This window comes from Thioalkalivibrio sp. ALJ24, assembly GCF_000377785.1.
Classification (GTDB): Bacteria; Pseudomonadota; Gammaproteobacteria; order Ectothiorhodospirales; family Ectothiorhodospiraceae; genus Thioalkalivibrio.
Genome location: NZ_KB898727.1, coordinates 1 through 56,905, shown reverse-complemented (window position 1 = coordinate 56,905; position 56,905 = coordinate 1). Strand labels below are relative to the sequence as shown.

The 56,905-nt window shown below is 67.7% G+C and carries 52 protein-coding genes and 5 tRNA genes (1 of these 57 cut by a window edge); 50 read left to right on the top strand and 7 right to left on the bottom strand.

The window, feature by feature from the left end; translation table 11 throughout:
- The 12 genes from D571_RS0106175 to D571_RS0106120 all read left to right on the top strand — a co-directional run.
- Positions 1–955, top strand: the 3' portion of a protein-coding gene (locus tag D571_RS0106175; RefSeq protein ID WP_018935803.1) for a bifunctional ADP-dependent NAD(P)H-hydrate dehydratase/NAD(P)H-hydrate epimerase. It extends 572 nt beyond the left edge of the window; the window shows 955 of its 1,527 coding nt (coding positions 573–1,527); its start codon lies off the left edge, out of view; the stop codon is at positions 953–955.
- A gap of 14 nt (positions 956–969) precedes the next feature.
- On the top strand, positions 970–1,434 hold the full coding sequence (gene tsaE, locus D571_RS0106170; protein WP_026287633.1) for a tRNA (adenosine(37)-N6)-threonylcarbamoyltransferase complex ATPase subunit type 1 TsaE: 465 nt from the start codon (positions 970–972) through the stop codon (positions 1,432–1,434).
- Between the two features lie 164 nt (positions 1,435–1,598).
- Positions 1,599–3,023 carry an N-acetylmuramoyl-L-alanine amidase gene (locus D571_RS0106165; RefSeq protein WP_018935801.1) on the top strand — a complete coding sequence of 475 codons (1,425 nt, stop codon included), beginning with the start codon at positions 1,599–1,601 and terminating at the stop codon, positions 3,021–3,023.
- A gap of 166 nt (positions 3,024–3,189) precedes the next feature.
- Positions 3,190–5,103 (top strand): DNA mismatch repair endonuclease MutL, encoded by a 1,914-nt coding sequence (gene mutL, locus D571_RS0106160; protein ID WP_018935800.1) that lies wholly within the window; start codon positions 3,190–3,192, stop codon positions 5,101–5,103.
- The gene (gene miaA, locus D571_RS0106155; RefSeq protein ID WP_018935799.1) at positions 5,103–6,041 is read left to right on the top strand and encodes a tRNA (adenosine(37)-N6)-dimethylallyltransferase MiaA; all 939 of its coding nucleotides are present in this window, start codon (positions 5,103–5,105) and stop codon (positions 6,039–6,041) included. The genes mutL and miaA overlap by 1 nt, the downstream gene beginning before the upstream one ends.
- Positions 6,042–6,113: 72 nt before the next feature.
- A complete protein-coding gene (gene hfq, locus D571_RS0106150) occupies positions 6,114–6,374 on the top strand; it encodes an RNA chaperone Hfq (RefSeq protein WP_026287631.1) in 261 nt (86 codons plus the stop codon).
- A gap of 35 nt (positions 6,375–6,409) precedes the next feature.
- A complete protein-coding gene (hflX, locus tag D571_RS13625; RefSeq protein WP_083916875.1) occupies positions 6,410–7,846 on the top strand; it encodes a ribosome rescue GTPase HflX in 1,437 nt (478 codons plus the stop codon).
- A 192-nt stretch (positions 7,847–8,038) separates the two neighbouring features.
- On the top strand, positions 8,039–9,472 hold the full coding sequence (locus D571_RS0106140; RefSeq protein WP_018935796.1) for an MBL fold metallo-hydrolase: 1,434 nt from the start codon (positions 8,039–8,041) through the stop codon (positions 9,470–9,472).
- A 174-nt stretch (positions 9,473–9,646) separates the two neighbouring features.
- Positions 9,647–10,843 carry an FtsH protease activity modulator HflK gene (hflK, locus tag D571_RS0106135; RefSeq protein ID WP_018935795.1) on the top strand — a complete coding sequence of 399 codons (1,197 nt, stop codon included), beginning with the start codon at positions 9,647–9,649 and terminating at the stop codon, positions 10,841–10,843.
- Positions 10,843–11,742: a protease modulator HflC gene (gene hflC, locus D571_RS0106130; protein WP_018935794.1), complete on the top strand. Its 900-nt coding sequence runs from the start codon at positions 10,843–10,845 to the stop codon at positions 11,740–11,742. Before hflK ends, hflC begins: the two co-directional genes overlap by 1 nt.
- 141 nt (positions 11,743–11,883) lie before the next feature.
- Positions 11,884–13,077, top strand: a complete 1,194-nt coding sequence (locus D571_RS0106125; RefSeq protein ID WP_018935793.1) for an ATP phosphoribosyltransferase regulatory subunit — start codon at positions 11,884–11,886, stop codon at positions 13,075–13,077.
- Complete coding sequence (locus D571_RS0106120; protein WP_018935792.1) at positions 13,077–14,372, top strand: adenylosuccinate synthase; 1,296 nt, start codon at positions 13,077–13,079, stop codon at positions 14,370–14,372. The genes D571_RS0106125 and D571_RS0106120 overlap by 1 nt, the downstream gene beginning before the upstream one ends.
- A 154-nt stretch (positions 14,373–14,526) precedes the next feature.
- Here the strand turns inward: D571_RS0106120 and D571_RS0106115 are convergent.
- Positions 14,527–14,613, bottom strand: a tRNA-Leu gene (locus tag D571_RS0106115).
- A 299-nt stretch (positions 14,614–14,912) separates the two neighbouring features.
- Between D571_RS0106115 and rnr the strand changes: the two genes are divergently transcribed.
- The 11 genes from rnr to D571_RS0106060 all read left to right on the top strand — a co-directional run bounded on the left by rnr (position 14,913) and on the right by D571_RS0106060 (position 29,568).
- Positions 14,913–17,600 (top strand): ribonuclease R, encoded by a 2,688-nt coding sequence (gene rnr / locus D571_RS0106110; RefSeq protein WP_018935791.1) that lies wholly within the window; start codon positions 14,913–14,915, stop codon positions 17,598–17,600.
- A gap of 70 nt (positions 17,601–17,670) precedes the next feature.
- Positions 17,671–18,441, top strand: a complete 771-nt coding sequence (rlmB, locus tag D571_RS0106105) for a 23S rRNA (guanosine(2251)-2'-O)-methyltransferase RlmB (RefSeq protein ID WP_018935790.1) — start codon at positions 17,671–17,673, stop codon at positions 18,439–18,441.
- Between the two features lie 169 nt (positions 18,442–18,610).
- Positions 18,611–19,009, top strand: a complete 399-nt coding sequence (gene rpsF / locus D571_RS0106100) for a 30S ribosomal protein S6 (protein ID WP_018935789.1) — start codon at positions 18,611–18,613, stop codon at positions 19,007–19,009.
- Positions 19,010–19,047: 38 nt separating this feature from the next.
- Positions 19,048–19,272, top strand: coding sequence for a 30S ribosomal protein S18 (gene rpsR, locus D571_RS0106095; protein ID WP_018935788.1), 225 nt, complete (start codon positions 19,048–19,050; stop codon positions 19,270–19,272).
- 63 nt (positions 19,273–19,335) lie between these two features.
- Complete coding sequence (locus D571_RS0106090) at positions 19,336–20,250, top strand: hypothetical protein (RefSeq protein WP_026287630.1); 915 nt, start codon at positions 19,336–19,338, stop codon at positions 20,248–20,250.
- A gap of 246 nt (positions 20,251–20,496) precedes the next feature.
- Positions 20,497–20,946, top strand: coding sequence for a 50S ribosomal protein L9 (gene rplI / locus D571_RS0106085; protein WP_018935786.1), 450 nt, complete (start codon positions 20,497–20,499; stop codon positions 20,944–20,946).
- A gap of 79 nt (positions 20,947–21,025) precedes the next feature.
- Positions 21,026–23,650, top strand: a complete 2,625-nt coding sequence (locus D571_RS0106080; protein ID WP_018935785.1) for a replicative DNA helicase — start codon at positions 21,026–21,028, stop codon at positions 23,648–23,650.
- A 7-nt stretch (positions 23,651–23,657) separates the two neighbouring features.
- Positions 23,658–24,764, top strand: coding sequence for an alanine racemase (alr, locus tag D571_RS0106075; protein WP_018935784.1), 1,107 nt, complete (start codon positions 23,658–23,660; stop codon positions 24,762–24,764).
- A gap of 55 nt (positions 24,765–24,819) precedes the next feature.
- Positions 24,820–26,010 carry an O-succinylhomoserine sulfhydrylase gene (locus D571_RS0106070; protein WP_018935783.1) on the top strand — a complete coding sequence of 397 codons (1,191 nt, stop codon included), beginning with the start codon at positions 24,820–24,822 and terminating at the stop codon, positions 26,008–26,010.
- A 198-nt stretch (positions 26,011–26,208) separates the two neighbouring features.
- Positions 26,209–28,707 carry a heavy metal translocating P-type ATPase gene (locus D571_RS0106065; RefSeq protein WP_018935782.1) on the top strand — a complete coding sequence of 833 codons (2,499 nt, stop codon included), beginning with the start codon at positions 26,209–26,211 and terminating at the stop codon, positions 28,705–28,707.
- Positions 28,708–28,725: 18 nt separating this feature from the next.
- Complete coding sequence (locus D571_RS0106060; protein ID WP_018935781.1) at positions 28,726–29,568, top strand: ferritin-like domain-containing protein; 843 nt, start codon at positions 28,726–28,728, stop codon at positions 29,566–29,568.
- A gap of 15 nt (positions 29,569–29,583) precedes the next feature.
- On the opposite strand, the gene D571_RS0106055 is transcribed toward D571_RS0106060, so the two are convergent.
- Complete coding sequence (locus D571_RS0106055; protein ID WP_018935780.1) at positions 29,584–30,339, bottom strand: UDP-2,3-diacylglucosamine diphosphatase; 756 nt, start codon at positions 30,337–30,339, stop codon at positions 29,584–29,586.
- Between the two features lie 6 nt (positions 30,340–30,345).
- Positions 30,346–30,858: a peptidylprolyl isomerase gene (locus D571_RS0106050; protein WP_018935779.1), complete on the bottom strand. Its 513-nt coding sequence runs from the start codon at positions 30,856–30,858 to the stop codon at positions 30,346–30,348.
- 197 nt (positions 30,859–31,055) lie between these two features.
- On the opposite strand from D571_RS0106050, the gene gltX reads away from it, so the two are divergent.
- The gene (gene gltX / locus D571_RS0106045) at positions 31,056–32,498 is read left to right on the top strand and encodes a glutamate--tRNA ligase (RefSeq protein ID WP_018935778.1); all 1,443 of its coding nucleotides are present in this window, start codon (positions 31,056–31,058) and stop codon (positions 32,496–32,498) included.
- Positions 32,499–32,523: 25 nt separating this feature from the next.
- On the opposite strand, the gene folD is transcribed toward gltX, so the two are convergent.
- A complete protein-coding gene (folD, locus tag D571_RS0106040) occupies positions 32,524–33,387 on the bottom strand; it encodes a bifunctional methylenetetrahydrofolate dehydrogenase/methenyltetrahydrofolate cyclohydrolase FolD (RefSeq protein ID WP_018935777.1) in 864 nt (287 codons plus the stop codon).
- 160 nt (positions 33,388–33,547) lie between these two features.
- Here folD and D571_RS0106035 point away from each other — a divergent pair.
- The 4 genes from D571_RS0106035 to D571_RS0106020 all read left to right on the top strand — a co-directional run bounded on the left by D571_RS0106035 (position 33,548) and on the right by D571_RS0106020 (position 33,958).
- Positions 33,548–33,624, top strand: a tRNA-Pro gene (locus tag D571_RS0106035).
- Between the two features lie 46 nt (positions 33,625–33,670).
- Positions 33,671–33,747, top strand: a tRNA-Arg gene (locus D571_RS0106030).
- A 42-nt stretch (positions 33,748–33,789) separates the two neighbouring features.
- Positions 33,790–33,865, top strand: a tRNA-His gene (locus D571_RS0106025).
- Positions 33,866–33,882: 17 nt separating this feature from the next.
- Positions 33,883–33,958, top strand: a tRNA-Lys gene (locus D571_RS0106020).
- A 31-nt stretch (positions 33,959–33,989) separates the two neighbouring features.
- On the opposite strand, the gene D571_RS0106015 is transcribed toward D571_RS0106020, so the two are convergent.
- Together D571_RS0106015 and D571_RS0106010 are read right to left on the bottom strand one after the other, a co-directional pair.
- A complete protein-coding gene (locus tag D571_RS0106015; protein ID WP_018935776.1) occupies positions 33,990–35,414 on the bottom strand; it encodes a M48 family metalloprotease in 1,425 nt (474 codons plus the stop codon).
- 49 nt (positions 35,415–35,463) lie between these two features.
- A complete protein-coding gene (locus D571_RS0106010) occupies positions 35,464–35,775 on the bottom strand; it encodes a hypothetical protein (RefSeq protein ID WP_018935775.1) in 312 nt (103 codons plus the stop codon).
- Positions 35,776–36,011: 236 nt separating this feature from the next.
- Between D571_RS0106010 and D571_RS0106005 the strand changes: the two genes are divergently transcribed.
- The 20 genes from D571_RS0106005 to D571_RS0105910 all read left to right on the top strand — a co-directional run bounded on the left by D571_RS0106005 (position 36,012) and on the right by D571_RS0105910 (position 53,354).
- Positions 36,012–36,341, top strand: a complete 330-nt coding sequence (locus D571_RS0106005; protein ID WP_018935774.1) for a rhodanese-like domain-containing protein — start codon at positions 36,012–36,014, stop codon at positions 36,339–36,341.
- Between the two features lie 128 nt (positions 36,342–36,469).
- Positions 36,470–36,700, top strand: coding sequence for a sulfurtransferase TusA family protein (locus D571_RS0106000; RefSeq protein ID WP_018935773.1), 231 nt, complete (start codon positions 36,470–36,472; stop codon positions 36,698–36,700).
- Between the two features lie 184 nt (positions 36,701–36,884).
- Positions 36,885–37,559 (top strand): 4Fe-4S dicluster domain-containing protein, encoded by a 675-nt coding sequence (locus D571_RS0105995; protein ID WP_018870324.1) that lies wholly within the window; start codon positions 36,885–36,887, stop codon positions 37,557–37,559.
- A gap of 41 nt (positions 37,560–37,600) precedes the next feature.
- Complete coding sequence (locus D571_RS0105990) at positions 37,601–39,007, top strand: heterodisulfide reductase-related iron-sulfur binding cluster (RefSeq protein ID WP_018935772.1); 1,407 nt, start codon at positions 37,601–37,603, stop codon at positions 39,005–39,007.
- Positions 39,007–40,056, top strand: coding sequence for a CoB--CoM heterodisulfide reductase iron-sulfur subunit A family protein (locus D571_RS0105985; protein ID WP_038046824.1), 1,050 nt, complete (start codon positions 39,007–39,009; stop codon positions 40,054–40,056). The genes D571_RS0105990 and D571_RS0105985 overlap by 1 nt, the downstream gene beginning before the upstream one ends.
- Positions 40,031–40,867 (top strand): hypothetical protein, encoded by an 837-nt coding sequence (locus tag D571_RS0105980; protein WP_038046821.1) that lies wholly within the window; start codon positions 40,031–40,033, stop codon positions 40,865–40,867. The genes D571_RS0105985 and D571_RS0105980 overlap by 26 nt, the downstream gene beginning before the upstream one ends.
- Before the next feature lie 51 nt (positions 40,868–40,918).
- A complete protein-coding gene (locus D571_RS0105975) occupies positions 40,919–41,635 on the top strand; it encodes a 4Fe-4S dicluster domain-containing protein (protein ID WP_018935769.1) in 717 nt (238 codons plus the stop codon).
- Complete coding sequence (locus tag D571_RS0105970) at positions 41,628–42,539, top strand: CoB--CoM heterodisulfide reductase iron-sulfur subunit B family protein (protein ID WP_018935768.1); 912 nt, start codon at positions 41,628–41,630, stop codon at positions 42,537–42,539. The genes D571_RS0105975 and D571_RS0105970 overlap by 8 nt, the downstream gene beginning before the upstream one ends.
- A 102-nt stretch (positions 42,540–42,641) precedes the next feature.
- The gene (locus D571_RS0105965; RefSeq protein ID WP_018935767.1) at positions 42,642–43,088 is read left to right on the top strand and encodes a glycine cleavage system protein H; all 447 of its coding nucleotides are present in this window, start codon (positions 42,642–42,644) and stop codon (positions 43,086–43,088) included.
- Between the two features lie 9 nt (positions 43,089–43,097).
- On the top strand, positions 43,098–43,505 hold the full coding sequence (locus D571_RS0105960) for a DsrE family protein (protein WP_018935766.1): 408 nt from the start codon (positions 43,098–43,100) through the stop codon (positions 43,503–43,505).
- A 31-nt stretch (positions 43,506–43,536) separates the two neighbouring features.
- A complete protein-coding gene (locus D571_RS0105955; protein WP_077244523.1) occupies positions 43,537–43,974 on the top strand; it encodes a glycine cleavage system protein H in 438 nt (145 codons plus the stop codon).
- A 105-nt stretch (positions 43,975–44,079) separates the two neighbouring features.
- Complete coding sequence (locus tag D571_RS0105950) at positions 44,080–45,264, top strand: radical SAM protein (protein WP_018935765.1); 1,185 nt, start codon at positions 44,080–44,082, stop codon at positions 45,262–45,264.
- Positions 45,257–46,348: a biotin/lipoate A/B protein ligase family protein gene (locus D571_RS0105945; RefSeq protein WP_018935764.1), complete on the top strand. Its 1,092-nt coding sequence runs from the start codon at positions 45,257–45,259 to the stop codon at positions 46,346–46,348. The genes D571_RS0105950 and D571_RS0105945 overlap by 8 nt, the downstream gene beginning before the upstream one ends.
- A gap of 34 nt (positions 46,349–46,382) precedes the next feature.
- The gene (locus D571_RS0105940; RefSeq protein ID WP_018935763.1) at positions 46,383–47,465 is read left to right on the top strand and encodes an NAD(P)/FAD-dependent oxidoreductase; all 1,083 of its coding nucleotides are present in this window, start codon (positions 46,383–46,385) and stop codon (positions 47,463–47,465) included.
- A gap of 54 nt (positions 47,466–47,519) precedes the next feature.
- Positions 47,520–48,695 (top strand): radical SAM protein, encoded by a 1,176-nt coding sequence (locus D571_RS0105935; RefSeq protein WP_018935762.1) that lies wholly within the window; start codon positions 47,520–47,522, stop codon positions 48,693–48,695.
- Between the two features lie 227 nt (positions 48,696–48,922).
- A complete protein-coding gene (locus D571_RS0105930; RefSeq protein WP_026287627.1) occupies positions 48,923–50,281 on the top strand; it encodes an OmpP1/FadL family transporter in 1,359 nt (452 codons plus the stop codon).
- A gap of 87 nt (positions 50,282–50,368) precedes the next feature.
- Positions 50,369–51,322, top strand: coding sequence for a hypothetical protein (locus D571_RS0105925; protein ID WP_018935760.1), 954 nt, complete (start codon positions 50,369–50,371; stop codon positions 51,320–51,322).
- A gap of 128 nt (positions 51,323–51,450) precedes the next feature.
- Positions 51,451–51,894 carry a hypothetical protein gene (locus D571_RS0105920; RefSeq protein WP_018935759.1) on the top strand — a complete coding sequence of 148 codons (444 nt, stop codon included), beginning with the start codon at positions 51,451–51,453 and terminating at the stop codon, positions 51,892–51,894.
- A 6-nt stretch (positions 51,895–51,900) separates the two neighbouring features.
- Positions 51,901–52,938 carry a lipoate--protein ligase family protein gene (locus D571_RS0105915; RefSeq protein WP_018935758.1) on the top strand — a complete coding sequence of 346 codons (1,038 nt, stop codon included), beginning with the start codon at positions 51,901–51,903 and terminating at the stop codon, positions 52,936–52,938.
- Between the two features lie 29 nt (positions 52,939–52,967).
- The gene (locus tag D571_RS0105910; RefSeq protein ID WP_018935757.1) at positions 52,968–53,354 is read left to right on the top strand and encodes a hypothetical protein; all 387 of its coding nucleotides are present in this window, start codon (positions 52,968–52,970) and stop codon (positions 53,352–53,354) included.
- Positions 53,355–53,461: 107 nt separating this feature from the next.
- Here D571_RS0105910 and D571_RS0105905 read toward each other — a convergent pair whose 3' ends face one another.
- Positions 53,462–53,779 carry a hypothetical protein gene (locus D571_RS0105905; protein WP_018935756.1) on the bottom strand — a complete coding sequence of 106 codons (318 nt, stop codon included), beginning with the start codon at positions 53,777–53,779 and terminating at the stop codon, positions 53,462–53,464.
- A gap of 174 nt (positions 53,780–53,953) precedes the next feature.
- Here D571_RS0105905 and D571_RS0105900 point away from each other — a divergent pair, with 174 nt between their 5' ends.
- On the top strand, positions 53,954–54,814 hold the full coding sequence (locus tag D571_RS0105900) for a CbbQ/NirQ/NorQ/GpvN family protein (protein WP_018935755.1): 861 nt from the start codon (positions 53,954–53,956) through the stop codon (positions 54,812–54,814).
- The coding region (locus tag D571_RS0105895) for a hypothetical protein (protein WP_018935754.1) at positions 54,811–56,905 on the top strand (2,095 nt) is incomplete at its 3' end. The genes D571_RS0105900 and D571_RS0105895, both read left to right, overlap by 4 nt.

Sequence of the window (56,905 nt, the reverse complement as noted above, 5' to 3'; positions counted from 1 at the left end):
CACCCTGACGTTCATTGCCGACAAGCCCGGGCTGCATACCGGGGCCGCGGTGGATCACGCGGGGGCCGTCAGCGTGGCACCGCTGGATCTGCCGCACTCGCTGGTGGAGAGCTTCGCGCCGACCGCGCGGCGCGTCGGCCCCGGGCACTGGCGATCGGGGCTGCCGCGGCGGCGGCCCGGGGCGCACAAGGGCGATGCCGGCCACGTGATGGTCGTCGGGGGTGCCCCCGGGTTCGCCGGGGCGGGGCGGCTGGCGGCGACCGCGGCCCTGCGTGCCGGGGCCGGGCGCGTGACCCTGCTGACTCATCCCGAACATGCGGCCTTCGTCTGCAGTGACCGCCCCGAGATCATGGTGCGCGGGGTGAGCGAAGGTCCGGAACTGCTGCGCTGGCTGGAACGGGCGGATGCGGTGGCGATCGGCCCGGGGCTGGACCAGGGTCCGTGGGGGCGGGAACTGTGGCTGGCGGCCGCGGATTCCGGCCGCCCGCTGGTGGTGGATGCCGATGCCCTCAACCTGCTGGCGCAGACCCCGCGGCGCTCGGATGACTGGGTGCTGACGCCGCATCCGGGCGAGGCCGGACGCCTGCTGAACCTGGAGGCGGCAGCGGTGGAGGCGGACCGCCCGACCCGGCTGCGCGAGCTGGTTGCGCGCTTCGGCGGCGCCGTGCTGCTGAAGGGCGCGGGCACCCTGGTCGCCGATGCCGGCGAGGGGCCGTACGACTGCGTGACCGGAGGGCATCCCGGGATGGCGACCCCGGGTTGCGGCGATGCCCTGACCGGCATCATCGCGGCGCTGCGCGGGCAGGGGCTGGGCGCCCGCGGTGCGGCGCGTGCCGGGGCGGCCTGGCATGCGGCGGCCGCGCGGGTCGCGGCGCATCGGCTGGGCGGCGATATCGGTATGCTGGCGGGCGATCTGATCGACGCCCTGCCGGCCGCCGCCGGGGGGCAGGGGTGACTGAGGCCGGGCCGATCGACCTGCCGGACACCCGCGCCACCGAGGCGGCCGGGGCCGCGCTGGCGCGGGTGGAAGGCGTGCGCACGGTCTATCTGGAGGGCGATCTGGGGGCGGGCAAGACTACCTGGGTGCGTGGCCTGTTGCGGGCCCTGGGGCACGCCGGTCCGGTGCGGAGCCCGACCTACACCCTGGTCGAGTCCTACGAGCTGGATTCGGGGACGATACTGCATTTCGATCTCTATCGGCTCGGCGACCCGGAGGAACTGGAATACCTGGGCGTGCGCGAACTCCACGCGCCCGGGGCGCTGTGGCTGATCGAATGGCCGGAACGCGGACGGGGCTGGTTGCCGGAGCCCGATCTGCGCGTGCGTCTGTCCGGACATGCGGAAGACGCGGGTGACGGTCGTCGCATGTTCCTGGAAGGGCCGGCGGCGGATGCCTGCCGGGCGGCTCTGGCGGACGGGTCGGCGTCGGGGTAGATCTGGGATGCCCCTCTTTTGGTGGGCACAACATGTGGTGTTTTCTGGCCGGAGAGGGACTGCCTGACCATTCGTCACCACTTGGGAGGGTGCACGCAGAAGTGCGGATATCTTCCTAAAAAATGGCGACATTCCGGGTTGCTTTTTCAGAGGATCTGTCCACAATGAGTGTGGAGTCCCTGATTACGTGGGGTGTTCGCGTGGCCCGTCACCGTTCCGAGATCGATCCGAATCGCCGCCAGCTGCTGCGGGCCCTGGGCGGTCTGGGGGCGCTGAGCCTGGCCGGGCTGCCGCTGCCGGCGGCGGCCGGGTCGCGCGTGGAGCGGCTGCGCATGTCGGTGGACGGTGAGACCACCCGCCTGGTGTTCGACATGGAAGGCGAGGCGGATTACGAGTTGTTCCACCTGCAGTCTCCGGATCGCCTGGTGGTGGACCTTGCCAATGCGAACACGGATGCCACGCTGGAGATCAATGACCATCCTCGTTCGGTGATCGAAGGCGTGCGCCATGCGCCGCGCAACGGTTCCGACCTGCGCGTGGTGCTGGATCTGCGCGAGCCGGTGGATCCGCGCAGCTTCCAGCTGATGCCCGCCCAGGATTCGCCCCACCGCCTGGTGCTGGACCTGACCCGCAAGTCTTCCTCGGGCACTTCCCGTGCACCGGCCGATGACGACGAGGGCGCCGAACCGCGTCGCGGCCGTTCTCAGGAAGACCTGCGCGACGTGATCGTGGCCATCGACGCCGGGCACGGCGGGCACGACCCGGGCGCGATCGGCCCCGGCGGCACGCGCGAGAAGGACGTGGCGCTGGAGGTGTCGCAGCGGCTGGCCGAGCTGATCGAGGACGAATGGGGCATGAAGGCCGAGATGATCCGCACCGGCGACTACTTCCTGCCCCTGCGCGAACGCGTGAACCGTGCACGCGAGGCCGACGCGGATGTGTTCGTCTCGATCCATGCCGACGCCTTCCCCGATTCCAGCGTCAACGGCTCTTCGGTGTACATGCTGTCGGAGGGCGGGGCGTCCAGCGAGGCCGCGCGCTTCCTCGCCGAGCGCGAGAACCAGGCCGACCTGCGACTGGGCGGGGTGCCGATGAACGGCAAGGACGACTCGCTCAGCAACGTGCTGCTGGATCTCGCCCAGAGCGGGAGCCTGGAGGCGAGTTCCACCCTGGCCGAACGCATGATCGACGAGCTGGACCGGGTCGGCAAGGTTCGCCGGCCGAAGGTCGAGCGGGCCAATTTCGCGGTGCTGCGTTCTCCGGACGTGCCGTCCATCCTGGTGGAGGCGGGTTTCATCTCCAATCCGCAGGACGAGCGCCGCCTGCGCAGCTCCAGCTACCAGCAGTCGCTGGCCGAGGCCCTGCTGACCGGCCTGCGGGCCTATTTCTCGACCCACGCGCGTCCGGGGACGCTGATCGCCGATGGCGGCGAGGACATGGAGAAGCACATCATCCGTCCGGGGGAGACGCTCTCGGGGATCGCGGAAAACTACAGCGTGTCCCCGTCCCGGCTGCGCGAGGTCAACGGCGTCAGCGGCGACACGATCTACACCGGCCAGGTGCTGGAAGTCCCTTCGCGCGGCAGCTGAGGCGCTCCCTGCCGCCCTCTCATGCTGACGGGCCTGTCCCGTTGGCGGCGTTCCTCGGGGGCGATTTGCCCGCCCCGTTCCTGTTGTGCCGTAGCACTTGCCGGTAGAATCGCGGCCGGCGGCGATCGCTCGATACCGCCGCTGACCTTTCCCGATGGAGTGCGACGTGGGCATCCAGAAACTCTCCAGTCAGCTGATCAGCCAGATCGCGGCCGGCGAGGTCATCGAACGCCCGGCGTCGGTGGTCAAGGAGCTGGTGGAGAACGCCCTCGATGCCGGGGCGTCGCGGATCGAGGTGCGCCTGGAACAGGGCGGGACGCGGCTGATCCGGGTTACCGATGACGGTGGTGGCATCGCGCGCGAGGAGCTTCCGCTGGCGCTGTCACGTCATGCGACCAGCAAGATCGGCAGCATGGAAGACCTGGAGTCGCTGCACACCCTGGGGTTTCGCGGGGAGGCGCTGGCGTCGGTCTCGTCGGTGGCGCGTCTGACCCTGACCTCGGCGGTGCCGGGCGCGCGCAACGCCTGGCAGCTCTCCGGCGATGGCTCCGACGTGTTCGGCGAGGTGATGCCGGCCTCGCATCCTCCCGGTACCACCGTCGAGGTGCGCGACCTGTTCTTCAACGTGCCCGCGCGGCGGCGCTTCGTGCGCACCGAGCGCACCGAGTACGGACACTGCGAATCGGTACTGCGTACCCTGGCGGCGGCGCACCCCGAAGTGGGCTTCATGCTGCGCCACAACGACCGCGTGACCCTGGACCTTCCGGCGGAGCCCGGGGATCCGGCGGCGCGCGTACGGGCCCTGCTGGGCGAGGCGTTTCTGGCGGATGCCCTGCCGGTGGACGAGCAGCGCGCCGGGCTGGTGCTGTCCGGCTGGCTGGGTGCCCCGGCGCGCTCGCGGGCCCAGGCCGATCAGCAGTACTTCTTCGTCAACGGCCGCGCGATCCGCGACCGGGTGCTGACCGCCGCCGTGCGCAAGGCCTACCAGGACGTGCTCTACCACGGGCGCCATCCGATGTTCGTGCTCGAGCTGGAGCTGGATCCGGCCCAGGTGGACGTGAACGCCCACCCGACCAAGCAGGAGGTGCGTTTTCGCGAGTCGCGGATGGTGCACGACTTTATCTTTCACGCCCTGCATGCCGCGCTGGGACAGGCGAAGGCCGGTCAGGGCACGGAGGCCGCCGGGGCGGGGATGTCCGCCGGTGGTCCTGCTGCCGCTTCGGCGAGCGAGCCGCGTCCGGAGGCCCGCGGGCCGTCGCGACCGGGCCTTCTTGAAGGCGTGCCACCAGGTGACGGTCCGGCACGCGGCAGCGGGCGCCCCGTTCCGTCCACTGGGTGCGGCGGGCGCGAGGACCCGGGACGCGGTGACGGATTTGCCGCGGCCTGGGCCGCGTTCCGTCCTCCGGAGGGTGCCGGCGCCGCCGTGGGCGAGCGCGCGGCACCCGCTTATGCCGGGGTGAACACCGCTCCCGGCGAAGGCACGGACGGCGCGGAGATGCCGCCGCTGGGGTTCGCCATCGGCCAGGTCGCGGAGACCTTCGTGCTCGCCGAGAACGCCCGCGGCCTGGTTCTGGTGGACATGCATGCCGCGCACGAGCGCATCACCTACGAGCGGCTCAAGCGCGAGTGGGACCGCGAGCGGGTGACCGCCCAGCCGCTGCTGGTGCCGGAAGAGGTGGAAGTCACTCCGGACGAGGCCGAGCGGGCCGAAGAGCAGGCGGACACCCTGGCGAGCCTGGGTTTCGAAGTGGACCGCTGCGGTCCCGAGCGACTGCGCCTGCGTGCGGCGCCCGCGCTGCTGCGCGGGCGCGACGCGGGCTCGCTGTTGCGCGACGTACTGGGGGATCTGGCCGAGAGCGGCCACAGCCAGCGTACCGAGGCGGCGGCCAACGAAGTGCTGAGCACCATGGCCTGCCACGGTTCGGTGCGTTCCGGACGCCGCCTGACCCTGCCGGAGATGAACCAGCTGCTGCGCGACATGGAGGCCACCGAGCGCAGCGGACAGTGCAATCATGGGCGGCCGACCTGGGTGGAACTGGATCATGCCGCCCTTGACGAGCTGTTCATGCGCGGACGCTGATGGCGACCGCCCTGCCGCCGGTGGTGCTGCTCGCCGGCCCCACGGCCACTGGCAAGAGCGCCTTGGCGCTGGCGCTGGCGCAGCGTCTGGATGCCGAGATCGTGACCGTCGATTCGGCGCAGGTCTACCGCGGCATGGATATCGGAACGGCCAAGCCGGATACCGGGGAACGCGCGCAGGTGCCCCATCACCTGCTGGATATCCGCGATCCGGAAGAGACCTACAACGCGGCGGCCTTCGCCGAGGATGCCCGCGCCTGCATCCGCGCGATCCATGCGCGCGGGCGCGTGGCGCTGCTGGCCGGCGGGACCCTGCTCTACCTGCGTGCCCTGCTGGAGGGGATCGACCCCATGCCTGCGGTGCCGGAGGCGGTGCGTCAGGCGGTGCGCGCGCGCCTGGAACACGAGGGGTCGGCCGCGCTGCATCGCGCCCTGCAGGCGGCCGACCCCGACGCGGCCGTACGCATCCACCCCAACGACCCACAGCGCATTCTGCGCGCGCTGGAGGTGTTCGAGGCGACCGGGCAGCCGCTGTCGAGCTTTCAGCAGGGGGGCGAGGCGCGTCTGCCGGAGGGCTGGCGGGCACTGGCCCTGTGGCCACAGGATCGGGAACGTCTGCGCGCGCGGATTGCCGAACGCTTCGATGCCATGCTGCAGGCGGGGTTTGTGGATGAACTGCGCGCCCTGCGGGCACGTCCCGGTCTGACCGCGGAGCATCCGTCGCAGCGCGCGGTGGGGTACCGCCAGGGCTGGGAATGGCTGGACGGCGAGATCGATTTCGCCACATTCCGCACCCACGCGATTGCCGCGACCCGCCAGCTGGCCAAACGTCAGCTGACCGGTCTGCGGCGCTTCCCGCTGCATGCGCGCCTGGCGGCGGAGAACGCCGATGTCGAACAGGCGCTGGCGGCGCTGGCCGCGGATCCGGCGGCCGGCTGACGATATGCTACTCTTTTTACAGGTTCCGGCCCGCGGCGCGGGCCTCGATGAATGCAACCAGGGAATGTACCGATGGCCAAAGGGCAAATGCTGCAGGAACCCTTTCTCAACGCACTGCGCCGCGACCGGATCCCGGTTTCGATCTATCTGGTGAACGGCATCAAGCTGCAGGGGCAGATCGAGTCCTTCGATCAGTTCGTGGTGCTGCTGCGCTCCACGGTGTCGCAGATGGTGTACAAGCACGCGATCTCCACCATCGTGCCGGCGCGGCAGGTGCGGATGCCGATGGATGAAGGTGGTGCCGGGGCCACCGGGGAGCACGCTGATGACTAGGCGCGGGCGTTCTGCAATGCGGGGGTGGCCCGTCGTTGTTTGAGCGACCTCAGACCGGAGGTGACCGTGCGGTGCTGGTGGCTCTGGCCATCGGCGGGGCGACCGACCTCGAAGTCCAGCTGCAGGAATTCGAGGAACTGGTGCGCTCGGCCGGGGCCGACGTGGCGGCCGTGGAGTCCGGCTCGCGCGACCGGCCCGACCCGCGCCTGTTCGTGGGCTCGGGCAAGGCGGATGCGATCCGCGAGCAGGTGGTGGCGCACGAGGCCGATCTGGTCATCTTTAACCACGAGCTCTCGCCCAGCCAGGAACGTAATCTGGAGAAGCACCTGCAGTGCCGGGTGCTGGACCGTTCCGGGCTGATCCTCGACATCTTCGCCCAGCGCGCGCGTTCCCACGAGGGCAAGCTTCAGGTGGAGCTGGCGCAGCTGCGTCACATGTCCACCCGGCTGGTGCGTGGCTGGACCCACCTGGAACGGCAGAAGGGCGGGATCGGCCTGCGCGGGCCCGGGGAGACCCAGCTGGAGACCGATCGCCGGTTGCTGGCGGCGCGCATCAAGCATATCGAGCGACGTCTGGAGAAGGTCGAGCGCACGCGCGAGCAGGGGCGCCAGGCGCGCCTGCGCAACGAGGTGCCGACCGTCTCGCTGGTGGGCTACACCAATGCCGGCAAGTCGACCCTGTTCAATCGCCTGACGGATTCGGACGTCTATCAGGCCGACCAGCTGTTCGCCACCCTGGATCCGACCCTGCGCCGGCTGGATCTGGCGCCGCACCAGTCGGTGATCCTCGCGGACACCGTTGGCTTCGTGCGCGACCTGCCGCACGAACTGGTGGCGGCCTTCAAGGCGACCCTGACCGAGACCCGCGAGGCGGCGCTGCTTTTGCACGTGATCGACGCCGCCGATCCGGAGCGCGAGCGCCACATCGCCCAGGTGGAGGACGTGCTTGCGGAGATCGGCGCCGAGGACGTGCCCTGCTGGCGGATCTACAACAAGATCGACACCCTGCCGGAGCGGGACGACGAGACGGCGGAGCGCTTTGCCGGTGGCGAGGGCGAGGAGGCCTTCTGGCTGTCGGCGCGCACCGGCGAAGGCGTGGAGCGGCTGTACCAGCGTTTGGCCGAGTCTTTCACCGAATCCATGCGCCGTGGCTGGGTGGAGCTGCCACCCTCGGCCGGACGCCTGCGGGCCCTTTTGTACGACGAGAACGCCGTGGAGGCCGAACAGACCGGCGAGCAGGGGACGATCCGCCTGCGCGTGCAGCTGCCGGAGCGGCGGTTCCAGGATCTGTTTCGCGAAGCGGGGCTGGATCCGGACACGGCCTTCCTGGGAGCCGGCGACGGGTCCGGTAGCGACGGCCCCGGGGACGGTTCCGGTGACTCTCACGGGCCGGAGCCGGGATCCGTTGACGCGGGCGGCGATGGCGCGCCGGCTGTCCGTGCGAGCGAGTCGGCGCCGGGGTCCGGCGCCTGATCGCCCGGCAAACGCGGATCAATGCGCGTCATCGCGCTGGCACCCCACGGGGGCGGTGGCGGTAGTGCAGGCCCTCTTCCATTGAAGATGTCTATCAGAAATCCCTTTCGGGAACTTTTGCCCTAATAACTGACCAAAATAGTCAAGTAATGGGCAACACCTGCACTGTCTGCAGGGAAAGGAGGTAGAACGATGATCTTTGAACGCTTCGTGGATTCCGGGCTGTCACAGCATTCGTTCGTGGTCGGCTGTCAGGGCAGCGGCGAGATCGCCGTCATCGACCCGCAGCGCGATGTGGACGTCTACCTGGACTATGCGCGGGACCATGGCTATCGCATCGCGTACGTGATGGATACCCATATCCACGCCGACTTCGCCTCGGGCGCCCGCGAGCTGGCGGACAAGACCGGGGCGCGGCTGATGCTCTCGGGCTACGACGCCGGCGAGCATTTCCGGGTGCAGTTCCCGCACGAGGATCTGCACGAAGGGGACCGCATCGACATCGGCAACGTGCGCATCGAGGTCCGGCATACCCCCGGGCATACGCCGGAACATCTGATGTTCGTGGTGTTCGACGGGGCACGGTCGCGTGATGAACCGATCGCACTGATCACCGGCGACTTCCTGTTCGTCGGCTCGCTGGGCCGGCCCGACCTGCTGGGTGAGGAGGCCAAGCGCGAGCTGGCGCGGCAGATGTTCGCCAGTGTGCGCGACAAGCTGGCCGATCTGCCCGACGGTGTGGAAGTCCACCCGGGGCACGGGGCGGGCTCCGCCTGCGGCGCCGGCATGGCCGGGCGTCCCGTCTCCACCCTGGGTTACGAGCGGGCGACCAACCCGTATCTGGACCCGTCGCTGAGCGAAGACGCCTTCGTGGAGAAGCTGCTGCACGGCCTGCCGGAGATCCCGGACTTCTATCCGCGCAACAAGGGCATCAACTCCGAGGGCCCGAAGGACGTCATCCCGCTGCCGGGCATGCAGGCGATCGAGCCGGCCGAGGTGGCGCGGCGGGTCGAGGCCGGCGAGGTCACGGTGATCGACCTGCGCGATCCGCTGGCATTCGGCGGCGGCCACGTGCCCGGCGCGCTGGCCATCGGTATCCGCGGCCCGTTCGCCAACTGGGCGGGCTGGGTGACGCCGGATGACCGTCCGGTGGTCTTGGTCGACGACAGTGGCGATCCCGCAGTGATCGAACAGGCCGTGCGCAGCATGGTCCGTACCGGACGGGACTACATCGACGGCTACGTGCGCGGCGGCATGGCCGCCTGGGCCGAGGCCGGTCTGCCGCTGGACACTCTGGCCCAGGTCGATGCCCGCGAAGCCGCGGACCGGGTGGCACGCGGCGAGGTCCGGCTGGTGGACGTGCGCACCCCGGCCGAATACGCCGCGGGACACGTCGACGCGGCGGTGCATCGCCCCGTGGCGGAGACCCGTGAGGGCGTCCCGGGCGTCGATCCGGAAGAGCCGGTGGCCGTGGTCTGCGGCAGCGGTTACCGTTCCACGGTCGCGGCTTCCATCCTGCAGCGCCTGGGCCATCGCCACGTGATGAACGTGGTCGGCGGCATGGGCGCCTGGGAAGCGGCCGGCGTCGGAGAAGCCTCTTCTTCCGGGCGGCGCGACGCGGCCTGACCCGTCCGCCCCGGCGCGTCGCGGGCCCCGCGGGGCCCGCGATCGCCCGCGGATCGACTTCCCTCAACCCGACTCCCGCAGGGGTGCGCTTGCCCGCCCCCGGGTGCCCCCCTAGAATACCGGCTCCCTGTGCCTTCTCGGCACATCCCGAGCGATCGACGGAGTCCCTGATTCATGCCCTGGAACGAACCGGGAAATAACAACCGCGACCCCTGGAGCGGGGGAGGCGGTAACCGCGGCGGTGGTAGCGGCGGCGGGGGCGGCCAGCAGCCGCCCGACCTCGAGGAGATGCTGCGCAAGCTGTCGCGGCAGCTCAATGGCCTGTTTGGCGGCGGCAACCAGGGCGGAAGCGGCCTTGGTGGCGGCGGCATGGGGCGGGGCTCTCAGGCCCTGATCAGCCTCGGGCTGATCATCGCCCTGGTCGTCTGGCTGGCCTCCGGCTTTCACATCATTTCGGAAGGCGAGCGCGGCGTCGTGCTGCGCTTCGGCGCGTTCCAGGAAGTGAAGAATCCGGGGCCCGGCTGGCACCTGCCCTATCCCATCGAGCGGGTGGAGGTCGAGAACGTCGACAACGTGCGCACCATCGAGAGTCGCGCGCTGATGCTGACCGGCGACGAGAACATCATCGACGTGGATATCGCGGTGCAGTACCGCATCCTCGATCTGGTCGATTACCTGTTCAACGTGCGCGACCCCGACTCGACGGTTCACCGGGTGATGGAATCGGCCATCCGCGAGCGGGTCGGCAAGGGCAACCTTGAATTCATCCTTGGCGAGGGGCGCGGCGAGATCGCCCAGACCACCCGCACGGTCATGCAGGAAAACCTCGACGCCTATGGCGCGGGGATCGTGGTGACCGCGGTTTCGATGCAGCAGGCCCAGCCGCCGGAGGCGGTGCAGGAGGCCTTCGCCGACGCCATCCGTGCGCGTGAGGACGAGGTGCGTTTCCGCAACGAGGCCGAGGCCTACGCCAATGGCGTGATCCCGCGGGCCCGCGGTCGGGCCGCGCGTATCATCGAGGAGGCCGAGGGTTACCGCGATCAGGTGGTGGCACGTGCCGAGGGTGACGCGTCGCGCTTCGATCAGCTGCTGGTCGAATACCAGCAGGCCCCGGACGTGACCCGCGATCGTCTGTACCTGGAGGCCGTCGAAGCGGTGCTGCAGGATTCCAACAAGCTGATGCTGGACGTGGGCGGCAGCGGCAACCTGATGATGCTGCCGCTGAACGAGCTGCTCTCCGGTCACGGCGCGACCGGCCGTCCCGCGGACGGTGACATGCCGACCCCGCAGCCGCTGGATACCCGACGCAGCGGCGTGGAGACCCCGTCGAACCGTGATACCGAGCGCCTGCGCTCGCGGGAGGTGCGCTGATGCTGCGTATTGCCGGAATTGGGGTCGTGGTGGTCGCGATCATCGTGGCCCTGTCGACCTACACCGTTGACGAGCGCGAGCGGGTGATCAAGTTCGCCCTCGGGGAACTGCGCGAGGTGGACCAGGAGCCGGGACTGCATTTCAAGTTCCCGCTGATCCAGAACGTCGAGAAGTTCGACGCCCGGATCATGACCCTGAACATCCCGCCGGACCGGTTCCTGACCAGCGAGGCGAAGAACATCATCGTCGATTTCTACGCCAAGTGGCGGATCAACGACGTGGGTCAGTTCTACCGTGCCACCCGCGGTGACGAGCGCCTGGCCGAGGAGCGCCTGTCGCAGATCCTGCGCGACGGCATGCGTAACGAGTTCGCGCGTTACGAGCTGCAGGACGTGGTGGCCGGCGAGCGCCTGACCATCATGGGAGCGGTGCGCCAGACGGCGCTGGAGACGGCGCTGGAGCTGGGGGTCGACCTGGTCGACGTGCGTATCCGGCGCATGGACCTGCCGGACGAGGTCTCCGAGTCGGTGTTCGATCGCATGCGTGCCGAGCGTGAACGTGTGGCTCAGGACTTCCGTGCCCGCGGTCAGGAGGAAGGTGAGCGCATCCGTTCGCGTGCCGACCGTGACCGGACGGTGATCCTGGCGAATGCCTATCGCGATTCGGAAGAGATCCGCGGGGAAGGGGATGCCCGTGCCACCGAGATCCTGGGGACCTCGTTTGGCGAGGACGAAGACTTCTTCCGCTTCTACCGCAGTCTGATCGCGTACCGCAACAGCATGCAGGGCGAGAACAGCACCTTCGTGCTGGAGCCGAACTCGGAGTTCTTCCAGTTCTTCAACGCCCCGGGCGGCGAACGTCCGCCCCGGGCTCCGCAGCTGCCTCAGCCCGCCGAGTGATCGCACGGCCGGCGCCGCCCCCGACAGCGGGGCGGCGCCGGTGCGGGCAGGTGCCGCCAACCACAAGCCGGGCCCGCAGCGCGGGCCCTTTTTCTGGCCAGCCCGCCCGCGGACGGGCCAGGCCGCGCAGGCAAGGATGACATGACGGAAATCAATCGCTGGCTGCTGCCGGACGGTCTGGAAGAGGCGCTGCCGGAATCGGCGCGGCGTCTGGAGGGTCTGCGCCGGCGCGTGCTCGACCATTTCGATGTCTGGGGCTACGACCTGGTGATGCCGCCGCTGGCGGAGTACCTGGAATCGCTCCTGACCGGTGCCGGCCATGAGCTCGATCTGCAGACCTTCAAGCTGACCGACCAGCTGACCGGGCGGCTGATGGGCGTGCGTGCGGATCTGACGCCGCAGGTGGCGCGCATCGACGCCCATCGCCAGCATGTCGAGGGTGCCAACCGGCTGTGTTACGTCGGTACGACCCTGCGTGCCCGGGCCGATGAGTGGTCCGGGTCGCGCAGTCCGTTGCAGGCCGGGGCCGAGCTGTTCGGTCATGACGGGCTGGATTCCGACGTCGAGATCATCCGGCTGATGCTGGCCACCCTGGCGGTCTGCGGCGTCCGGCGGCCGAGCATGGATCTCGGGCATGTCGGGATCTTCCGCAGCCTGGCGCGGGCCGCCCGTCTCGACGACGCACAGGAACGGACGTTCTTCGATCAGCTGCAGCGCAAGAGCATTCCCGAGATCGAACAGACCCTGACCGAATGGCGGGCCGGCGGCCTGGATCCCTCGCTGGCGGACGCCCTGCGTGCCCTGCCGGATCTCAACGGTGGCCCCGAGGTGCTGGAGCAAGCGCGTTCGGTGCTGGCTCCGGCCCCGGCCGAGGTGCGTGCGGCGCTGGATCACCTGCAGGCGGTGGTCGAGGCCCTGCAGGCGCTGGGGACCGATGTCGATCTGCATCTCGATATCGCCGAGCTGCGCGGCTACGCCTATCACACCGGGCTGGTGTTCGCGGCCTTCGTTCCCGGCTCCGGTCAGGCGATCGCCCGCGGCGGGCGTTACAACGATATCGGCCGGGTGTTCGGCCGCGCGCGCGCAGCCACCGGTTTCAGTACCGACCTGCGCGAGCTGCTGCGCCACGGCGACGCGGGCGAGGCCCCGGCCGAGGCACCTCGCACCCGCGTGGTAGCGCCCGCGGGCAGCGACCCGGAGCTCGAGGCGGCGGTGCAGGCCCTGCGTGAACAGGGTCGGCGGGTCATTCGTGCCCTGCGCGGCGAGGCCGAGGACCCGGCAGCCACGGCGCGGCTGGAATACCGCAACGGACAATGGACGGTGGTGGATCTCTGATGGGACGTTTCGTAGTCGTACTGGGGAGTCAGTGGGGTGACGAGGGCAAGGGCAAGATCGTCGACCGGCTGACCGAAGATGCCGCGGCGGTGGTGCGCTTCCAGGGCGGTCACAACGCCGGTCATACGCTCGTGATCGACGGCGAGAAAACGGTCCTGCATTTGATCCCTTCCGGGATCCTGCGCGAAGGCGTGGAATGCATGATCGGCAACGGCGTGGTGCTGTCGCCGGAGGCACTGCTCAAGGAGATGGACGAGCTGGAAGGGCGCGGGGTGCCGGTCACCGAGCGCCTGCGGCTGTCGGAATCCTGCCAGCTGATCCTGCCGTATCACGTCGCCCTGGATCATGCGCGCGAAAAGGCGCGTGGCAAGGCGGCCATCGGGACCACCGGGCGCGGCATCGGGCCGGCCTACGAGGACAAGGTGGCCCGCCGCGGTCTGCGCCTGGACGACCTGTTCCACCGCGAGCGGCTGGCGGCCAAGCTGGGCGAGGTGATGGACTATCACAACTTCGCGCTGAAGCACTATTTCGGTGCGCCGACCGTGGATCACCAGCAGGTGCTGGAGGAGTGCCTGGCACATGCCGAGCGTCTCAAGCCGATGGTGACGGACGTGGCGGGGCGCCTGCACGAACTGCGCGCGGCCGACCGTGACGTGATGTTCGAAGGGGCCCAGGGCACGTTGCTGGACATCGATCACGGGACCTATCCGTTCGTGACCTCCTCCAGCACCACCGCCGGTGGTGCGTCCACCGGCTCCGGCGTGGGTCCGCGCGATCTGGATTACGTGCTGGGGATCACCAAGGCCTACACCACGCGGGTGGGGGCCGGGCCGTTCCCGACCGAACTGTTCGACAACATGGGCGAGCACCTGGCGCGCCGGGGCAACGAATTCGGTTCCACCACCGGTCGCCCGCGGCGCTGCGGCTGGTTCGACGCGGTGGCGCTGCGGCGTGCGGTGGCGGTCAACAGCATCAGCGGCCTGTGCATGACCAAGCTGGATGTGCTCGACGGGCTCGAGACGGTGCAGATCTGTACCGGCTACGACGTTGACGGGCGTCGGGTGGAGGTCCCGCCGGCCGGGGCCGAGGCCTATGATTCCTGTACGCCGATCTACGAAGAGATGCCGGGCTGGCAGGAGTCGACCGTGGGCGTGCGCGAATACGCGAAGCTGCCAGCCAATGCGCGGGCCTATCTGGAGCGCCTCTCCGAGGTGGTGGGGGTGCCGGTGGACATGATCTCTACCGGGCCCGATCGCGACGAGACCCTGGTCATGCGGGATCCGTTCCGCGGATGAAGACCGTCCGCATGTCCGGCCCCTGCAGGCCGGGCATGCGCCACCACGAGCCACAAGGGTGAGCCGTGTTCCACACACGCCAAAGCTTTACCGCATGGCAGGGCGCCACGAGGCATCATTAAAAGAGAGCATTCGGAGGCGAAGCGAAGAAAAATGGTGCCGAGGAGAGGACTTGAACCTCCACGGGGTTACCCCCACTAGCACCTGAAGCTAGCGCGTCTACCAATTCCGCCACCTCGGCACTTGAGGTCGACCCTGTAGGGGGGTCTGCGCTTCAGGAGCGCGTAATATAGGCCGCCTCCGTGGACGTGTCAAACCCCGCAGCCTGATCCCCGGGCAACTTGCGTGGCCCCTTTCTCCGCCTCATTTCTCCGGGGCCATCTTCGGGGTCAATCAAGGAACCAATCGTCGGGGAGACATGCGCCGGGAACGCATCGGAGCCATAATGGGCGGCAGACTGTCCGCGACGTACACTCCGCGGGCATCATCGCCGCCGGCCTTCAGGTGCGGCGCACAACACCAGAAGAAAGAGTTCACTGAATGCCAGGAAAACGCAGCAAGCCCGCCGTCGACCCCAACCTCGAACGCGAGGCCCAGAAGTACGACAACCCCATCCCCAGCCGCGAGTACATCCTCGACCTGCTGCAGCTGGAGGGGAATCCGCTGTCCTTCGAGGAGATCGCCGAACGCCTCGGCATCGCGGACGAAGAACGCCTGGAGGCCCTGCGCCGCCGCCTGAAGGCGATGGAGCGCGACGGTCAGGCGCTGTGCAACCGGCGCGGGGCCTACCTCCCCGTCAACCAGGAGGATCTGATCCGCGGTCGCGTGATCGGTCATCCCGACGGTTTCGGTTTCCTGGTGCCGGACGAGCAGGACGACGACCTGTTCCTTTCGCCGAAGCAGATGCGCGGGGTGTTCCACGGCGACCGCGCGGTGGCGCGCGTGATGGGCGTGGACCGGCGCGGGCGTCGCGAGGGCGGCATCGTCGAGGTGCTGGAGCGCAACACCACCCAGGTGGTCGGGCGCCTGCGCATCGAGGACGGTGTGGGCCTGCTGACCCCGGACAACAAGCGCATCACCCACGAGATCCTGGTGCCGCCGGACGGCCTGGGTGAGGCTCAGGACGATCAGATCGTGGTCGTGCACATCCGCGAGATGGCGTCGCGCAAGTCGCGTCTGCGCGGTGATGTGGTGGAGGTCCTGGGCGAGCACATGGCGCCGGGGATGGAGATCGATATCGCGATCCGTGCCCAGGGGCTGCCGTTCGAATGGCCGGAGGAGGTCACCGAAGCGGCGGACAAGCTGGGCGATTCGGTGCCGGAAAAGGCGAAGAAGGGTCGGCTCGATCTGCGCGACAAGCCGTTTGTGACCATCGACGGCAGTGATGCACGTGATTTCGACGACGCGCTGTACTGCGAGCCCGAGGGCAAGGGCTGGCGGCTGTGGGTCGCGATCGCCGACGTGTCGCACTACGTCGAGCCGGATTCCGCGCTGGACCGCGAGGCGGTCAATCGCGCGACCTCGGCGTATTTCCCCGAGCAGGTGATCCCGATGCTGCCCGAGGCGCTGTCCAACGGGCTGTGCTCGCTGAATCCGGACGTCGACCGCCTGAGCATGGTCTGCGAGATGGAGATCGGTGCGCGCGGCGCGCTGAAGAACTACCGCTTCCACGAGGGCTTGATCCGCTCGCATGCCCGGCTGATCTACGACGACGTGGCCGCGATGCTGAACGGCGACGCCGCGCTGCGCGAGCAGAACGCGCAGGTGCTGCCGCACGTGGAGGAGCTGCACCGGGTGTTCAGGGCGCTGCACGCGGCGCGCAACCGCCGCGGTGCGATCGACTTCGACTCCACCGAGACCCAGATCGTGTTCGGCGAGGACCGCAAGATCGAGCGCATCGTGCCGGTGGAGCGCACCGATGCCCACCGCCTGGTCGAGGAGTGCATGATCATGGCCAACGTGGCCGCGGCGCGCTTCCTCAAGAAGCACAAGGTCCCGACGCTTTACCGCAACCACGATCAGCCGCCCGCGGAGAAGGTCGAGGAGCTGCGCGAATTCCTCAATGGCGCGGGTCTGTCCCTGGGCGGAGGCGACGAGCCGACCCCGCGCGACTACACCGAGGTCCTCAAGGCCGCGAAGCAGCGTACCGACCAGAAACTGATCCAGACGGTCCTGCTGCGCTCGCTGTCGCAGGCGGTGTACTCGCCCGATCTGGGCGGACATTTCGGCCTGGCGCTGGATGACTACGCGCATTTCACCTCGCCGATCCGGCGTTATCCGGACCTGCTGGTCCATCGGGGCATTCGCCACGTGCTGCGCAACGGCAGCAACAAGGGCTTCCCCTATACCCATCAGCGCATGGAAGGCCTCGGCGAGCACTGCTCGATGGCCGAACGCCGCGCCGAGGACGCCACACGGGACGTCGAGGCCTGGCTGAAGGCCGAGTACATGCAGGACAAGGTCGGGGATGTGTTTACCGGCATCGTCTCGGGCGTGACCGGCTTCGGCCTGTTCGTCGAGATCCAGGGGGTCTACATCGAGGGCCTGGTGCATGTCTCCAGCCTGGACAACGACTTCTACCACTTCGACCCCAAACGCCACACGCTCACCGGCGAGCGCGCCGGTCGCGTGTTCCGTATCGGAGACGAGCTGCAGGTGCAGCTGGTGCGCGTCAGCCTGGATGACCGCAAGATCGATCTGGCGCTGGCGGGCGAGTCCGGTTCTGCCGGCTCGCCGGCCCCCTTCGAGCGTCCGGCCGGCCGCAAGGGCCGGGGCGGCAAGGGAGCGGGGGGCAAGGGAGCGGGGGGCAAGGATGCGGGCGGCGGTGCGGCCGCGAAGGACGGCGGCGGTCGCAAGCGTGGCAGTGCGCGCGACAACGCCCGGCGCAAGCGCCGTCGGCGCGCCGACCCCGAGGCCGATACCGCTGCGGCGGGCGTGAGCGAAGACGCTCCGCCCGCGGCTCCGGAGGCCGGGGACGAGGCGCCGAAGAAGAAGGGTCGTCGGCGCGGGCGCCGTCGGGGTACGGGGGTATCTGCCGATATGCCGACCAGCGGCGCCGCGGAAGACGATGCCCCGGAACCCGGCAACGAACGCCTGCCGGAGCCCGAGGCCGTACCGGACAAGGATGGCAATACCATCCAGCCCGAAGAGGCCGCCGGCGAGGACGATTCGGCGCCGAAATCGGGTCGGCGTCGGGGCCGGCGTCGCCGCCCGGCGTCATCGTCCTGAAGGGCGGTCGCGTGAACCGGCGGTCTGATGCAGGGCCGGGCGCGGTCCGGCACGTTCGCGGAGGCGAGGCGTGAGTCGTGCGGGTTCCCGGGGCCGTGGGCGCGGTGAATCCTTCGGCGGCATCCACGCGATCGCGGCGCTGCTGGAGCGCGCGCCGGAGCGCGTGCGCAGCCTGCAGATCGCGCAGGGTGAGGTGGAGACGGCGTTGCAGCGCCTGCTCGAACGGGCCGCCGCGCTGGGGCTGTCGGTGGAGCGGGTCGCGCGCGAACGGCTCGACCAGCAGCACCCCGGGTTCCAGCACCAGGGCGTGATCGCGCACTGCGCGCCGCGCGCGGTGGTGGACGAACGCGAACTGCGTGCCCGCGTGGAGGCCGGTCTCGACCTCGTGCTGGTGCTGGACGGGGTTACCGATCCGCACAACCTCGGGGCGTGCCTGCGCACGGCCGATGCGGCCGGGGCCGGGGCCCTGGTGGTGCCGCGGCACCACAGCGCCCCGCTGACCCCGGCGGCCATCAAGGTGGCCTCCGGCGCTGCGGAGACCGTTCCGGTGGTCAGCGTGGGCAACCTCGCGCGCACCCTGAGCGCGCTCAAGGAGGCCGGGATGTGGATCACGGGCCTAGACGATGCGGCGACCACCCCGTTGTACGAGGTCGATCTGCGCCCGCCCACCGCTGTCGTGATGGGCGCCGAAGGAGAAGGCATGCGCCGTCTCACACGCGAGGTCTGCGATCATCACGTCTACATCCCGATGGCCGGCACGGTCGAGAGCCTGAATGTCTCGGTCGCCACCGGCGTTGCCCTGTTCGAGGTCCGGCGTCAGCGCGGGTCAGTGGGAACCTGACGCCGCCGGCATGCGCCGCGACCCCGCCCCGGGGCGTGATCGCCTGCTTGTGGCGAGCGGTCCGTTCGTTTATCGTATAGCGCCTTTTCGTCCGGCCGGCTTGTGGCTGGACGGAGATCCTTGCCTCACCGCATCGGCGGGAGGCTGTTACCCGCAAGGAGTCGAAACAATGCGTCATTATGAAGTCGTGTTCCTGGTCCATCCCGACCAGAGCGAGCAGGTCCCCGCGATGATCGAGCGCTACAAGGGTCTGGTGGAAGGCCACAGCGGCACGGTCCACCGCCTCGAGGACTGGGGTCGCCGGCAGCTCGCCTATCCGATCCAGAAGCTGGTCAAGGCCCACTACGTGCTGATGAACATCGAGGCCGACGAGGCCGCGATGGAAGAGCTCGACAGCGCCTTCCGCTTCAACGACGCGGTGCTGCGTCACCTGTCCATCCGCATGGATCGTGCGATCACCGAAGCCTCCCCGCTGGCCAAGGGCCGCGAGGAAGAAGAAGGCAAGGGCAGCCGCCGCCGCGAGGACGCCTCTGCGGACGAGTCGGCCGAAGTCCCCGCCGAAGAGTGATCCCGAACCCCACACCCGTTTACTGAAGGAGATCGGACATGGCCCGTTTCCCGCGTCGTCGCAAGTTCTGCCGGTTCACTGCCGAAGGCATCGAGTACATCGATTACAAGGACCTGAACCTGCTGAAAAACTACATCACCGAGACCGGCAAGATCGTGCCCAGCCGCGTCACCGGTACCAGCGCCAAGTACCAGCGTCAGCTGTCCACCGCGGTCAAGCGCGCCCGTTTCCTCGCGCTGCTGCCGTACTGCGACAATCACTGATCAGGATCTGACGGGTGCTCCGGGCCGGCCGTGGTCCGGGGCGCCGTATCGGAGCTGACGGCCATGCAGATCCTGGCCGAATTCGCGATGAAGAGCCGGGGCCGCGCCGTGGGCGCGGTCGCCGGCTTTGGTATTGGCGGACTGTTCCTGCCGCCGGTTTCCATCGTCAGCAGTGCCCTGGTGGCCCTGATCGGGCTGCGTCTGGGGCTGGGGCAGGCCCTGACCGTCCTCGCGCTCGCCTCCGTCCTGCTGGGGGCCGCGCTGTGGGGCATGGCACCCGGGAATCCGGGGCCGGTGGTCCTGCTCGCAGGGGCCGTGCAGTGGCTGCCGGTGGCACTGCTGGCCGAACTGCTGCGGCGCACGGTGTCGTGGCGGGTGACCCTGAAGGCCGGGGCGCTGGTGGCCGGTGCCGGCGTGGTGCTGATGCATGCGCTGGTCCCGGATGCCGAGGCCTTCTGGGTGCGGGCCGGGATGGAACTGCTGCAGCCGCTGGTCGAGGCCGGCGAGGAACCGGCGCGCGAGGAGCTCGAGGCCATGCTGGCCAACCTCGCGCCCTATCTGGCCGGCATGCTGGCGGGCATCGTGCTGCTGAGCGTGGCGCTGGCGATGGTGATCGGGCGTTACTGGCAGGCGGCGCTGTACAACCCGGGGGCGTTCGGGCCGGAATTCCGGGCCTTGCAGCTCGGTCCGGGAGTCAGCGCCGCTACCGCGGGTCTGTTCCTACTGGGACAGCTGTTGCCGTCGCCGCTGGCGATGGAGCTGGCGTTCATCCTCGGGGTGCTGTTCTTCCTCCAGGGGATCGCCCTGATGCATGCGCTGACGCATGCCCGGGGCATGAGCGTGTTCTGGCTGGCGGGGATGTATGTATTGATGGTCCTGGCGCTGCCGCAGATGTTTCTGCTGCTGGCCACGATCGGGGTCATCGACGCCTGGCTGGATATCCGCCGGCGTCTCGGGGGCGAACCCCCGGAATCCTGAGGGAAGCGCTGAATAAAGCCGTCCTGGCTTTCTCAGCGCACGCTGCGCTGCAAACGCGGTTTGCAGCTTGCATCGGGATCAACCACCTGAGGTGGTCGATCCCGGCGGCACATCCATGTACCGCAGGGAAACGCCGATCAATCGGCGTTTCCTGAGCGTGCGCCGGGCGGTTCGCCGTCGCGGCGCACGGTGTAGAATACGGCCCGACCTCGGGTCGCTGGTTCAATCGTTGACGGGAAGACCAAGATGGAAGTCATTCTGCTGGAAAAGATCGACAACCTCGGCGGGCTGGGCGATCGCGTCCGCGTGCGCCCGGGTTTCGCACGTAACTACCTGCTTCCGCAGGGCAAGGCGGCCTTCGCCACGGCCGAGAACATCGCTGAATTCGAGGCACGTCGCGCCGAGCTGGAAAAGGCCGCGGCCGAGGCCCTGGCGGCTGCCGAGGCCCGTCGCGAGAAGCTCGACGGCATGGATCTGGAGATCCGCGCCAAGGTGGGGGCCGAAGGCAAGCTGTTCGGTTCCGTCAGCCCGGGGGATATCGCCGATGCGCTGACCGCGAAGGGCGTGGAGGTCGAGAAGAAGGAAGTGCGCATGCCGGAAGGCCCGCTGCGCGCGACCGGCGAGTTCGAGGTCGGCGTGCACCTGTACTCCGGCGTGGACGCCGAGATCCGCGTCATCGTCACTCCCGAGGAGTGAGGAACCCGATGGCGGACGGGCGGACCGCCGGGCGGGCCGCTGCCGCCGCGGGCCCGCGTGAGCGCGGCGGGACGAGGGCATGGCGATGATGGACATGCCGCGCGTCCCGCCGCACTCCGAGGAGGCCGAACAGGCCGTCCTTGGCGGTCTGATGCTCGACAACGGGGCATGGGACCGGGTTGCCGACCGCATCACCGCGGACGATTTTTACCGCCACGACCACCGTGTGCTGTTCCGTGCGGTCGGGCAGCTGGCGGAGCGCAATGCGCCGTTTGACGTGGTCACGGTGTCGGAGCAGCTGGAACGCACCGCCGAGCTGGAAGAGGCCGGCGGCATGGCGTATCTGGGCCAGCTCGCCAGCGAAACCCCCTCGGCGGCCAACATCGTGGCCTATGCCGACATCGTCCGTGAACGCTCCATCCTGCGATCCCTGATCTCGGTGGGGACCGAGATCGCCGATTCGGCCTTCACGCCGGAGGGGCGCGACTCCAAGCAACTGCTGGACGAGGCGGAGCAGAAGGTCTTCCGCATTGCCGAACTGGGTGCCCGCGGGGCCCAGGGCTTTCGCGGCATGAAACCGCTGCTGGCGGCCGCCGTCGAGCAGATCGAGTATCTCTATGAAAGCACCAGTCCGATCACCGGGATTGCCACCGGTTATCAGGACCTGGACGAGCTGACCTCCGGGCTGAACCCCTCCGACCTGATCATCGTGGCCGGACGCCCGTCGATGGGGAAGACCAGCTTCGCGATGAACATCGCCGAATACGTGGCGATGAAGAACGAGGAGCCGGTGGCGATCTTCTCCATGGAGATGCCGGGCGAACAGATCGCGATGCGCCTGCTGTCCTCGATGGGCCGGATCAACCAGCAGAAACTCCGTTCCGGACGCCTGGACGACGGCGACTGGCCGCGTCTGACCAGTGCCGTGCAGATGCTCTCCGGCGCCCCGCTGTTCGTGGACGACACCCCGGCGCTCACCCCCACCGAGCTGCGAGCCCGCGCGCGGCGTCTGATGCGCGAGCACAAGAGCCTCAAGCTGATCGTGGTCGACTACCTCCAGTTGATGCAGTACCCGGGTTCCGGCGAGAACCGGGCCCACGAGATCTCCGAGATCTCGCGCTCGCTCAAGGCCCTGGCCAAGGAGCTGGAGGTGCCGGTGATCGCGCTGTCGCAGCTCAACCGCTCGCTGGAACAGCGCCCGAACAAGCGCCCGGTGATGTCCGACCTGCGCGAATGCGTGACAGGAGATACCCGGGTCGTACTGGCGGATGGCCGCCATGTTCGGGTTCGGGAGCTGACGGGTGCGACGCCGGGCGTGGTGTCGATGGGGGCCGGTGGCCGGATGGAACAGGCTGATACGGATCTGGTCTGGTCGGTTGGGACGCGGCCCGTCGTGCGGGTGCGCCTGGCCAGTGGTCGCAGTATCCGCTGCACCCCGGACCATCGGCTGCGGGCGCTGTATGGCTGGAAGCAGGTCCGGGAGCTGGCGCCGGGCGACCGTCTGGCGGTCGCGCGCCGGATCCCTGAACCGGTCGATGTCCGGCCCTGGCCGGAGCACGAGCTGGTTCTTCTGGCCCACCTCCTGGGCGATGGCAGCTACGTCAAGGGGCAGCCGCTGCGGTACACCACGGCGAGCGAACACAACAGTGAAACCGTGGCTGCCGCAGCGAGCGCAATGGGCTCGGAGGTCACGCGATACCCGGGGCGTGGAAAGTGGCACCAGCTCGTGATCCGGGGCAACGGCAATCGCTGGCACCCGGCCGGGGTGGGCGGATGGCTGAAAGGACTCGGCATCTTCGGTCAGCGTTCACGCGAGAAACACATCCCCGAAGGGGTCTACCGGCAACCCCGACAACGGCTGGCGTTGTTCCTGCGACATCTGTGGGCGACCGACGGGAGTATCACCACTGCCAGCAGCGGACGCCATCGCATCTATTTCTCGACCGCCAGCGAACGCCTGGCGCAGGATGTCGCGGCGCTCCTGCTGCGATTCGGTATCGTGGCCCGCATACGCCACGTGGTACCCGCCAACAGCCAGGGATGGTTCACGGCAGACGTCTCCGGAGGCGAGCAGCAGCGGATCTTTCTGCGCGAGATCGGTGCCGTGGGCGAGCAGGAGGGGATCGCCCGCCGGATGCTCAACTCCCTGAAGCGTGCCGATGGCGGGACCAACACGGACACGCTGCCGCAGGAAGTCTTCGACCATGTTCGCGAACGGATGCGGCAACAGGGGGTCAGCCATCGCCACATGGCGGCGTCCCGGGACACCGCGTACGGTGGCAACGCCCATTTCGGCTTCGCTCCGTCGCGCCAGACCCTGTCGAGTTATGCCGAGATCCTCGACGATCCCTGGCTGAACGAACTGGCCTCCGACGATCTGTTCTGGGATCGCGTGGTGTCCATCGAGGAGGAGGGCGAGGAAGAGGTCTTCGACCTGACCGTCCCCGGAAATGCCTGCTGGCTGGCGGACGGCATCGTAAGCCACAACTCGGGAGCGATTGAACAGGACGCAGACATCATCGCGTTCGTCTATCGCGACGAGGTCTATAACGAGGAGTCGCCGGACAAGGGCACCGCCGAGATTATCATCGGCAAGCAGCGTAACGGGCCGATCGGCACCGTGCGGCTGACGTTCCGCGGGCAGTTCACCCGCTTCGAGAACTACGCCCCGGACGTGTACGGGGACGTCGGCCCCGAGGCCTGAGTGCGGCATGCAGCGAGCGGCCAGCATCCGGCTCGATCCCGACGCCTTGCGCCACAATCTTGCCCTGGCGCGCGGTCTGGCCCCCGGGGTTGGGATGTGGCCGGTGATCAAGGCCGAGGGCTACGGCCACGGGCTCGAATGGACCGCGCGGACCCTGGCGGAAGACGCCGATGGGCTGGCGGTGTCCGCGGTGGAAGAGGCCGAGGCCCTGCGCGGGGCCGGATACGACGGGCCGCTGCTGGTGCTGCAGGGGCCGCGGGATGCGGCGGGGGTGCGTCGCTGTGCCGAGCTGGCGCTGCAGCCGGCGCTGCATGCCCGCTTCCAGCTGGACGCACTGGCGCAGGCGGGGGTAGTGCTCCCCGAGGTCTGGGTCAAATTCAATACCGGGATGAATCGTCTGGGGTTTGTTCCGGGCGAAGCCGATCGGGTGGAACATGCGCTGCGCTCGGCCGGCCATGGCGGGCAGGGCCTGCACTGGATGACCCACATGGCCTGCGCCGACGATCCGGCGGACGACCACAATGCGGCGCAGCTCGCGGCCTTCCGCTCGATCGTCGCGGGGCGCGACGGGGCGCGTTCGGTGGCCAACTCGGCGGCGCTTTTTGCCGGCTGGGGGCGCGGGGACGGGCACGGCGCGGACGAGGCCTTCCGCGCCCGGCCTGGCATCATGCTCTACGGCTGTCACCCGGCCTCGGTACCGGCCGACACGCCGCCGGAGGGGCCGGATGCCGACCTGCGCCCGGTGATGACCGTGCAGGCCCCGGTCATCGGGATCCAGCATCCCGCGCCCGGCGACGGGGTCGGCTACGGCGCTACCTGGACCGCGCATGGCGGGGAGCGCATCGGCATCGTGGCCATGGGCTATGCGGACGGTTACCCGCGCCACGCCCCCACCGGCACGCCGGTGCGGGTACGCGGTCAGCTCTGCCCGCTGGTCGGGCGGGTGTCGATGGACATGCTCGCGGTGGATCTCTCCGGGGTGCCCGAGGCCGGGGTGGGGGACCTCGCGACCCTGTGGGGCGAGGGGCTGCCGGTGGAACGTGTGGCGCGTGCCGCCGGCACCATCGGCTACGAGCTGCTCACCCGGGTGGCGGGGCGCCTGCGCCCGGCGTAGCGAGTGCCGGCGGGCATCCGTAAACTGGCCCGTTCACGCGAGCCAGGAAGCCCCAATGCACGAGTTCGACCCCGCCGACTACGATCCCGCCACCGTCGCCATTCGCCACGGTTACCACCGGACCCCGGAACAGGAACACTCCGAGGCGATCTTCCCGACCTCCAGCTTCGTGTTCGGCAGTGCCGCGGAGGCCGCCGCGCGGTTTGGCGGGGAGTCGCCCGGCAACATCTACTCGCGCTTCACCAACCCCACGGTGCGTACCTTCCAGGAGCGGCTCGCGGCGCTGGAGGGAGGCGAGGCCTGCGTGGCCACCGCCTCCGGGATGTCGGCGATCCTCGCGACCATGATGGGGCTGCTGAAGGCCGGCGATCACGTGGTCTGCTCGCGCTCGGTGTTCGGTACCACCACGGTGCTGTTCAACAACTACCTCGCACGTTTCGGCGTCGAGGTGACCTACGTCGAGCTGTCGAACCTCGAGGCCTGGGAGGCCGCGACCCAGCCGAACACCCGGCTGTACTTCTGCGAGACGCCGTCCAACCCGCTGGGCGAGGTGGTGGACATCGCCGCGCTCGCCGAGGCCGCGCATCGCCATGACGCGCTGCTGGCGGTGGACAACTGCTTCTGCACGCCGATCCTGCAGCGTCCGCTGGATCTGGGTGCCGACATCATCATCCACTCGGCGACCAAGTTCCTCGACGGCCAGGGCCGCTGCCTGGGCGGCGCGGTCGTCGGTGATGCCGAGCGTGTGGGCAAGGATGTCTACGGCTTCCTGCGCACCGCCGGCCCGACCCTGTCGCCGTTCAACGCCTGGGTGTTTCTGAAGGGGCTGGAGACCCTGGCCCTGCGCATGCGTGCCCACAGCGACAACGCGCAGGCCCTGGCGCAGTGGCTTCAGGCCCACCCGAAGGTCACCGCGGTGCATTACCCGGGGCTCGAATCCCACCCGCAGCATGCGATCGCGAAGCGCCAGCAAAGCGGCTTCGGCGGCGTGCTGAGCTTCGAGGTTGCCGGCGGGCGCGAAGCGGCCTGGTCGGTGATCGACGCAACGAGGTTCCTGTCGATCACCGCGAACCTGGGCGATACCAGGACCACCATCACCCACCCGGCCACCACCACCCACGGCCGCGTGGATCCGGACAAGCGCGAGGCCCAGGGCATCACCGAGGCCCTGGTACGGGTCGCGGTCGGGCTGGAGTCGGTCGCCGACATCCAGCGCGACCTGGCCCGTGGGCTCGACGCTCTCTGACCCCATTCATCTCGCCCCGGGGTATGGCGGCGAGCTCGATTCTGGCTCTGGCTGCTCGTTGTCGCCGTGGGGTAGCCGGTATGGCGGGTGGTCAGCCGGTTGGCAACTCGCCCGCCGGGGGACTACAACACCGGGAGGAGTGCGGCCGGGGCATCCGGTTCGATGAACGCGGTGCAGTGACCACTCAGGAGCGACCCGATGGTGCAGGAGTCCCCGCAGTGGCGTGAGGCAGTGGTGATCGTCCCCGGCATGGGGTCGGACCACTGCGCGGGGATCGTCCGCGCGGCACTGGAGAAGACCCCGGGCGTGGCCTCGGTGGAGACCAATATTGCCCGCCACCGGGTGACCGTGGGATACGACCCCGAGCAGGTGGCCCCGCAGGGGTTGCGGGCCGCCGTGGAGGGGGCCGGCTACGACGTCGCCCAGGTCGAGGGCGAAACGGGCGCCGACGGAACGGTGCGTCTGGTGGTGCCCGGCATGGGGTCGGATCACTGCGCGGGGATCGTGCGCGGTGCGATCGAGAAGCTGGACGGGATCCAGGCGGTGCGCACCAACATCGGCGATCACCGTGTGACCGTGGAACCCGGTCCCGGAGGCCCCGACGCCGAGGCGCTGCGCGCCGCGGTCGAGGGGGCCGGCTATGACGTGGCGGCGGTGGAGACCGAGGAGGCCGGCAGCGAGGCGGACGACGCCGAGATTGACGCGGCCTATCTGAAGCAGGCCTGGCGCCGGCTGTGGATCGCGATGATCCCGACCATCGCGATCATGGCGCTGATGATGCCGCACATGTTCTGGCAGGAGATCCCCGGTTACCTGCTGATCATCGCCGTGCTGGCCTTCCCGGTGGTGTTCCTGGCCGGGGGCGCGGCCACCCACCGTTCGTCCTGGCGGGCACTGAAAAGCGGAAGCCTGAACATGGACGTGCTGATCTCCATGGGCTCGCTGCCGCCCTACCTGCTGGGGCTGATCGGCTTCGTCTACCCGATGACCTCGTTCATCGAGATGGCCGCGACCATCATGGCCTTCCACATGCTCGGGCGATACCTGGAGTACCGCGCCAAGGGCGAGGCCTCGTCGGCGATCCGCAAGCTGCTGGATCTGGGCGCGAAGACGGCCCGGGTCGAGCGCGATGGCGAGGAGATCGAGGTGCCGGTGAAATCGCTGCAGGTGGGCGAGGTGATGATCGTGCGCCCGGGCGAGAAGATCCCCACCGATGGCGAGGTGGTCGCCGGCGAGAGCACGGTGGACGAATCCATTGCCACCGGCGAGTCGGTGCCGGTGGACAAGGGCGAGGGCGATAGCGTGCTCGGCGCGACCCTGAACCAGCAGGGGCGGCTGAAGGTGCGCGCGACCCGCGTGGGGGCCGACACCTTCCTGTCGCAGGTGATCCGTCTGGTGAACGAGGCGCAGGGCTCGCGGGTGCCGGTGCAGGAGCTGGCGGACCGCATCACCGCGCGTTTCGTGCCGGCGGTGCTGGTGATCGCGCTGGCGGCGTTCGCGGCCTGGCTGGCGTTCTCCGGGGCGCTGCAGCCGATCCTGATCTGGGGCGAGGGCTTCCTGCCTTGGGTGGACTCGGAACGGCCGCCGATCGTGCTGGCTATTCTCGCGGCCATTGCCGTGCTGGTGATCGCCTGCCCCTGCGCGCTGGGGCTGGCCACGCCCACCGCCCTGATGGTCGGCTCCGGCATGGGGGCCGAGCGGGGGGTGCTGATCCGCTCGGGCTCCGCGATCCAGACGCTGAAGGACATCCGCGTAATCGTGCTCGACAAGACCGGGACCCTCACCCGCGGGCAGCCGGCGCTGACCGACGTGATCGCGGCCGAGGGCTTCGATGACGCTCGCGTGCTGGGTGCGGCCGCGGCCGTGGAGGCCGGCTCCGCGCACCCGCTGGCCGAAGCCATCGTGCAGGGCGCCCGCGACCGTGAACTGGAGATTGCCGCGGTCGACCGGTTCCAGTCGCACACCGCGCGCGGGGTGGAGGCCCGTCTCGACGGGGAACGGATCCTGGTCGGCAGCCAGCGGCTGCTGGAGGAGCAGGGCCTGGATCCGTCCGGCCTGCTGGAATCGCTGCGGCAGCTCGAGGATGCCGGCAAGACCGCGACGCTGGTGGCCATCGGCGATCGACCGGCCGGCATCGTCGCGGTCGCCGACACCCTCAAGGAGGAGTCGCGGGCCGCCGTCGAACAGCTGCATGCCCTCGGCATCCGCTGCGTGATGGTCACCGGCGACAACCAGCGCACCGCCAACGCGGTGGCCGCACAGGTCGGGATCGACGAGGTCCGCGCCGGCGTGCTGCCGGAGGGCAAGGTCGAGGCGATCCGCGAACTGCAGGCCGAGTACGGCGACCACGTCGCGATGGTGGGCGACGGCATCAACGACGCCCCGGCGCTGCAGCAGGCGAACGTCGGCATCGCGATCGGGGCCGGCGCGGACGTGGCCATCGAGGCCGCCGACGTCACCCTGGTGCGCGGCGAGCTGACCAGGGTCGTGGAGGCCGTACGGCTCTCGCGCCTGACCTTCCGCAAGATCGTGCAGAACCTGTTCTGGGCCTGGGGCTACAACTCCGCCGCGATCCCCATCGCCGCGGTCGGCCTGCTGCACCCGATGATCGGCGTGATCGCCATGACCGCCAGCTCGCTGTCGGTCATCGGCAACTCCATCCTGCTGCGCCGCAGCATGCCGACCGACGAGCGCTGACGGGGTATCCTGTGCGGCATGTCCGAGACGAATCCGAGCCCTGAATCCGCGCCCGAACCGGGCGGTGTCTTTCGCGCGGCCGAGGCCGCGTTACGCGAGCGGGACCCGGAGACCAAGTGCGAGCGGGCGCTGGAGCTCATGCGCGGTTGGTGGGCGGGCGAGCTGGAGGCCGGGAGTGCCCCGGCACCGGAACGCATGGAGGTGCCGGGGCGGCCCGAACACCCCGTGCTGGTGCACCCGAAGGATCTGCCGCGGCGCGGGCTGCACACCACGGCCGGGCGGGTGGCGCTGGTGCACGCGGTCGCGCATATCGAGTTCAACGCGATCAATCTGGCCCTGGATGCCGTGTATCGCTTTCGCGACATGCCGGCGCCGTTCGTCAGCGACTGGCTGCAGGTGGCGGCCGAGGAGGCGCGCCATTTCCGGCTGTTGCGTGCGCGGCTCCACGAGCTGGGGGCGGATTACGGCGACCTGCCTGCTCACAACGGGCTGTGGGAGGCGGCGCTTTTGACCGATCACGACGTGATGGTGCGCATGGCGCTGGTGCCGCGCGTGCTGGAGGCGCGCGGGCTGGACGTCACCCCCGGCATGATCGAGCGCCTGACGGCGGCGGGCGATCACGCGACCGTGGCGCTGCTGGAGATCATCCAGCGCGAGGAGGTCGCCCACGTGGCGATCGGCACGCGCTGGTTCCGCGAGCTGGCCCATGCACGCGGGCTCGATCCCGAGCCGCTGTTCCTGGAGCTGCTGGCCGAACATATGCCGGGGCGGGTCCGGCCGCCGTTCGCGCATGAGGCCCGCCTGGCGGCAGGGTTCACCGAGTCGGAGATGGGGGCGCTGGAGGCGCAGGTACGGGACTGAATCCCGCAGGCGGCTTCAGGCGTGGAGCAGGCGTGCGGGGTAAGGGGTTTCGTCCAGCTGGCGCAGTACCGGGCCCTGCGGGCCGACTTCGAGGAAGCCGGGGTGCTCGTCCCAGGCCGGCAACACGCAGCGCTGACGGGGCTGTCCGCCAACCTCCAGATCGTGGATCGCGGGCCGGTGGGTGTGCCCGTGGATCATCAGCGGGATATCGGCCTCGCGGAAGGTATCCGCCACGGCGGCGGGATTCACGTCCATGATGGCATCGGCCTTCGTCTGTCCGTTCTCGCGGCTGGCCTCGCGCATGGATTCGGCGCGCGCGATGCGCTCCTCCAGTGGCAGGGCGAGGAAGTCCCGTTGCCAAGCCTCGCTGCGCACCATCTGGCGAAAGGCCAGGTGTTCGGTATCGTCGGTGCACAGGGAGTCGCCATGCATCAGCAGGGCCGGGCCGCAGGGCAGGGCGGCATGCAGTGGTTCCGGGGCGAGGGTCATGCCGGCGCGTGCGGCGTACTCCGGGCCCACGAGGAAGTCGCGGTTGCCATGGATGAACACGACCGGCGCCTCCAGCGCGGAGAGCGCCGCGGCCAGTTGCTCTGCCGCCGGGTGCGGAGCGTCGTCCCCCACCCAGTATTCGAACAGGTCGCCGAGGACGTAGAGCACCGAGGCGGCCCGCGCCGGGCCGTCGAGGAAGCCGAGGACGGCATCCAGCGTCGGCCCGGGTTCGCGCTCCAGGTGCAGGTCGGAGATGACCAGGGCGGGCGCGGCCTCACTCACGGGGGATCAGTCGGCGCGGCGGGCGCTTTCCAGGACCACGGGTTCCTTCGGCACGTCCTGATGCATGCCGGAACGGCCGGTGGGCACGCCCTCGATGGCGCGCACGACGTCCATGCCCTCGACCACTTCGCCGAACACCGTGTAACCCCAGCCCTGCGGGTTGGGTGCGGTGTGGTTGAGGAAGTCGTTGTCGTTCACGTTGATGAAGAACTGCGCGGTGGCCGAGTGCGGATCCTGGGTGCGGGCCATGGAGACCGCGCCGACCTTGTTCTTCAGGCCGTTGTCCGCCTCGTTGCGGATCGGGTCGCGCGTGGGCTTCTGGCGCATGTCCTTGTCCATGCCGCCGCCCTGGACCATGAAGCCGGGGATCACGCGGTGGAACAGCGTGCCGTCGTAGAAGCCGTCGTCGACGTACTGCAGGAAGTTGGCAACGGTCTCCGGCGCCGCTTCGGCGTCGAGTTGCAGGACGATGCGGCCGTGCGTGGTTTCAAGCGCGACCTTGGGGCTGGATTCGGCCATGAGGGCTCCCGGAAAGCTGAGGACGAGGATCAGGAGAGCCGCGGCGATGCCGGCCGACGAAACAGGACGGGGCATGACGACACTCCGGAATCAGGAGCCGGCATGGTAACCGCGGGCCCCCGCAGGTTCCAGTCGGCCCGCCTCGCGCTCCCCCTTTGGCGGGGCGGCGCTGGTCGCACCGAGGCCGCTCGGCTACCATGCGCGCCATGACGACAACCGTGACCCGCACCCGTTTCGCGCCCAGTCCCACCGGGCTGCTGCACCTTGGCAATCTGCGTACTGCACTGTTCAGCGCCCTGCTGGCGCGGGCGCGCGGCGGGCATTTTCTGCTGCGTATCGAGGACACCGACGCCGAGCGCTCGCGCGCGGAGTTCGTTGAGGCGCTGCAGCAGGATCTGCACTGGCTGGGGCTGGACTGGGACGAGGGGTACGGTGCGGCCGCCGGCGACGCCGGCCCCTATGCCCAGTCCCAGCGTACCGGGCTCTACCAGGCCTACTACGATCGTCTGATCGCGGCCGGTCTGGCGTATCCGTGTTTCTGCACGCCGGAAGAGCTCGAGCGCGGGCGCAAGCGCATGCGTGCCCAGGGCAAGCCGCCGCGTTACCCGGGCACCTGTGCCGGACTGGACCCGGAGGAGGCGCGCCGCCGCGAGGCCGAAGGGCAGCGCCCGACCCTGCGTTTCCGCGTGCCGCTGGGGCGCACGGTGCGCTTCGAGGACGGAGTGCGCGGCGCGGTGAAGTTCCGCACCGACGAGATCGGCGACTTCGTGATCCGGCGCTCGGACGGCACGCCGGCGTTCTTCTTTTCCAATGCGGTGGACGACGCCCTGATGGGGGTGACCGACGTGGTGCGCGGCGAGGATCACATCGCCAACACGCCGCGCCAGCTGCTGTTGCTGGAGGCGCTGGAACTGCCGGCGCCCGGGTACCACCACCTGCCGCTGGTCAACGGCGACGACGGGGCCCCGCTGTCCAAGCGCAACGGTTCGGCCAGCATCCGCGAGCTGCGCGAGGCCGGGGTGCTGCCGCTGGCGATCCTCAACCACCTCGCGCGGCTGGGCCATCGCTACGAGGAGGAGGGGCTGCTGTCGCTGGACGGGCTGGCGCAGGGTTTCGATCCGGCTCGCATCGGCCATTCCGCGGCGCGCCATGATCCGCGCCAGCTGGAGCACTGGCAGGCCGAGGCCCTGCGTGCGCTGTCGGACACGGATCTGCAGGCGCATCTCGCGGGGCTGGGCGTGCTGGACCCGCTGCCGGAGGCCGGGTGCGCGGAGTGGATTGCGCTGGCGCGCGACAACATCGCATCGGTCGAAGACGCGCGGCGCTGGGTGGCCGCGTTCGCCGAGGATCCGGCGCCGCTGAGCGAGGCGGCCCGCGGGGAGATCGAGGGTGCCGGGCCGGCTTTGTTCGAGGCCGCGCTGGAGGCGCTGGACACCAGCAGGGATTTCTCCGAAATGGCAAAGGCCGCGGGGGCGGCCACCGGGCGCAAGGGGCGCGGCCTGTTCATGCCGCTGCGCGCGGCGCTGTCGGGACAGACCTTCGGGCCTGAGCTGCCGCGCATCCGCGAATATCTGGGCCCGGAGCGCACCCGTGTCCGGCTGCAGGCCGCGCGCGACGTGGCGGCCGCGGCCGCCGACTGATCCCCCGGGTCGGCGGGGTGGCCGTTCAGGCCGCCTCGTGGGTGCCGAACGCGCGCGCCCGCAGGGTGTTGTCCAGCAGCATGGCGACTGTCATCGGGCCCACGCCGCCGGGCACCGGGGTGATCCAGTCCGCCTTTTCCGCCGCGCCGTCGAACTCCACGTCGCCGCACAGGGTGCCGTCGTCGCGCCGGTTGATGCCGATGTCGATGACCGTGGCGCCCGGCTTGATCCAGTCGGGCTTGACCAGCCCGGGCCTGCCTGCCGCGGCCACCAGGATGTCGGACTGGCGGGCGATGGCCGCGGTATCGGGGGTGAAGCGGTGGCAGATCGTCGGCGTGGCGCCGGCCAGCAGGAGCTCCAGCGCCATCGGTCGGCCGACGATGTTGGAGGCCCCGATGATGCAGGCGGTGCGCCCCTTGAACGGCTCCTCGATATGCCGCAGCAGCTGGATGACGCCCCAGGGCGTGCAGGGACGCAGGCGCGGGATGCGCGCCACCAGCCGCCCGACGTTGTAGGGGTGGAAGCCGTCCACGTCCTTGGCCGGGGAGATGCGCTCGATGATGGTCTCCGGGTCGATGTGCTCCGGCAGCGGCAGCTGCACCAGGATCCCGTCGATGGTGCGGTCGGCGTTGAGCTGGTCGATCAGCGCCAGCAGATCGGTCTGTGGCGTGCCCGACGGCAGGTCGTAGGAGTGCGAGACCACGCCCACCTGTTCACACGCCTTGCGCTTGTTGCGCACGTAGACCTGCGAAGCCGGATCGGCCCCCACCAGGACCACCGCGAGACCCGGCGGACGCAGATCGCGCGAGGTCATGGACTCGATCTCGGTGGCGATGCGGGCGCGGTGGGTCTGCGCGATGGCGCGTCCGTCGATGATCTGGGCTGGCATTCGGTCTCGTCCGGCTGGTGGGGGCTGAACGGGATGATCCCATGGCGCCCCGGGGGGCTCAAGCCGCTCTGCCCGGCCATGCCGAGCGGCTTGACCCGCGGGCCACGTGGCGCTAGGATCTCGCACTCGCTGTGCAGGACCCATTGCGGGAACGGCTCGACGGGGTATAGCGCAGTCTGGTAGCGCGCCTGCTTTGGGAGCAGGATGTCGGGGGTTCAAATCCCTCTACCCCGACCATAGCGGCCGCAACCGGCTGTACCGGCCCGGATGCCCGGCGGTATACGCGCTCGTAGCTCAACCGGATAGAGCATCGGCCTTCTAAGCCGACGGTTGCAGGTTCGAGTCCTGCCGGGCGCGCCAGAGCCCGGACCGGCAGAGTCCGACGCAGTGAACAATACGGTGGTGACCGTAGCTCAGTTGGTAGAGTCCCGGATTGTGACTCCGGTTGTCGTGGGTTCGAGTCCCATCGGTCACCCCATCCCCCTCTGTCTTGCGGGGCCGTTAGCTCAATTGGTAGAGCAGTGGACTCTTAATCCATTGGTTGTAGGTTCGATTCCTACACGGCCCACCATCCTTATCGTTCTTTATTGCACGCCGGTTCCTCACCGGTCGCGGGCTTCGCGCGCGGTCTCGCTCGTGGTTTCTCGCTTGTCCTCGATGCGCTGGCGATCGCGTTCGCTGGCGTCTCCCGCGTCCAGCGCCACGTCGAACTGGCGCACCGCCTCCTCGTACTGGCCGCGATGGAAGAAGTACTCCGCCATGGCCTCGTGGCGCAGGGCCTCGCGGCCCGCATCGCTGGCGATGTCGGCCTGCAGGCGCAGCAGCGAGGGTTCCGGGGTTTCGCTTTCGCGGATCATGCGCGAGGTGATCCGCAGGGCCCGATCATGGTTCCCGAGGTCGCGCTGGACCCGAGCCATGCGTTCGCGCACCACCGGATGGCGGGGGTACACGGCGTCCAGCTCTTCCAGCCGGGCGAGGGCGGCTTCGTGGTCGTCTTCCTCGCGCTCCACCGCAGCCCACGCGAGTTCCAGGGTCAGGGCGGGCGCCTCGGCGGCGTCGATGCGTTCCAGAAGCCCGCGCGCATGGTCCGGGTTGCCGCGTTCCAGCTGAGCGACAGCACCCCCGTAAAGCAGCGCGGCGGAGGCATGTTCGGTAACCTGATCCAGCGCCCGGCGGGGGTCGGCGAGGGCGCGGGTGCGCGCCTGCATCCACGCGAATTCCGGGCCCTGCTGGCGAACGCCCCCGGACGTGTCCCGTGCGCGGTTGCGCGCATCGGTGATGCGGTCGAGGGTGACCGGGTGCGTGCGCAGGTACTCCGGCACCGCATCGCCGGCGCCGCGCGACAGCTCCTGCATGCGTTCGAAGAAGTCCGCCATCGCGTTCGGGTCGAAGTCGCTGGCTGCCAGGATGCGCATGCCCACGCGATCGGCCTCGGCCTCGTGGGTGCGGGTAAAGTTGATCTGCGACTGAATGCCGCCGGCGACGCCGCCTGTGATGACCGCCTGTCCCAGCTGCGGATCGATCCCCGCGGCCAGGACCCCGGCGAGGATCGCCAGTCCGGTGCGGAAATTGACCTCGCGCCCGCGCGCGAACATGCGCGCGAGGTGGCGCTGGGTGACATGCGCGATCTCGTGTGCCATGACCGCGGCGAGCTCCGCCTCGTCGCGGGTCTCCAGCATCAGGCCCGAATGCACGCCGATGATGCCGCCGGGCATCGCGAAGGCGTTGACCTGGCGGTCGTCCACCGGGATGAAATGGAAGGTGATGTCCTCGCCGTCGCTGTGGGTAGCCAGCTGCTGGCCGAGCGATTCGAGGTAGAAGCGGATCTCGGGGTCGTCAACGATCGGCAGCGATCGCCGGACCTCGCGTAGCAGGGACCGGCCAAGCTCGCTCTCCTCTGCGGGGGTCAGGACCCCGCCGGAGGCCTCGCCGAGGCGCGGGAGAGAGCTGTCCGCAGCACTGCCCGCCGGTGCCAGGAACAGGACCAGCAGCAGGGGAATCAGGAAGGCCGCGAGAGACTTGTGCATGAATCGGGGGCCGGGCGGATGCCGGCCCCCGCAGCATACTGCCGGTGCGTTACTTGCCCAGGCCGGGTGCCGAGGAGTAGGCCCGCATGCTGTCGCGATCCTTCCACAGTTTCGGATCCAGCACGGAATCCGGGACCATGAACTTCTTGCGGTCCAGAACCTTGTGGGTGCGTACAATCTTCACCACGTCGTCGTACTTGAGCTTGAACAGAAGGCCGACGTCGCCACCTGAGGTGTAGCGAACGATCATGTGATCGTCCTCCATGCGATGGACGTAGATGTTGGCCGGGCGCAGCTTGCCCTGCTCGTCCTTCATCGTCACGGCGTAGTGGCCGTCTACCTGGAAATCACTCTTTTCCACCGGAAAACCCTCCGCAGGATTGTTTGGGCGGGCGTGACCATATCACGATTGACCGTCGCGTATCGATCCCGGTTCCCCGCCGAGGCAGTCCCGTGCGAGTTGTGGCGCCGGGCATCGCGCCATTTGCATTTGTACACCGTTTCGATATGCTCCGCGGCCACCCTGACCGTGGCAACGGGTCGCAGGGTCGCCCGGCGCGATGGTGCCCGGGCGCGAACCGGAAACTGGAGCTGATCGTGTACGGATTCTCGGAGATCACCCCGGATGAACTGGAGCAATGGCGCGCCGAAGGCCGGTCGTTCCGCTTGATCGATGTGCGCCAGCCAGGCGAAACGGGTCGGGGCATCATTCCCGGCGCCGAGACGGTGCCGCTGGCGGCCGTTCCGCCGCGCAAGGACGAATTCACCGGCGGGGATGTCCCCGTAGTGTTCTACTGCCAGAGCGGGGCACGTTCCGCGCAGGCCTGCGCCTTCATGACCCAGCAGGGCGTGGAGGCGGTGTACAACCTGCGAGGCGGCATCATGGGCTGGGCGCAGTCCGGCCGCCCGATTGTCACCCCGGATTAGCATCTGGTTGTATTCCGATTCCGTTTCCCCTATAAGGGGGAGTTCGGCGGATCAACGACCGTTTCGTTTCGCCGTGCGAACCGCTACCGGTCACTCAAGACCAAAAGACTCACAAAGGAGAGATAGCCATGGCCAACTTCGATCAAGAGCTCGACGCCTCCGGCCTGAACTGCCCGCTGCCCATCCTGCGCGCCAAAAAGGCGCTGGCCTCCATGGATGCCGGCCAGGTCCTGCACATCATCGCCACCGATCCGGGCGCGGTGAAGGACTTCCAGGCGTTCTCCAAGCAGACCGGCAACGAGCTGATGGAGCACAAGGAAGAGGGCGGCAAGTTCTACTTCCTGGTCAAGAAGGCCTGAGGCCGTCTGATCCATCGCCCGCCGGGGCTCGGCCCTGTTTTCGAGCCCCGGTTTGCCGGTAGACGTGGTTACCGTGAGGTAACTGGAACGACGCCTGGACCCGTTCTAGGCTGGCTGCAAGGTCCATGAAAAAGAGGCCTGCTCGCCCACAGCGAAGAGGTGACATATGGCGACATATGCTGAGATGCAGCAAATCTTCGACGACATCCGCGGAGATTTTCGCTACGACCATGATCTCAATGGCTGCCTGAACTGCGGGATCTGCACGGCGACGTGCCCCTCCGCCCAGTTCTATGACTATTCCCCGCGCGAGATCGTCCAGCTGCTCTGGACCGAGAACGTCGAGCAGATCTACGACGCGATGCAGGAAAAGATCTGGGCCTGCGCCCAGTGCATGACCTGCGCCGCCCGCTGCCCGTTCAAGAACTCGCCCGGCGGTCTCGTTGCGATCATGCGCGAGGTGGCCATCAAGCACGAGATGCAGTCGGCCAAGGACGTGCTGCGGCCGTTCGGTCGCGTAATGCTCAAGCTGATCACCACGGGTAACCAGCTCTCGCCCGACATGATCCAGCCCGATCACTTCCCCGACTGGGGTCCGAACATCCAGAAGGTGGAAGGTGATCTCCAGGTGCTGCGCAAGGCCATCCCGGTGAAGACCCTGCAGACCGTGGAAACCGCCTGGGAGGTCTCGCTCAAGACCTCGGTCGAGATGTACACCATCTGGGAAATGACCGGCGTGCTGAAGTCCCTCGAGCTGATGGATGAAAACCTCTTCGACGTGATCGAGGACTTCATCGACGAGAAGCGCGAGGATTACGAAGACTGGCTCGAGGAACAGGAAGAGGAAGACGACGAGTAATCGTCCCCGCCTTTCGGTTCCGCGACATCAGGAGAAGCGTTATGAGTGAACAGACTCCAGGCAATCACAACCAGAACGGTGAAGGTGCCGGCGCCGGCACCATGAAGCCCGGCTATCACAACACCGACGGCCAGGGTATTGCCGGCCACGGATCCTTCTTCCAGGCGACCGATCTGTCGCAGGAAGAGGCCGTCAAGGCGACCGACTGGGTGCGCAAGCACGTCGACCGCCGCACCATCGATCTCGGCGATCGCATGGACGACGTCCGCGAGCACATGTACGAGCTCGAGAAGGACGGTCAGATCATCATCCACCGGATCACGGATCAGCACGAGCCGGCGACCGTGCAGACCCTGTTCGGCTGGGACAAGCAGGTCCCGACCAAGCAGCTGTGGCACCACAAGTCCTGCGGGCAGTGCGGGAACATTCCCGGCTATCCGACCTCGCTGCTGTGGTTCATGAACAAGTTCGGTTTCGAACCGGGCAAGGACTACCTCGACGAGACCGACCAGACCTCCTGCACCGCGTGGAACTACCACGGTTCCGGTATCGGAAACGTCGAATCACTGGCCGCGGTGTTCCTGCGTAACTTCCATCAGGCCTACGTCTCCGGCAAGCAGCACGGCCACGACCTGGGTCACTTCTATCCGCTGGTTCACTGCGGCACCTCCTTTGGTAACTACAAGGAGATCCGCAAGTTCCTGGTCGAGTCCGCGGAGCTGCGCGAGAAGGTCACCAAGATCCTCGGCAAGCTGGGCCGTCTGGTTGATGGCAAGCTGGTGATCCCGGAAGAGATCATCCACTACTCCGAGTGGGTCCACGTGATGCGCAACCGGATCGCCTCGGAGCTGCAGACCATCGACGTTTCCAACATCCGGACGACCGCCCACGTGGCCTGCCATTACTACAAGATGGTCCACGAGGACGCGATCTACGACCAGTCGGTACTGGGCGGCAACCGTACCGCCATCATCACCTCCACCGCCCAGGCGCTGGGTGCCCAGGTGATCGATTACTCCACCTGGTATGACTGCTGCGGCTTCGGTTTCCGTCACATCATCTCCGAGCGCGAGTTCACCCGCTCGTTCACGATGGATCGCAAGATCCGCGTCGCTCGCGAAGAGGCCAATGCCGACGTGATGCTGGCCAACGACACCGGCTGCGTCACGACCATGGACAAGAACCAGTGGATCGGCAAGGCGCATAACCAGAACTTCCAGATCCCGATCATGGCGGAAGTCCAGTTCGCCGCTCTCGCCTGCGGTGCGGATCCGTTCAAGATCGTTCAACTGCAGTGGCACGCATCGCCCTGCGAAGATCTGGTCGAGAAGATGGGCATGTCCTGGTCCGAAGCCAAGAAGACCTTCCAGGAGTACCTGAAGGAGGTCGAGGCCGGGAACATCGAATACCTCTACAATCCTGAACTCGCATACGGGGGCAAGGTGTGATGCAAGATACTGTACTGGTTGTTGGCGGAGGTCCGGCGGGCCTGTCCGCCGCCGCGAATGTGACCTCGGCCGGCTACAAGGCCGTGATGGTCGAAAAGGAAGACGTCCTGGGCGGCGCCCCGATCCTGTCGGGCTATGCCAAGCTGGTCCCCTCCGGCGAGTGGGCTTCCGAGGCGATTGGCCGCATGGTCAAGCGCGTCGAGGATGACTCCAGCGCCACCGTCCACAAGGGCGCCAAGGTCGAGAAGCTGGATGGCGAGGCGGGGAACTTCACCGCCACGCTGACCAACGGCGAGACCGTTCAGGCCGGCTCCGTCGTGCTGGCGACCGGCTTCACCCACTTCGACTCGATCAACAAGCCGGAGTGGGGCTTTGGTACCTATGAGGACGTGCTGACCACCACCCAGGTGGAACAGATGGTGGCCTCCGGCAAGATCGCCTGCCCCTCCGACGGCCGCGTGCCGGAACGGGTCTGCATCCTGCTGTGCGTGGGTTCACGTGACCGTCAGATCGGGCGCGAGTGGTGTTCCAAGATCTGCTGCACCGTCTCCGCCAACATGGCCATGGAGATCAAGGAACTGTCCCCGGAGACGGACGTGTTCATCTACTACATGGACATCCGTACCTTTGGTCTGTACGAGGACAAGTTCTACTGGAAGTCCCAGGAAGAGTTCAAAACCAAGTTCGTCAAGGCGCGTATCGCGGAAGTGACGTCTTCCGGTGACGGCCGTCTCCTGGTGAAGGGTGAGGACACCCTGGTCAAGCGTCCGATCGTCATCCCGTTCGACATGGTCGTGCATGCGATTGGTATGGACCCCAACGCCGACAACCCGGAAATCTCCCAGGTGTTCGGCGTGGGTCTCGAGAAGCACGGCTTCCTCGAGCGGGCGGAACAGTACACCAACACCTGCGGCACCACGCGCAAGGGCATCTATGCCTGTGGCGCGGCCTACGGCCCCGAGACGATCGACGACTCGATCGCCCAGGGTGCGGCGGCCGGCGGTCGCGCGGTTGCAGACCTGCATGCGCTGGTTCAGAAAGCCGGCTGAGGTGGTCAAGGACGAGGCGGTTCCGGATCTGACGCCGGTTCCGCCTCGTGTCACCTTTGACAAGGATATCCTCGCAACGAAGCTGAATACGCTGCAGGAAAACATCGCAGAAGCCGGCGGGGTGCAGGGACTGCAGACCTTCATCGAGGCGCTGCAGTCCAAGCACGAGGTGTTCGCTGGTGTCGTCGCCAAGGGCGACGAGATCGACGACGCCGATGTGCGGACCCTGGGCGGTCTGGTGTTCTCGGTGCGGCGCAAGCTGGGTCCGCTGCTGGCGGAACGCCAGGGTGCGGTGGTCGAGGGGGTACGCGGACTGGTCCGCCCGGATATCCATCCGGACGAGCGTCTGCAGACCTTCGCCGAGCTGGCCGGAGACGATCGCAAGCTGCGGCGCGGATTGTGGGACTTCGGCTCCGAGATCCTGCATTTCGCCGACCCGGAAGCGCTGCCACTGGCCAATCGGTGGGTCTGGGATTCCGGGACTACGGCCGGAGCGATGCGGGAGTTCATCCGCGGGAACGATACCCTGCGGGAGATTCCGATCGACGATGGCTACGCAGCGTTGCTGGGCATGCGTCAGTGGTTCTACGAGGCGCTGCACGACATGGGGTTCTATCGCGACCTCCATTTCGTGACTGATCTGGTTTGGGTGCAGGCGTACTCGGACTATGCGAAGTCGCTGTCGATGAGCCTGGGGCTGATCGACGCCCAGTTCGGGGCCCGCGAGGACCCGCTGGAGCTGGTGGTGAAGCTGCTCGGGATCGACTCGCCCGAGGGGCGTCTGAAAGGCGAAGACGCTTCGTTGCACTGATAACAACTGAATCGAGATTGAGCCTGCAGGGCAGGTTTTCGGAGAGACGTCATGGCAATACACGAGAAGGCACTGATCGAGGACGAGCGGCTCCAGCAGCATGACGAGCTGGTGGTCGACGGCGTGGACGTGTCCGGGCACTGGAACACGATGATCGCCCCGCGCACGGTTCGCGATTACGACGACGATTTCGAGAAGAAGATCCAGGGTTTCGTCGGCGGTGAAAACGTGCACCGCTGCTGGCAGTGCGGCTCCTGCACGAACTCCTGCACCATGTACGCGCAGAACGTGCAGTTCAATCCGCGCTACTGGATCTACCTGACCCGGCTGGGCATGAAGGAAGAGCTGGTCAAGGACAAGGACATCATCTGGCAGTGCGTGTCCTGCAACAAGTGCACCAACATCTGCCCGAAGGACGTGAAGCCCGAAGGCGTGATGAAGGCACTTGCGCACTGGATGGAAGAGGAGGGCATCACCGAGAAGGCCCCGTCGACGATCTTCGACGAAGAATTCGCGGACCAGATCTACAAGACCGGCCGGATCGAGGATTCGAAGGTCATGCAGAACTTCTTCAAGAAGACCGGTCAGCCGCTGGTTCAGGACTGGATGAAGACCTTCGTCTTTCGCATGATGAAGCACATTCCGGTCAAGCACCTGATGGCGATGGGCTTCAACACCGTACATACGCCGCGCACCAAGTCCTGGGGCAAGACCGGGGAAGTGCTGAAGAATTACGTGCGCGAACAGAAGGAGGCCGCTCATGGCTAAGGTTGCTTACTATCCCGGGTGTGCCCTCGAGGGCTCCGGCGGTCCCTACGATCGTTCGACCCGCGTGCTGGTCAAGGCGCTGGGCCTCGAGATGGAGAACCTGCGCGATTACAACTGCTGCGGGGCGATGGAGGTGAAGAACGTCCATCCGATGCTGCAGACCTACCTGTCGGCCCGGAACATGGCCATCGCCTCCGAGCAGATGGGCATGGACACGGTGATGGCGCCCTGCAACGGCTGCTATCACAACCTGAAGAAGGCCGAGTACGAGACCGCTACGTCGGACGAGACGATGAACACGGTCCAGGACCTCGCGCGCAAATCGGATGACCCGGTGTATTCCGGCGACGTGCGGACCCTACACCTGCTGGAGTGGCTGATGGAGGAACTGGGGCCGGAGGGCATCAAGCAGAAGATGACCAAGAGCCTCAACGGCCTGAAGATCGCGAACTACTATGGCTGCATGTACACGCGGCCGCGGCAGATCTTCCCGGAGAAAGACAACGGTCCGGGCTCCGATTCGAGCTATCAGCCGCACTTCATGGATGATCTGCTCGGCGCCGCCGGCGGGGTCAACGTGGATTTCCCGCTGAAGACCTCGTGCTGTGGCGGGGCGCACACCCTGTCGGATTCCGATACCTCGACCCAGCTGGTGCTGAACCTGCTGCAGTCGGCGGAGGATTCCGGCGCCGAGGTGATCGCGACGGAATGCCCGACGTGCCATTCCGGTCTGGAGATGCACCAGGTGCGCGCCGAGACCGAGTTCGGCATCAAGACCGACGTGAAGGTGCTGTACTTCACCCAGCTGCTGGGCCTGGCCATGGGCCTGTCGCCGCGCAAACTGGGCATTCACGAGAACGTGAGTGACTCGATCGGCCTGCTGAAGGAGAAGGGGGTCCTCTGATCCCCTTCTTTCGGCATCCAGGCTTGATACGACAAAACGGGCGCGCTGCGCCCGTTTTTTTGTGGGGCACGGGCGCGGGCGCGTCCGGGAACGAGGCGAATCATGGATTGCAACGGTTGCGAGTTCCATCCAGAACTGTTCTACGACGATGAATATCAGATCTGGCTGCGGCGGGAGGACGACGACACCCTGACCGTCGGCATGACCGATCTGTCCCAGACCATCGCGGGCAAGATCATCCACGTGCGGGTGCGGCGTCCGGGGACCCGACGGCCGCCGGGCAAGCCGGTGGCCACGATCGAGAGCGGCAAGTGGGCCGGTCCGATCCCCAACTTCATTGACTGCAAGATCGTGGAGGGCAACGAGGAGGTGCTGGAGAACCCGGTACTGCTGAACTCGGACCCGTACAACGCGTGGATCGCGCGGGTCGAAGCCACCAACGGTGCGGATGCGGCACTGGCGGAGTTCGTCACCGGTGACAAGGCGCACGAGGGCTATTGCCGCCGGGCGCGTGAAGACGATATCGAGTGCCAGCGCAAGCTGCGCTGAGGGGTGACCATGGCCGATCTCGACGACGATTACTATCTCGATAACGACGAACAGACCATCGTGTTCGTGATGACCTCGGGCCCCTCGACGCCCGGGCGGTGTGCCACGCCTTTCTACCTCGGCGCGGTGATGGCCTCGATGGACGTGGAGGTCTACATCTTTTTCACGATGGAAGGCGTGAAACTGATGGAGCAGGGCGTGGCGGAGAATCTGCGGGCCATGGAAGGGGGCAAGCCGATCAGCGAGTTCATCCAGGACGCGAAACGCGCCGGGGTCCGTCTCCACGTTTGCCAGCCCGCTTTGCCGGGGTATAGAATCAACCCGTCTTCCGATCTCGTCGCCGAGGTCGATGAAGTCAATCGGGCCAGCGAGCTTGCTGACCTGATCCTGCGTAGTGACAAAACGATAACTTTCTAGTTTTCCCGCTTTACTTATCCAGGAGGTAATTATGGGCGCTGTTCGGGGTTGTGATATTCCGGAAGATCTGATGTACAACGTTGAAAACAACGTCTGGGTGCGCAAGGAGAGCGACGGGACCGCGACGGTCGGCCTGACCTCCTACGCCTGCTCGCTGGCCGGTACGATCGTGTCGTACACCCCCAAGAAAGTGGGAAAATCGGTCAAGAAGGACAAGTCCTGCACCACCGTGGAATCCGGCAAGTGGGTCGGCCCGGCCAAGACCCCGGTTACCGGTGAAGTCACCGAGACCAACGACAAGGTCGCGGCGAACCCGGGTCTGATCAACGAAGATCCCTACGGTGAAGGCTGGCTGATCAAGCTGAAGCCGGAAGACTGGGACGGCGAAAGCGCCGAACTCAAGACCGGCTCCGACGCCCTGGCGGCGTTCGAAGCCAAGATGGAAGCGGACGGGTTCGGCGGCTGCTGACGTCGTTCCGTCCGGGGCCGTCGTTCTCGAAGAGCGGCGGCCTCTTTTTTGTCACTAATACCGCAGTAAAACGTTCAACAAATCGCGCGCACCCGGAGAAAGCCCATGACGAGCTGGAATGATGTGATCCGGCGGGTCGAACCCCTGGAAGATGTCCCCGTGGATCCCCTCCTGGTCGAGGACCTCCAGGCCCGGGTCAGCGGCGCGGCGGCCGTCACCGACTCGGTCCATTTCTACACCCCGACCTTCAAGTCCTATCAGACCAGCGAGCTGGCCGACTGCGGGAAGAGCGCCTGGCCCGCGATGTCGATCACCGGGGGCGACTGCAAGCTGGCTTGCGATCACTGCAAGGCCAAGATCCTGGAGCCGATGATCCCGGTGCGCACCCCGGAAGACCTGTGGCGGGAGGTCAACGAGGTGATCGAATCGGGCGCGCAGGGCATGCTGCTGACCGGCGGGTCCAATCATCGCAACGAAGTGGAATACGGCCCCTATTACTCGACGATCCGGCGCATCAAGGACGAGTTTCCCGAGTTCCGCATCGCGATGCACACCGCGCTGGTGGACGACGACATCGCGCTGTCCATGGAACAGGCCGGCATCGACGCGGCGATGATGGACGTGATCGGTGCGCAGGACACCATCACGCAGGTCTACCACCTGCGCCGCAGCGTCGACGATTTCGAGCAGACCCTGGAGAGTCTGGTCAAGACCAACATGAAGGTCGTGCCGCACATTGTGGTCGGCCTGCATTACGGCAAACTGCTGGGTGAATGGAACGCGCTGGAGATGCTGGCCCGGCATCTGCCCGACGCGGTCGTGCTGGTGGTGGTGATGCCGTTTTATGCGCCGGCCAGCCGGCCGTTCGAGACCCCGGACGTCCACGCGGTGGGCCGTTTCTTCCATGACGCGCGCGAACGCCTGGGCGACACGCCGCTGCTGCTGGGCTGCGCGCGGCCGCCGGGCGAGGCCAAGAGCCAGATCGACAGCTACGCGGTGATGGCCGGGCTGTCGGGCATCGCCCATCCGGCCGAGGGCGTGGTCGAGCTGGCCGCGCGGCTGGGCAAGAACGTCCGTGTCACGCCCGCCTGCTGTTCCATCGCGGTAGGCGACGAGGTGATGGCCGAGGACGCCGACAGCTCGCGCGGGATCGAGCTGGATCTGGATACCATCGTCGCCGAGGAGGCGCGCCGGCGCGAGCAGGAAAGAAAGGCGCGGCAGGGCCTGGGCGGCATTCGCATCGTGACCGAAGGCGGGGCGGTGGCCGCGGGAGGTGGGTGTCATGCCTGATCGTGATCAGAACCGGCTGCGCATACTGGACACCGGCCTGCGTCCGGCGGCGGAGAACATGGCGTTCAATCGCGCCCTGCTGGAATGCCACCAGGAGGGACATTCGCCCCATACCCTGCGTTTCCTGCAGTTCGAACCCTGTGCGCTGGTGGGCTTCCATCAGAACGTGGATCAGGAGATCCATGCCGATTACTGCCGCGAGCAGGGGATCGCGATCCAGCGCCGCATCACCGGCGGCGGTGCCATCTACTTTGACGCCACCCAGCTCGGCTGGGAGCTCTATCTCGACAAGCAGTTCCTCGGAACGGCCGACATGGGCCGGATCGCCGAGCGCATATGCACCGCGGCGGCCGAGGGCATGCAGAAGCTGGGCGTGGATGCGCGCTTTCGTCCGCGCAACGACATCGAGGTCGACGGGCGCAAGATCTCCGGCACCGGTGGCGCCTTTGACGGTGACTCCATCCTCTACCAGGGCACGCTGCTGATCGAGTTCGACGTCGAGGACATGCTGCGCATCCTGCGCATCCCCGCAGAGAAGCTCTCCGACAAGGCGATCGAGTCGGCGCGCGATCGCGTGGCCAACATGGCGACCCTGCTGGGCCAAACCCCCGATCTGGATTACGTGAAGCGCACCATCGCCGAGTCGATCGCGCGCGAGTTCGCGGTGGAGGCGGCACCGGCCGACCTGCTTCCGGAAGAAGACGCCGCGTTCCGCGAGGCCCTGGCCGAGATCGACAGCGACGAATGGGTCTACCAGCGCAACCGCCCCGCGACCGACGCCCCTCTGCACGAGGCGGTCTATCGTTGCGACGGGGGGCTGATGCGCGTGGGTGCGGCGGTGGATCCCGAGCGCAGTCACCTCAAGCAGCTCTGGATCACCGGCGACGTTTTCGTCAAGCCGACCCGCACCATCGCCGATCTGGAGGCCAGCCTGAAGGATACGCCCGTCGCCGAGATGGAGGATCGCGTGCGCGCGTTCTTCGGCGAGCGCGAGGTGGAGATGCTGCAGCTGACACCGGATGATTTTGTCGCGGCCATCCGGGCGGCGCTGGTGCAGGCCGAGGCTGAAGAGGCGGCGGAATGATGCCGTGCCGCCTCCGCGTAAGGGTACACGACTGATGCTCCCGGACACGGTGGACGTGCTGGTGGTCGGGCTGGGTCCCGGCGGGGCCTCCGCCGCCCGCGTGGCGGCCGAATCCGGGCTGTCGGTTCTGGCGGTGGAGCGCAACCGCGCGCGCGGCGAACCGGTGCAATGCGCCGAGTTCATCCCCAACCCCATGGGCGCCTATGCCAAGCCGGACGGCGTGCTGCATCAGCGTATCGATTCCATGCAGAGCTTCCTGCCCTCCGGCGCGGTGGAGCATTCCGATTTCCCCGGCCTGATGGTCGATCGCGGCGAGTTCGACCGCGCGATCATCCGCGCCGCGGAGGCGGCCGGGGCGCAGGTGGCGATGTCCACCCCGCTGATTGGTGTGGATCCGGAGCGGCGCGTCGCCCGTGTGAAGCACGCGGACGAGGAGCGGGAGATCGGTTTCCGGTTCCTGGTGGCCGGCGACGGGCCGCATTCGCCGGTGGCCGCGTCGCTGGGGCTCGACCCGCTGCCGGTGGTGCAGACCCGCCAGTACACCGTGCCGCTGCTGCGGCCCTACACGGCGACCGATGTCTGGTTGTCGGACGACTATCCCGGGGGCTACGCCTGGCTGTTCCCGAAGGGCGAATGGGCCAATCTGGGGCTGGGTGCCGACAAGCGCCTGGAGCGGGACATGAAGACCCCGCTGGAGGCCTTGCATGCCGAGCTGGTGGAGCAGGGCCTGCTGGGCACCGAGATCGTGCATCGCACGGGCGGCGCGATCCCGGTGGGCGGTCTGCGCGAGCAGCTGGTCCACGGGCCGGTGCTGTTCGTGGGTGACGCCGCCGGGCTGACCCACCCGATCACCGGGGCCGGGATCGCCGCCGCGGTGGTGTCCGGCGAGGCGGCCGCGCAGGCGGTCGTGGATGACCTGGGCGGCGACGACGAGGCCCTGCAGGACTACGACGACGAGATGCGCAGCCAGTACGGCCCCGCGCTGGAACGCGCCTGTCGCCGTCGCGCGTTTCTCCATGAGCACTGGCGCACACCGAGCGCGAACGAAGACGCGACTCAGCGCCGCGGATGGATTGCATTTTCCGATTATTTCGACGATGGTGACCGGGCCGCGTAACCGGGCTTGGTCGACGGATGCCCCGCATCCCCGAGACAACGCTGGAGGAAGACAATGAGTGCAAGTGCAGAGGACTTGGTCGCGCCGGTCAATTTTTATCGGCCGGACTACCACATCAAGACCCCGGACATGCGGTCTCCGGAGTACGTGCAGATGTCCACCGCGGCGGCCATCACCCTCGGGCTGGTACCGGGTACCATGCACCGCACCTCCTGCACCCACTGCCTGAACCTGCTGGTCACTTACCCGGAAGGCTGCCGCGCAAACTGCTCCTACTGCGGGCTGGCGCGTCACCGGGAGGAATCGCGTGACTACGCCGACCGCAACTTCATCCGCGTCGACTGGCCCACCGCCAAATACGACGAGGTTATCGAGCGCGTGAAGAACAACGCCGACGCCGGCCAGTTCGAGCGCATGTGCATCTCCATGATCACCCATCCCAACTCCGATGCCGACACCGTCGAGCTGCTGGAGAAGTGGGTCGCCGAGGTGAATCACATCCCGGTGTCGATCCTGTCCAACCCGACCACCATGAGCTACGAGGACCTCCAGCTCCTGCGGGACAAGGGCGCGGACATCTTTACCGTCGCACTGGACGCGGTGACCCCGGAGATCTTCGAACGCACCCGTGGCAAGTCGGTGGAGAGCCCGCATACCTGGGACAAGTACTGGCAGGCCATCGAGTGGGCTGCCGAGATCTTCGGTCCGGAGAAATTCGGCGCCCACCTGATCTGCGGCATGGGCGAGACCGAGGAAGAGATCCTGCAGGTCTGCCAGCGGATCCGCGACCTGGGCGGCCACAACCACATGTTCGCCTTCTTCCCCGAGGAAGGCTCGCTGATGGAGGACTGGAGGCCGGTCCCGCGCGACCAGTGGCGCCGCGTGCAGCTGGGCCGCTTCATCATTGACTACGCCGGCGGCCGCATCGACGACATGAAGTTCAACGACGACGGCCAGGTGGTGGACTTCGGTCTGCCGCAGTCCGAGGTCGAGGAACTGATCGCCTCCGGCAAGCCGTTCCAGACCTCCGGCTGCCCCGGCAAGTCGGACGAGGAGGTCTCGGCGTGCAATCGTCCCTACGGCGATTCCAGTCCGACGGATATCCTGTCGTTCCCGTTCGCGCTCAACTCGACCGATGTCGGGTTCGTCAAGCGGCAGATGGCCGGTGAGGACGTCGGCACCTTCGATTTCGACGCCGACGAGGCCGAGGACGAAACGCCGGCCCGCTAAAAAAACCAGTCCCTGTAGTCCTGTCGAAAGCCCCGCTCTGCGGGGCTTTCGCATGTCCGGACTCCGATAAGGGATTTCGAATATTCAGGTTTCGAGCGGCCGGGGGGCCGCCGAAAGAAAGTCGCTCGCCTCGACTGGTCATCGGGGCGGGAGGCCGAACCGGAGGCGGAGCCATGCCACCCCCGGTTCTTTACAAAAACAAGAAGACCACCAAAGGAGATAACAGCATGAAAGCACGCTACATTCGCCGGAGCGCGATGACGATGGCGGTCGGCCTGGCCCTGGGCGCCGCCGGCACTGCACAGGCCACCAATGGCTACTTCGCCCATGGCTATGGCATCAAGGCGAAGGGCATGGGCGGGGTCGGCATGGCCATCTCGCAGGACAGCTACGCACCGGGAATCAATCCGGCCGGCATCGCCGGGATGGAGTCCCGCTTCGACGGGGCCCTGACCTACTTCCGCCCGGAACGTTCGTACGAGGTGTCCGGCATGCCATCGCGCGAGATGGGCACTTTTGGCCTGGCTCCGGGTGAGGTCGAGAGCGACAGCAAGAACTTCTTCATCCCGTCGCTGGGCTTCGTCCAGCAGATCGACGAAGACCGCTCCTGGGGCATCGCCTTCCTCGGCAACGGTGGCATGAACACCAACTACCCGGGTTTCGAGAACCAACAGTTCTGCCAGATGGAGGATCCCCAGAACCCGAGCCAGTCTATGCCGATTGGAAGCCAGACCGGTCCGTTCTGTGACGGCTCGGCGGGGGTCAATCTCGAACAGCTGGCGATCATCCCGACCTATGCGCAGCGGTTTGCCGACGGCCGAGTGAGCGTCGGTTTCAGCCCGATCATCTCCTACCAGCGTTTCGAGGCGAAGGGGATCCAGACGTTCGCGGACATGGGCATGACTGACGGGGATGGAGAAAACTTCTCCGGGAACGGGACGGATGACTCCTGGGGCTACGGCGCGCAGATCGGGATCCAGGCCGAGGTCGCGGAGGGCGTGCACCTGGGGGCCAACTACCGCTCCAAGATCCGCAACTCCGACTTTGACGACTATTCCGAGCTGTTTGCGGAAAGCGGCTCGTTCGACATCCCGTCGACCTGGGGCATGGGGGTGGCCTGGGAGGTGACGCCCACGGTGACCCTGGTCGCGGACTACCAGCGCATCAACTATTCCGACGTGGATGCGATTTCGAACTCGGGGCCAGAGCAGGATGACCTTGGTCAGCCCGTCTTCGGCACCTCCGACGGCCGCGGCTTCGGCTGGGACGACATCAACGTCTACAAGATCGGGGCCCAGTTCGAGCTGCCGAACGACTGGCAGGTGCGCGTGGGCTACAACCGCGGGGACAACCCGATCGATTCGGACGAGGTGACCATGAACATCCTCGCCCCGGGGGTGGTGACGCACCACTACACCGCCGGCTTCACCAAGTCGTTCGGCGACCAGCACGAGCTGAGCTTCGCGGCGATGTATGCGCCCAGCAATTCGGTGTCCGGCTCGAACGCGTTTGACCCGGAGGCGCAGGACATCGAGATCGAGATGAAGCAGTACGAACTGGAGCTGGGTTACAGCTACCGCTTCTGATGCGGGCGGGGAGTCGTCGGTGCGGGATGCCCGCGCCGGCGACCGCCGCAACCCACCGCGTTGCAACGATTCATGCAGGAGAAGTCCATGTCATTCGCATATCAGGAACCGCGCCCTTCGGCCGGTTCTGCCGGAATCCTTCGTTCGCTGGCCGCCGGTGTGGCGGCCGTGACCCTGCTGGCCGCGGCCTCCTCCGCCGGTGCCGGCGAGTACCGCCCGTTCGTGCTGGCCTGGACCGATAGCGGCGCCGATGTCGCCGGCGTGTCCGACGAGGCGCGCGAGCGTCTGGAAGGGGCCGATTTCGAGATCCTCGGCGAATACGAGGTGACCGACTCGGCGCGCGTGCTGGTCGCCACCAATGACGATCTGCTGGAGGCGGCCGCCTCGCACGACCGCGCCGGCTATATTGCCCCGGTTCGCATCGGCATCACCGAAGTGGACGGCGAGGTGCAGGTCAGCTACACGGATCCGGTGTATTTCCAGCACGCCTACCGGGTCGAGGTGCCGCTGGATGGCGTCGCGTCAGCGCTGGAAGACACCCTCGGGGCCGAAGAGACCTTCGGCCATGAGGACGGCAAGGACGCCGACGATCTCGACCGCTACCGCTATGCCTTCGGCATGGAACGCTTCGATGCCCCCTACGAGCTTGGGAGTCACGGCAGCAGTGCCGCGGCGCTGGAACAGCTGGAAGCTGGTCTGAGCGCTCGCGCCGGCGGCGTCAGCGAGATCTACCGGCTGGAGATCCCGGGGACCGATACGACGGTGGTCGGGGTGGCCGTACGCGAGGAGGACGGTGCCCACGAGGATGCGACGGACCGCAATGCGCTGGACACCGTGGACGTGGGTGAACGCCGGCATACCGCGTATGTCCCCTACGAGGTCCTGATCCGTGACGGCGAGGTCGAGGCGCTGCACATGCGTTTTCGCATGGCGCTGCACTTCCCCGACCTGAGCATGCTGGGGTCAAACAGTTTCATCCAGCTGCGCAATGCCCCGGATCGCCTGGAGCGGGCGCTGCAGGAGGCGGCGGCCGGCGGCTGACGCCGCCCAATGGTCCATCGGGATAAAAACCCCAGGCCTCACTCAAGAACCCCGGTCCGCCGGGGTTTCTTACGTGTACCGGGCGCGGTTGTTTATCCTCCCGATTCATTCCCCGCAGGAAGCAGGCCATGAAATCGACGAAGATCGCCAACATCGGCGAGATCCGCAACGAACTGAACAAGTACAAGAAGGGCCGCAAGCTCGACATCCATCAGTTCAACCAGGTCGCGCGTCAGGCCTGGCTCGGCAAGCTGGTGATGCAGCCGCTGGACCTGGAGGACCCCGAGTGCAAGGCGTTCCTGGTCTTCGTGCAGGAGCCCGAGGAGCTGGCCCTGCATTTCCTCGACACCGACCAGGAGCTGCTGGGCGGCATGCATATCATCGATGGCCAGCAGGCCGAGGCGCTGGTGGATATCATGCGTACCGGGGTCGAGGAGCGGGCCAAGCTGTACGAGGACCTGTCGCGTTCCGACTTCTATTTCCGCTATTTCTACAAGCCGGGCAGCGATGACAAGGACCAGGAACAGGCCGCGGGTGACAACGGGTCGTCCGGTCAGCAGCCGGAGGGCTGAGACGCGATGACGACCCCGGCCGCTCCGGAGTGGATCGACGCCGGGGAGCGGTCGGCGACGGAGCTGCACGCCCTTTACACCGGGCTGGCGGCGTCCACTGCGCCGGATGCTCCGCCGCGCGTGCTGTGGGTGCGCTCGCGCGAGGCGCATGTCTCGGTGGGCGGCAGCCAGGACCCCGACGCCGATCTGGATCTGGAGCACTGTGCCGCACGCGGCATCCCGGTGGTGCGGCGCCCGCTGGGCGGAGGCTCGGTATGGGTGGATGCCGACCAGGACTGCTTCTTCGTGATCCGCTCGGGCCGCGCGCTGAAGCGCGGCCACCGGCATCTGTTCGCGCAGGGCCTGGCCATGGCCGTGGACGTGTTGCGCGAGCTGGGCCTGCAGGGGGTGGAAACCCGCGGGCAGGATGTCTGGGTACAGGGCCGCAAGATCATGGGCACCGGCGCGGCAACCCTGAACGAGGGCTGCGTGTTCGGCGCGAGCTTCCTCGGGCGTTTTCCGGTGGAAGAGTTTCTCGCCTGCGTGCGGGCCCCCAGCGAGGGCTATCGCGACTGGCTGCGGCCGGTACTGGAGGCAGGGATGACCGACTGTGCCGGGGAGCTGGGCGACCCACCGGACTCCACCGCGGTGCGCGACACCCTGCGGCGGGTGGCGGAGCGCCGTTTCGAAGCGCCGCTGCAGGATCGTTCCCCGGATGCGGCCACGCTGGAGACCTGGCTGGCGGCCGGTTACGAGGAGCTGGAGGATCTGTCCGACGGAGATGCGCGCCCGTCGGTGCCGGAGGGCATCCGGGTCAATCGTGACAACCACGTGTTCGAGACGCAGGTTGACCGTGCCCGCCTGCGCCTGCACGTGGAAGGGCAGCGAATCGCGCGGGTGTGGTGCGAGGACCCGGCTGTGGACCGGGTTCTGGGCGATCGACTGGCGGGCGAGTCCCCCGAACGCCTGCATCTGCGTTCGCGGCTGGCCGGGCATCTGGAGCCGGCACTGGCCGATGCGCTGTCCGCACGCATTGATGCGCTCTATCGCGGCATCACCACCTGAACCAATCCGTATCCCCCGGGAGGAACGAGATGGCCGAACCGACGATCCAGCGCCGGCTGGAAAAACGCCTGATCCTGATGAGCCGGGACGGCGACATGACCGAGCACCTGAGAACGTCGCTGCCCGATGACTGGCACATGGAGGTGACCACCGACCTCGAGGCCCTGGGGGCCTGGAACGAGGTGCTGCTCTATCGCTTCCTGCTGCTGGACCTGGACGAGATCGAGGTGTTCGATCCGCTGGACGTGATCCGCCTGCTGCGGATGGAGTACCAGATCAACCTGCCGGTGTTCTGCTTCGGCGGCGATGCCGACATCCGTGACGAGATGCGCCTGGCGCGCGCGGATCGCTTCTTCGACCGGGACGAGATGGTTGCAAAGCTCCCCAAGTTCATCCGCATGTACGACTGGGGCTGAGCGCCCCGTCAGCAAGCATCCCATCAGAAAAGGCCCCGGGCGACTGCCACGGGGCCTTTTCCGGTTTGCCGGTCCGCTGCCGCGGATCGGCGGGGCATGGCGGGGCTTCAGCCGATCCAGGCGTGCTCGAGGACGTCGATCCGGATCTTCTCGTGGTAGGTCTCGCCGTTGCCCTCGATGACCAGATCACCCACGCGGGTTCCCGCAGTGTCGAAGCTGAACTTGCAGTCGAAGCTTCCGGGCAGGGACACGCTGCTCTCGCAGAGGGTTTCGCCCTCCACGGTGAAGCGGCACTGCGCGGTGCCCGAGCCGTTCAGCATGGCCTGCAGGCGGAATTCCTCGTTCACCGGGCGACGGTACACTTCCGGGTCACGGTTCGGGTTGTACTGCAGGTTGTTCAGCTTGACGAGTTTGACAAGTTTCATTGCGGGTCCTCTATTTACGCGCTGAATCCGAGTGAACTGGTTGGGTATAATCAAACCCGGAATCATACAACAATCCCCGCGCGATGACGATTCCGGGCTCGAAGTCCCCGGGATTGGCGCTTCCTGTCCGGGGGGGCATCGCAGCGACATACCAGGCGGCCAACGGGAGCCAGCATGAAGAATCTGATCAACCGCATCCGCGGCGTGGAACGCGACGTTATCGAGAAGCCCGGCGAGGCCGGCGATGCCCCCTTCTACAAGCCTCAGGGCGACGAGGTCGAGATCTTCCGCGCGGCCTACGCCAAGCGCCTGCCGGTGATGCTCAAGGGACCGACCGGCTGCGGCAAGACCCGGTTTCTGGAGCATGTCGCGCACACCCTCGGCCAGCCGCTGGTTACCGTGTCCTGTCATGAGGACCTGACCAGTTCGGATCTGGTCGGGCGCTTCCTGCTGGAGGGCGAGGAGACCGTCTGGCAGGACGGGCCGCTGACCCGCTCGGTCAAGGAGGGGGCGATCTGCTATCTCGACGAGATCGTCGAGGCGCGCACCGACACCACCGTGGTCATCCACCCGCTGACCGACCACCGTCGCCAGCTGCCGGTGGACAAGAAGTCGCAGATCATCGACGCGCACGAGGACTTCATGCTGGTGATCTCCTACAACCCCGGCTATCAGACCGTGCTGAAGGACCTGAAGCCCTCGACCAAGCAGCGCTTCGTCGGCATCCATTTCGACTACCCCTCGGAAGAGGTCGAGCGCGAGATCGTCGCCAAGGAATCCGGTGGCCTGGATGCCGACCGCGTGGAGAAGCTGGTCGCTGCCGGGCGCAAGGCGCGTTCGCTGAAGGACCACGGCCTGGAGGAGGCGACCTCCACCCGCGCGCTCGCCTATGCCGGCGAGCTGATGCAGGCGGGCCTGAGCCCGCGCGTGGCCTGCCGCGCGGCGATGATCGCGCCGATCACCGATGACCCCGAGCTGATCCAGGCGCTGGAAGAGATCTTCGACGCCCACTTCCCCGAGTCCGAAGCCGCGTGAGCGAGCAGGCCCGCAACGACGGGGGCGCGGACACCGAGGCCGAGGATCTCGTCGAGATCGAGGAGGTCCTGCAGCACCTCGAGGACATCAGCTTCGTCGCCCACCGCGACGCGAAGGAGGCGTTGCCGGCGATCCGCGAATTCGGTGCCGGTCCCGCGCGGCGCTGGATCGAGACCGCGCGCGACCTGTTCTTCCATGACCGCGAGGCCGGCAAGAGCTTCATGCGTCATTCCGCGCGGATGGCGGAACACGTCGGCGGGGTGGAACCGTGGCGCGAGCAGGCCGCCGAATTCGCTCGCTGGGTGAATTCCGCCGATGCGCTGGAAGGCTTCATGAGCCAGGCCGACCGGGTGTTCGCCGCGTGGGGCGAGGACGGCGAGCGCGAGTGGTACGCAACCGGCCTGCGCTGGTGCGAGCGCAGCCTGCCGGACGCGCGGGCCTATTTCGAGACCGATTTCGACAAGCTCGCGGCCGGTCGCGGCATCGAGGGGCTGCGGGCCCTGATCGACCCGGCCGAGACCCTGTTCGACGAACGCGGCCTGACCCTGGACTGCTACCTCGAGGGGGCGCCGATCGCGCGCAACCTGGTCGGCGACGGCGGTCTGCTGTCCTGGGCGCGGCGCGGGGCCGACCTGCTGAAGGCCGGGCGCTCGCGTGGCGAGGCGTATTTCCGCCTCGAGAGCGACGAGAGCCTGAAGCTGTTGCTGGAGGCGCTGCCCGGTTTCCGTCCGCGCATGCACGGGCGTTTCCTGCGTCTGGTGCTGCTCGCCTGGCTGGACGCCGACATCCCGCTGGCGGACTCCAGCTGGAAGCCCGGCGAGGGCCGGCCGATGCTGGAGACCGACGGCCGGCGGCTGTTCATGCCGGCGGTGATGGACTCGCGCGAGGAGGCGCTGGTGGCCACCCAGCATGCGGCCGCCCATCTGGCGTACGACACTTACGCCCTGCCTCGCGTGGAGCGCCTGTTCGAGCGCGCGGGCAGCGAGCACCCGCCGCTGGACGACCGCTCGCGCATCACCTGGCGGCCGCTGTTCGCCGCCTTCGGCGAGCGCATGTTCCGCTTCCAGATCCTGTTCGACCTGGCCGAGGACCTGCGGGTGAACGCCCGGGTCGCGCCAAGGATTCCGCGCTTTCTCGAGCGCCTGGTGCGGTTGGCCGAGGCGTACGAGCGTCCGGCCGAACCGGCCGGCACCTATTTCGATTTCGCCCTGCGGGCGCACCGGGCGCTGCTGGAAGGACGCGAGCAGGAGGACCCGCGGCTCGCGCGCATGCTGGAGCCCGAGGCCGACGTGGTGACCGCCTGGGAGGTGGCCGAGGCGCTGTTCGCCGACGAGGCCTTCCCCGAGATCACCATCCAGGAACGCGCCGAGGCCTACCTGCCCGGGCTGTCGCTGAACGCGGCGCTGCCGGTCTATCCCCAGCGCGAGCGCAAAGGCGAGCTGGCGGACTTCCGCGACCACGAGGCGCACGACGAGCACAAGTTCGAGCACGAGAAGCAGGAAGAGCAGCCGCAGCAGGCCCCGGAAGACGCGCAGAAGGACCCGGACGCGGACATCCAGACCCCGCAGCAGGAGACCTCCGGCACAGGCGGGCGGATCGGAACCGGGATCCCGCAGCCGGCCCAGGTGGCCAAGCGCGCGGCGCCTTACACGCCCAAGAAGGACGGCATCCTGTACCCCGAGTGGGACTACCGCGAACAGCGCTACATCTCCGACTGGGTCAACCTGTACGAACGCGTGCTGGATGATGAAGAGCCGGACCGGGCTGCGGAGATCCTGGTCCGCCACGCCGACACCCTGAAGCGCCTGACCCGGGGCCTGGAGATGCAGCGCCCGATGCGCCTGGCACCGCTGCGCAAGCAGATGGACGGTGACGAGCTCGATACCGAGGCGGTGATCGACTATATCGCCGACAAGAAGGCCGGGCTGTCGCCCAAGGCCTTCATCTACCGCCGTCGCGCGGTGCAGCACCGTGACACCGGCGTGCTGATGCTGGCGGACATGTCCACCTCCATCATGGCCCGGCATCCGGGCGGGCAGGGCAAGATCGTCGACCGCGTGCGCGAGGGGCTGATGCTGTTCGCCGAGGCGA

What these genes read in the sequence shown, in the direction of transcription:
- D571_RS0106165 (WP_018935801.1), top strand. Translation starts at nt 1,599, where the DNA reads ATGAGTGTGGAGTCCCTGATTACGTGGGGTGTTCGCGTGGCCCGTCAC.
- miaA (WP_018935799.1), top strand. Translation starts at nt 5,103, where the DNA reads ATGGCGACCGCCCTGCCGCCGGTGGTGCTGCTCGCCGGCCCCACGGCC.
- hfq (WP_026287631.1), top strand. Translation starts at nt 6,114, where the DNA reads ATGGCCAAAGGGCAAATGCTGCAGGAACCCTTTCTCAACGCACTGCGC.
- D571_RS0106140 (WP_018935796.1), top strand. Translation starts at nt 8,039, where the DNA reads ATGATCTTTGAACGCTTCGTGGATTCCGGGCTGTCACAGCATTCGTTC.
- hflK (WP_018935795.1), top strand. Translation starts at nt 9,647, where the DNA reads ATGCCCTGGAACGAACCGGGAAATAACAACCGCGACCCCTGGAGCGGG.
- hflC (WP_018935794.1), top strand. Translation starts at nt 10,843, where the DNA reads ATGCTGCGTATTGCCGGAATTGGGGTCGTGGTGGTCGCGATCATCGTG.
- D571_RS0106125 (WP_018935793.1), top strand. Translation starts at nt 11,884, where the DNA reads ATGACGGAAATCAATCGCTGGCTGCTGCCGGACGGTCTGGAAGAGGCG.
- D571_RS0106120 (WP_018935792.1), top strand. Translation starts at nt 13,077, where the DNA reads ATGGGACGTTTCGTAGTCGTACTGGGGAGTCAGTGGGGTGACGAGGGC.
- rnr (WP_018935791.1), top strand. Translation starts at nt 14,913, where the DNA reads ATGCCAGGAAAACGCAGCAAGCCCGCCGTCGACCCCAACCTCGAACGC.
- rpsF (WP_018935789.1), top strand. Translation starts at nt 18,611, where the DNA reads ATGCGTCATTATGAAGTCGTGTTCCTGGTCCATCCCGACCAGAGCGAG.
- rpsR (WP_018935788.1), top strand. Translation starts at nt 19,048, where the DNA reads ATGGCCCGTTTCCCGCGTCGTCGCAAGTTCTGCCGGTTCACTGCCGAA.
- D571_RS0106090 (WP_026287630.1), top strand. Translation starts at nt 19,336, where the DNA reads ATGCAGATCCTGGCCGAATTCGCGATGAAGAGCCGGGGCCGCGCCGTG.
- rplI (WP_018935786.1), top strand. Translation starts at nt 20,497, where the DNA reads ATGGAAGTCATTCTGCTGGAAAAGATCGACAACCTCGGCGGGCTGGGC.
- D571_RS0106080 (WP_018935785.1), top strand. Translation starts at nt 21,026, where the DNA reads ATGGCGATGATGGACATGCCGCGCGTCCCGCCGCACTCCGAGGAGGCC.
- alr (WP_018935784.1), top strand. Translation starts at nt 23,658, where the DNA reads ATGCAGCGAGCGGCCAGCATCCGGCTCGATCCCGACGCCTTGCGCCAC.
- D571_RS0106070 (WP_018935783.1), top strand. Translation starts at nt 24,820, where the DNA reads ATGCACGAGTTCGACCCCGCCGACTACGATCCCGCCACCGTCGCCATT.
- D571_RS0106065 (WP_018935782.1), top strand. Translation starts at nt 26,209, where the DNA reads ATGGTGCAGGAGTCCCCGCAGTGGCGTGAGGCAGTGGTGATCGTCCCC.
- D571_RS0106060 (WP_018935781.1), top strand. Translation starts at nt 28,726, where the DNA reads ATGTCCGAGACGAATCCGAGCCCTGAATCCGCGCCCGAACCGGGCGGT.
- D571_RS0106050 (WP_018935779.1), bottom strand. Translation starts at nt 30,858, where the DNA reads ATGGCCGAATCCAGCCCCAAGGTCGCGCTTGAAACCACGCACGGCCGC.
- gltX (WP_018935778.1), top strand. Translation starts at nt 31,056, where the DNA reads ATGCGCGCCATGACGACAACCGTGACCCGCACCCGTTTCGCGCCCAGT.
- folD (WP_018935777.1), bottom strand. Translation starts at nt 33,387, where the DNA reads ATGCCAGCCCAGATCATCGACGGACGCGCCATCGCGCAGACCCACCGC.
- D571_RS0106015 (WP_018935776.1), bottom strand. Translation starts at nt 35,414, where the DNA reads ATGCACAAGTCTCTCGCGGCCTTCCTGATTCCCCTGCTGCTGGTCCTG.
- D571_RS0106000 (WP_018935773.1), top strand. Translation starts at nt 36,470, where the DNA reads ATGGCCAACTTCGATCAAGAGCTCGACGCCTCCGGCCTGAACTGCCCG.
- D571_RS0105995 (WP_018870324.1), top strand. Translation starts at nt 36,885, where the DNA reads ATGCAGCAAATCTTCGACGACATCCGCGGAGATTTTCGCTACGACCAT.
- D571_RS0105990 (WP_018935772.1), top strand. Translation starts at nt 37,601, where the DNA reads ATGAGTGAACAGACTCCAGGCAATCACAACCAGAACGGTGAAGGTGCC.
- D571_RS0105985 (WP_038046824.1), top strand. Translation starts at nt 39,007, where the DNA reads ATGCAAGATACTGTACTGGTTGTTGGCGGAGGTCCGGCGGGCCTGTCC.
- D571_RS0105980 (WP_038046821.1), top strand. Translation starts at nt 40,031, where the DNA reads ATGCGCTGGTTCAGAAAGCCGGCTGAGGTGGTCAAGGACGAGGCGGTT.
- D571_RS0105975 (WP_018935769.1), top strand. Translation starts at nt 40,919, where the DNA reads ATGGCAATACACGAGAAGGCACTGATCGAGGACGAGCGGCTCCAGCAG.
- D571_RS0105970 (WP_018935768.1), top strand. Translation starts at nt 41,628, where the DNA reads ATGGCTAAGGTTGCTTACTATCCCGGGTGTGCCCTCGAGGGCTCCGGC.
- D571_RS0105965 (WP_018935767.1), top strand. Translation starts at nt 42,642, where the DNA reads ATGGATTGCAACGGTTGCGAGTTCCATCCAGAACTGTTCTACGACGAT.
- D571_RS0105960 (WP_018935766.1), top strand. Translation starts at nt 43,098, where the DNA reads ATGGCCGATCTCGACGACGATTACTATCTCGATAACGACGAACAGACC.
- D571_RS0105955 (WP_077244523.1), top strand. Translation starts at nt 43,537, where the DNA reads ATGGGCGCTGTTCGGGGTTGTGATATTCCGGAAGATCTGATGTACAAC.
- D571_RS0105950 (WP_018935765.1), top strand. Translation starts at nt 44,080, where the DNA reads ATGACGAGCTGGAATGATGTGATCCGGCGGGTCGAACCCCTGGAAGAT.
- D571_RS0105945 (WP_018935764.1), top strand. Translation starts at nt 45,257, where the DNA reads ATGCCTGATCGTGATCAGAACCGGCTGCGCATACTGGACACCGGCCTG.
- D571_RS0105940 (WP_018935763.1), top strand. Translation starts at nt 46,383, where the DNA reads ATGCTCCCGGACACGGTGGACGTGCTGGTGGTCGGGCTGGGTCCCGGC.
- D571_RS0105935 (WP_018935762.1), top strand. Translation starts at nt 47,520, where the DNA reads ATGAGTGCAAGTGCAGAGGACTTGGTCGCGCCGGTCAATTTTTATCGG.
- D571_RS0105930 (WP_026287627.1), top strand. Translation starts at nt 48,923, where the DNA reads ATGAAAGCACGCTACATTCGCCGGAGCGCGATGACGATGGCGGTCGGC.
- D571_RS0105925 (WP_018935760.1), top strand. Translation starts at nt 50,369, where the DNA reads ATGTCATTCGCATATCAGGAACCGCGCCCTTCGGCCGGTTCTGCCGGA.
- D571_RS0105920 (WP_018935759.1), top strand. Translation starts at nt 51,451, where the DNA reads ATGAAATCGACGAAGATCGCCAACATCGGCGAGATCCGCAACGAACTG.
- D571_RS0105915 (WP_018935758.1), top strand. Translation starts at nt 51,901, where the DNA reads ATGACGACCCCGGCCGCTCCGGAGTGGATCGACGCCGGGGAGCGGTCG.
- D571_RS0105910 (WP_018935757.1), top strand. Translation starts at nt 52,968, where the DNA reads ATGGCCGAACCGACGATCCAGCGCCGGCTGGAAAAACGCCTGATCCTG.
- D571_RS0105905 (WP_018935756.1), bottom strand. Translation starts at nt 53,779, where the DNA reads ATGAAACTTGTCAAACTCGTCAAGCTGAACAACCTGCAGTACAACCCG.
- D571_RS0105900 (WP_018935755.1), top strand. Translation starts at nt 53,954, where the DNA reads ATGAAGAATCTGATCAACCGCATCCGCGGCGTGGAACGCGACGTTATC.